The following is a 45,642-nucleotide window of genomic DNA, read 5'->3' as shown; positions in this document are numbered from 1 at the left end:
AGTGAATTCGTTCTGGCAACCCCTCTCCTGCAATAAAATTGCAAAAAACTGCTCTTTTTTAGTTATTCATATCCAGCCACAGCTTTTATACAAACTTATCCACAGAAACAGCCTTCAGGTTGTTAGAATGGCCGAAAACAAGGAGGCCAAGATGGACTTGCGACTGAGACCCTACAAAGGAAAACGCCCACAACTGGGCAAGCGAGTATATGTAGACCCCTGCGCCACCCTGGTGGGCGATATCGAGCTGGGTGACGATGCCAGCATCTGGCCCATGGTGGCGGCACGGGGGGATGTGAACCATATCCGTATCGGCGCCCGCAGCAATATTCAGGACGGCACGGTACTGCACCTGACCCGCAAGAGCGCCAGCAATCCGATCGGCTATCCGCTGCTGATCGGTGAGGATGTCACGGTCGGTCACAAGGCTATGCTGCACGGCTGCACCATCGGCAACCGGGTGCTGGTCGGTATGGGTGCCATTCTGCTTGATGGCGTCGTGGTTGAAGATGATGTGATGATCGGCGCAGGTTCGCTGGTACCACCGGGCAAGCGACTCGAATCGGGCTTTCTATATATAGGTAATCCCGTCAAACAGGCTCGTCCGCTCAAACCCGCCGAGGTCGCCTTCCTCAAAACCTCGGCGGACAACTATGTCCTGCTCAAGGATGAGTATCTGCAAGAGACCTGATAGAGCTGCCAGAAACAGGAAGCCCGGCATGATACCGGGCTTCTGCTTCTTATATAGCTATATAGCAGTGCAAAACGGCTGACCGGAGATCAGTGGGCCTGATCCCAGTTGTCGCCGGTGCCCGCCTCCACCACCAGCGGCACATCCAGTTCAGCTGCGGCAGACATCTTCTCCTTGATGATGGCGATGTACTCCTCCAGCTTCTCTTCGCGGATCTCGAACACCAGTTCATCGTGTACCTGCATCAGCATGCGGATCGACTCATCTTCAATCCCGCGGATCCAGCTGTCCACGTTGATCATGGCGCGCTTGATGATGTCGGCAGCCGTACCCTGCATGGGCGCGTTGATGGCGGCCCGTTCGGCTGCCTTGCGCAGACCGGCGTTGCGCGACTTGATATCCGGCAGATAGAGGCGACGGCCAAACAGGGTCTCGACATAACCCTGGGCTTCCGCCTGCTGACGGGTACGCTCCATATACTCCAGTACGCCCGGATAGCGCTCGAAGTAGAGATCCATGTACTTCTGCGCCTCGGCACGGCCGATACCCAACTGCTTGGCCAGACCAAAGGCACTCATGCCGTAGATAAGGCCGAAGTTGATCGCCTTGGCGCTGCGGCGCATGTCGGTGGTGACCGCATCGAGCTCCACGCCAAATACCTCGGCGGCGGTCGCCTTGTGGATGTCCTTGCCCTCGGCAAAGGCGGTCAGTAGCCCCTTGTCACCGGAAAGGTGCGCCATGATGCGCAACTCGATCTGGGAGTAGTCTGCCGCCACCAGCTTGTAACCGGCGCACGGGATAAAGGCCTGACGGATCCGGCGCCCCTGTTCGTTGCGTACCGGGATGTTCTGCAGGTTGGGATCGGTGGAGGAGAGTCGACCGGTTGCCGCCACTGCCTGATGATAGGAGGTGTGTACCCGTCCGGTCTGCGGCTTGATCATCAGCGGCAGCTTGTCGGTGTAGGTGGACTTCAGTTTGGCCAACCCACGGTGCTCCATCAGGAGGCGCGGCAGCTCATAGGTCTCAGCCAGCTCGGCCAGCACCTCTTCCGCTGTGGATGGCGCACCCTTGGGGGTCTTTTTGATGATCGGCAGCCCCAGCTTGGTGAAGAGGATCTCCCCCAGCTGCTTGGGCGAGGAGAGGTTGAACTCCTGCCCGGCCAGCTCGTGAGCCTGTTTCTCCAGCTCTGCCAGACGCACTTCGATCTCCTGACTCTGCTGATGCAGCAGCTTGGGTTCGATAGTGGTACCGAGTCGCTCCATTCGCGCCAGAACCGGCAACAGGGGCAATTCGATCTCACTGAATACTTTGGCGAGGCCCGGCTCGGTAGAGAGCTTGCCCCACAGCGCCTGATGCAGACGCAGGGTGATGTCGGCATCTTCCGCTGCGTAAGGAGCCGCCTGCTCCAGCTCGATCTGGTTGAAGGTGAGCTGCTTGACCCCCTTGCCGGCGATGTCCTCGAACGAGATGGTCTCGGCGTTCAGATACTTGCGAGCCAGTGAATCCATGTCGTGACGGCTGGCAATGGAGTTGAGCACATAGGACTCGAGCATGGTGTCGTAGGCGATACCCTGCAGCTCGATGCCGTGATTGAGCAGCACGTTGCGGTCGTACTTGAGGTTCTGCCCAACCTTGAGGCGGGCCGGATCTTCCAGCAGCGGCTTGAGCTTGCCGAGTACCACGGCCTCGGTCAGCTGGACCGGCGCCCCCAGATAGTCGTGGCCGAAGGGCACGTAGGCTGCCTTGCCCGGCTCGATGGCAAAGGAGACGCCAACGACCCGCGCTTCCATATAGTCGAGACTGGTGGTCTCGGTGTCGAAGGCAAACAGCGGAGCCGCCTGCAGACGGGCCAGCCAGTCGTCGAATTCGGCCTCGTCCAGAATGCAGCGATAGTCGGTCTCGATGGCAGATACCGGGGCGACACCTTCATCATCACCTTCGGCTTCGCTCTCATCAGCGTCGCCGGATTCCAGCTCTTTGATCAGGTTGCGCAGCTCGTACTCGCGATAGACCGCCAGCAGAGCCTCCTTGTCGATGGGGCCGAGCTGCAGCTCTTCCAGACTCTGCTCCAGCGCCACGTCGGTCTTGATGGTGGCCAGCACATAGGAGAGGCGCACCTGCTCCTCCTGCTCGCGGAACTTGTCGGCGAACGCCTTGGAGCCACGGAAACCGAGCGCAGCCACCTTGTCGAGGTTGGCGGCGATCTCGTCGATGCTGCCGATCCCCTGCAGCAGGGCCAGTGCGGTCTTCTCGCCGACACCGGTCATGCCGGGGATGTTGTCCACCTTGTCCCCCATCAGGGCCAGATAGTCGATGATGAGCTCGGGCGGTACGCCGAACTTCTCGATCACCCCCTCCCGATCGGTCTTCACATCTTTCATGGTGTCGATCAGGGTGACATGGTCGGAGACCAGCTGCGCCATGTCCTTGTCACCGGTACTGATCAGCACCGGCAGCTGCTTCTCGGTCGCCTGACGGGCCAGAGTGCCGATCACATCGTCCGCTTCTACCCCTTCCACCATCAGGAAGGGGAAACCCATCGCCTTGATCATCTGGTGGATTGGGGCAACCTGGCTACGCAGATCGTCCGGCATACTGGCCCGGTTGGCCTTGTATTCGGGATAGATGTCGTCGCGGAAGGTCTTGCCCTTGGCATCAAACACCACGGCCACGTGGCAGTCGGGATACTGCTTGCGCAGGCTGCGCATCATGTTGGCCATGACGCGGACGGCGCCGCTCGGCAAACCGGTCGAGGTGCGCAGATCGGCCTGCTGGGAGGCAAAGAAGGCGCGGTAAAGATAAGAGGAGCCGTCGACCAGAATAAGGGGATTGCTAGGGGCCATGAAATCGTCCTGCCAGAGATAAACAGCCGCTAGGATGCCACAGGCCCCCCCTCACACCAAGAGGGGCAAAGACCCGGCAGAAAGAGCCACACAAGCCTAAAATCTGTGGATAACTCTGTGCTCAAAAATGGAGTCGCGGAAAAATCACCGTGACAACCCTGTGGATAAAAAACAAAAAATACATATATAACAATATATTGAGATCACAAAAACTGATCGCCAGACCATGAGGATGATCTCGATCAATGTGGAAAAAAATTTAAGGGAGTAGGTACGGCAGGATCCGAAACGAAACAATCCTAGCACAGCAAGATGACTTGACCAGCGGATGGCGAGCGATAACCATACAAAAGTACAACAATCCATCTTGGCTCACATTTTCAACAACAAGGAGTTTGCCATGAAAAAAGTGGCCGTGATTTTGAGTGGCTGCGGCGTCTTTGACGGAGCAGAAATCCACGAGGCCGTCATCAGCTTGCTGGCGCTGGCACGTCAAGGTGCTGCCGTGCAGTGCTTCGCTCCGAACGTCACGCAGCTCCATGTCATCAACCACCTGACCGGTGAAGTGAGCGAGGGGGAGAGTCGCAACGTGCTGGTCGAAGCGGCGCGTATCTGCCGCGGCCAGATAAAGGATGTGGCCGAGCTGGATGCGGCCGATTATGACGCCCTGCTGGTACCCGGTGGCTTTGGCGCAGCCAAGAACCTGTGCGACTTCGCCATCAAGGGGGCGGAGTGCCAAATCCAGCCTGACGTGCTGAAGGCGTGCCAGAGCTTTGCCAATGCCAACAAACCGGCCGCCTACATCTGCATCGCTCCGGCCATGATCCCGCTCATCTACGGCGCCGGCACCCTGGCCACCATAGGCCATGACGAAGGCACCGCCAACGCCATCGAAGCGATGGGCGGCAGCCACCTCAACTGTCCGGTCAACGAGTTCGTGGTGGATCAGGAGCGCAAGGTGATCTCCACCCCCGCCTACATGCTGGCCAGCAATATCGTAGAAGCGGCAGACGGCATCGAAAAAACCGTCAAGCAGCTGCTGACACTCTGATTGCCCGGCTGACCAAAACAAACGGGCCGCTCATGGAGCGGCCCGTTTTCAATTCTCGCGGATAGCGACCGATCAGATGCTTTCGCCCATCTGATCCATCTTGCCCAGCAGGGCACGCAGACGCTCCTGCCATGCAGCGTGCTCGTTGCGCAGCTGATGGTTCTCGTCTTGCAGCTTGGTGTTCTGCTCTTTCAGATCGTCCAGTTCCATCTTCAGCAGGGAGATGTTGTCGACGGCGGATTGTACTTTGGATTCGAGTTGCTCAAGGACTTCTAGTGACATATGCATACCTGTTTGTTCAATTGCGATGCCCCACAGAGGGCGATTCAAGCGCGTGGAGCCAGCATACCCCGAGCCTATCGGCACAAACAAGCCAGTGCGCTGCAAAATGCCTCTTCCACAGAGGTATTGTCTAAATATGCGTCTATTTTTCTCGCATCCTGCGCAGCTCACCGGTGAAGAGCGATATAGCCCCCCATCAGCAGGCAACCAACCCCGTACATCAGCAGGCCATAGAGCAGGTTGCCACGCAAGATGGCGGCAGCACTCAGGTTGTAACGGGAGGCCAGCGCCAGATTGGATCCGGAGAGCGGGCTGGTGCCCGTGGCAATCCCCCACCCCAGCAGAAAACACATGCCGAGCAGGCTGGGATCCGGTGACAGAGGCCAGAGCAACGGTGCCAGCCCGGAGATACTGATGAACGGGTGTACCCCGACGATGGCGACCAGCAGGATCAGCAAGAGTGCGAGAGATGCCTCCAACCAGCCGAAGTGGTTGAACAGCGGCAAACCGTGCCCGCCGCCGAGATCGATGACCGACACGGCGCTGTTGATGCCGGCAGCCAGCAGGCCTGCCCCCAGAAACAGTACCAGTTGACCACCGATGGCTGGAAAACGCTCCACCACCTGCCTTTTGAGCGCAGCCTTGCGGCCGGAATGCGGCATAAACAGCAGCGCCAGCAAGGGTGCCACCAGCGCAATAACTGCCATGATGCCGAGATCTGGCCAGATCTGCTTGATGAGCAGCACCAGCCCGGCCAGGGTGATCGGCAGTCCCAGGGTCTGCAGCCGCAGCGGATAGCCGGCAAAATCCGCCCCCCCGATCCGCTCCACCTGCCAGGCCGTTATCGTCATTGCCAGCAGGGTCGCCACCACGCCAAACGGCAAGATGTTCGACAGCTTGAGGCCCGGTGCGTAAGTGAGTGCCACCGCCATGGCGACAAAGAAGGGGGACCAGAAGGCGGCAACGCAGAAGATGCGGCTCAGCACCAGCACCTGACGTCGCTCAAGGGTACCGTTACGTTCCAGCCGATCGCCAATGATAAAAAGCACCGAGAGGTTGATGACAGCCCCCAGCAGATTGAGGCTGGCCATGGTGCTCCACAGCCCCTTGCGCCCTTGCCATGAGGTAGTGCCGGTCAAGAGACCCGAGGTAGCGAGATTGAGGGTGCTCACCGCAGCAAACATGGTGAGCATATTGATGTTGGGCAGCAGCCAGGCATCGGCACTGAAGCTGGCCCCCCGCCACCAGGAGAAGAGCAACAGTACAAACGCAGCACCGTAAAGTGCCAGCGCCTGCCGTCTGGCTGCGCCGGCCAGCCAAGGCCAGGTGAGCATGGAAGCGGCCCAGGCAGCAATGGCCGCCGGCCAGGGAGAGAACCCCAGATAGAGATGCAGCAGGTTGAGCAGCCACATCCCCAGGATCAGATAACCCGACCAGCGTTTGGCCATCGACTACTCCGGCCGGGAGATCAGAGGCACTGATCCATATCCAGTGAAGGCTTGTCGCACTCCGGGCGACCGACGATCTTGGCGGGTACGCCAGCGACTGTGGTATGGGGTGGCACCGGGTTGATCACCACGCTACCTGCGCCGATTTTGGCGCCCATGCCCACTTCGATATTGCCAAGCACCTTGGCGCCCGCCCCTATCATCACCCCTTCGCGGATCTTGGGATGGCGATCGCCACTCTCCTTGCCGGTACCACCGAGGGTCACGCTCTGCAGGATGGAGACGTCATCCTCAATGACCGCCGTCTCGCCCACCACTATGCCGGTGGCGTGGTCGAACATGATCCCCTTGCCGATGCGGGCTGCCGGATGCACATCGACCCCGAATACCACCGAGATCTGGTTCTGCAGGTAGAGCGCCAGCGAGCGGCGCCCCTGACGCCACAGCCAGTTGGCGACCCGATAGCCCTGCAGGGCATGGAATCCCTTGAGGTAGAGCAGCGGAGTGGAGAAGAGGTCAACCGCCGGATCGCGATCCTGTACGGCACAGATGTCGGCGGCAACCACGGTCAGCAGCTCCGGCTCGCTGCGCAGGGCCAGCTCGATCACCTCGCGCAGGGCGATGGCGGGCATGGTGGCGCTGTCGAGCTTGTTGGCCAGCTGGAAGCTGAGGGCCGAGCGCAAATTCTTGTGATTGAGAATGGTGGAGTGGAAGAAGCTGGCCAGCATCGGCTCCTGGGCCGCCATACACTGTGCTTCTTGCTGAATTTTCTGCCAGGTTTTGGCAACCAGATCATCCATGTTGCAGCCTACTGTTGTTCAGGGTGAGGGCTCTGTTGTTCTTTTGTCAGCACCGAGATGGGGTCCATGTGGATAATGACATCCATTCGCTCGAAAGCCTGGCGCACGGCCAGCTCGGCTTCATCGGCGATTTGATGGGCCTTGACCAGAGGGATCTGGTCATCCAGCTCAAGGTGCAGCTGCACAAAGCGGGTTGGCCCCGACTGGCGGGTGCGCAGATCGTGGACGCCGTGAACCCCTTCGACGGCGCAGCAAAGGGCCATTATTCTCGCTTGTTCTTCGGCTGGCAACTGACGATCGAGCAGCGCCTGCACCGATTCGTAACCAATATGCAACGCTCCCCACAGCAGGAACAGACCGATCAGGATGGCAAACAGGCCGTCGGCCCAGTACCACCCCTGCCCCGCCAGTACCAGCGCCAGCAGCACCCCGGCGTTGAGCAGCAGATCAGAGCGGTAGTGCAGCATGTCGGCCTTGATGGCGACGCTGTTGGTCTTGCGAATGACAAAGCTCTGGAAGCTGACCAGCAGCAGGGTCAGCACGATGGAGCCACCACTGACCCAGAGGCCCGCCTCCAGCCGCTCGATGGGTGCCTGCTTGAGCAGTGACGAGATGCCGTGCATCACCAGCAACAAAGCGGAACCGGAGATAAAGGCCGACTGGATGAGTCCGGCCAGCGACTCCGCCTTGCCGTGACCGAAGCGGTGCTCGTCATCGGCAGGGGCCAGCGCATAACGGATGGCCAGCAGGTTGATGATGGAAGCGCTCACATCCATAAAGGAGTCAGTCAGGGATGCCAGCAAGGTTGATGAATCTGTCATCAGCCAGGCGATCAGTTTGCCGATGATGAGCAGGGTGGCGGTCGTGACGGCCGCCATGCTGGCAAAGGTAACCCAACGGGAATATTGTTGATGGCTCAAAACCGGCTTTCCTCTGGCGATGAAAAACTTATTATACCCTGACCCCGGCGTCAGTTTGGCGCGAAAATCTGCGGAATAACACCCGATGAACAGAATACTCCTGGTCGACGACGATCTTGAATTGACCCAGTTGCTCACCGAAATTCTGACCCTGGAGGGATTTCAGGTCACGGTCGCCGAGGATGGTGAAGAGGGGCTGCAACGACTGGCAGAGCAGAGCTTCAATCTGGTGCTGCTCGATGTGATGATGCCCAAGCTCAACGGCTTCGCCATGCTGGCCAAGCTGCGCAAGACCCATGAAACACCGGTACTGATGCTGACCGCCCGTGGCGACAGCCAGGATCGGGTCAACGGTCTTGAGGCGGGGGCCGACGACTATCTGGCCAAACCGTTCGATGATCGGGAGCTGCTGGCCCGGGTGCGCGCCATCCTGCGCCGTACCCAGAGCGCCCCGCCCCAGCGCGGCAACTCCTCCGACGAAGTCAGCTTTATGGACATAGTGCTGCAACCCGGCCTGCAGCAGGCACGCTGCGGCGAGCAGCTGCTGGAGCTGACCGCCACCGAGTTCGGCCTGCTGGAGTGCCTGCTGCGCAATCCCGGCCAGATCGTCAGCAAGAGTCACCTCTCCGAGCAGGTGCTCGGCAAGAAGCTGGAACCCTTCGATCGCGCCATCGACATGCACCTGAGCAACCTGCGCAAGAAGCTACCGGAGCGCGCCGATGGTCAGCCCCGCTTCAAAACCGTACGGGGGCGCGGCTATCTGTGGCTAGAGCAAGAATAAAGGGGGGCACCTCCCTCAACGGGATCTCGACCCACATCTTCCTCTGGTTCTGGTTTATGTTGCTGGTGATCCTCGCGGCAGTGATCAGCCTGCCGACGCTCGATCCCCGCAACCAGATCCCGCTGCCCACCCACGAGGTGGCGCGGATGCAGAACAATGTGCAGGCGCTACTCAATGCCGCCGACCCGGATCAGGATTTCGATCTGGCCAAGGCGATGGACAACATCGCCATGCTGCCGGTGGACAACGTCTATATCCGCGACGAGAAGGGGCAGATCCAGTCCACCACTCATCCACGCAAGTTCGTGGTGCGCTTCATGGTGGATGCCGATGACCCGGGCAAGCCCATGCTGCGCAACGAGCACCGCAAGGCGATCGCCGGCCCCTTTCTGATGCAACATCACGGCCACAGCTACCACGTCTATTTCGGGCTCAATGCCGAAAACCCCTACCTGTTCCTGTTCATTCAGGTGCTGGATCACCCGATCCGCATTCTCGGGGTAGCCATGCTGATCAGCACACCGCTCTGTCTGCTGCTCGCCTGGCGGTTGACCCGCCCGATCCTGCAGTTGCAGAAATCGGTCTCCCAGCTGGCGGCCGGTAACCTTGAGGTGCAGATCCCCAACCTTGGCCGCCGCGACGAGATCGGCCAGCTGGCCGACCACGTCAGTCGCATGGTGGAGACGCTCAAGAGCATGATCCAGAAGCAGAAACAGCTGCTCTCAGACATATCTCACGAGTTGCGCAGCCCCTTAACCCGGATGCAGCTGGCGCAGGCGCTTATCCGCCGCAAGCAGGGCGATAGCGCCGAGCTGGCCCGGATCGAATCGGAGATAGGCCGACTGGACAAGCTGATCGGGGATCTGCTCGATCTGTCGCGGGTGCAGCAGCATGTGGAGGCCCCCGTCGTGCAGCCGCTGGCCGACCTGCTGGAACCCATGCTCGAAGATGCCATGTTCGAGGCGAACCAGAGCGGCAAACAGCTCAGGCTGCCGCAACTGCCGACCGAGTCGATCCAGATGTGGCCGGAGCTGCTCTCGCGAGCCATCGAGAACCCGCTGCGCAACGCCCTCAAATATGCCCGCGAGTTCATCAAGGTGGAGTGGTATCGGGATGGCAAGGAGTGGGTGATGACCATTCGGGATGACGGGCCCGGCGTACCCGACGAGCAGCAGCCGCTGCTGTTCCAGCCCTTCTTCCGGGTCGATGATGCCCGCAATGCCAAGACCGGCGGAACCGGGCTGGGGCTGGCCATAGCGGCGGAGGCGATCCAGCGCCATGGCGGCACCATTGCCGCCAGCAACAACCACCCGACCGGCCTCACCGTCACCATCAAACTACCGGTCGCCTGACCCTTTTCATCGGCACGGGCGCTGGGTATGCTGGCGCCCCTTCTTGCCTTTACATCTCTTTGCAGGAGCTCGTCATGCTCGATATCGTCCTCTACCAGCCGGAAATTCCGCCCAATACCGGCAATATCATCCGGCTTTGCGCCAACACCGGATACCGGCTCCATCTGATCGAGCCGCTGGGATTTGAGTGGGATGACAAGCGGGTGAAGCGGGCAGGACTCGACTATCACGAGTTTGCCGAGGTGAAGCGCTGGCCGAGCTATGAAGCCTTTCTGGCAGAAGTGGCGCCCAAGCGGGTATTTGCCTGCACCACCAAGGGACGCACTGCGCACTCGGCCGTGCAGTTTGCCCTTGGCGACGCCCTGCTGTTCGGGCCAGAGAGCCGCGGTCTGCCCATCGAGATCATCGAGAGCCTGCCATTCGAGCAGCGGGTACGCATCCCCATGCTGCCCCAGAGCCGCAGCATGAATCTCTCCAATGCAGTCTCGGTCTTTGTCTACGAGAGCTGGCGCCAGCTCGGTTATCCCGGCGCCATGTAAGCGCCACAGATGATCAGTGGTGGGCGTCCAGCAGGCGCCCGCTTCGCTCCAGTCGCCAGCAGCTGATCCCGAGCGACAAGCCACGCCCCACCATCAGCGCGGCCATCGCAGCCCACAGTGCCGCAACACCCCACGACTGACAGAGCCACCAGATCGGGAAGAAACCGCCAAACGCCGCCAGCAGCATGCTGTTGCGCATCTCCTTCGCCCGGGTCGCCCCGATAAAGACACCATCCAGCAGGAAACACCAGACCGCCAGCAAGGGCATCACCACCAGCCAGGGCAGGTGGCGGGTGGCCTCCGCCACGACCGCCGGAATATCGGTGATATAGCCGATAAGGTGGCTACCGAAGAGGGCAAATACCAGAGTAAAACCGCTGGCAATGAGGGCCGCCCAGCCCAGATTGAGCAGGATGGCCTCCCGCAGCCGGTACCGCTCCCGCAAGCCGATGGCTCGCCCGACCATGGCCTCGACGGCATAGGCGAAGCCATCGAGCCCGTAGGAGATGAGCATCAGGAAGTTGAGCAGCACCGCATTGGCCGCCACCGCCACGTCGCCCAGCCGGGCACCTTGCAGAGTCATAAAGGCAAAGCAGAGCTGCAGGGATAAGGAGCGCAGGAAGATATCGCGGTTGAGGCCGAGCAGCCGCACCATGGGAGCAAGCTGGCGCCAGCGCTGCCAGCCATCCTGCCACACCGTTGGCGCCAATTGCCGCAGCTGACGAGATACCAGCCAGATGCCGACCCCCAGCGCGCAGTAATCGGCCAGCACCGAGGCCGCCGCTACACCGCGCACCTGCCAGCCGAGCCCCAGCACAAACAACGCATCGAGCGCCATGTTGACCAGATTGGTGAGGATCAGCATCACCATGGGGCTGCGGGCATCCTGCATCCCCAGCAGCCAACCCATGATCACCAGATTGCAGAGCGCCGCCGGAGCGCTCCAGATCCGCACCGCCACGTATTGGCCAGCATAGAGCTGCACCTCGGGCGAGCCGCCGCTCAGGGCAATCAGCCATGGCAACAGGGGAAACAGCAGCAGAAGCAGGGCCAGCCCGAGGGCAACGGCCAGCCCCAACCCGCGCAGCAGGGTATCGAACTGGGCCCGCCCGTCAGCAGCACCGTGTGCCTGTGCCGTCAGTCCGGTGGTGGACATTCGCAGAAAGCCGAGCAGCCAGAAGATGAGATTGATGAGGGTCGCCCCGACCGAGACGCCCCCGAGAAACCAGGCCTGCCCGAGATGACCGATCACCCAGGTATCCACCAGCCCCAGCAGGGGGGTGGTGATATTGGAGAAGACCATCGGCAGGGCGAGGGCAAAGACGGCGCGGTGGCGAGAGGGATCTCGCCACCAGTGGGCAACAGAGTGCGTCACTCTCAGTGACCTGTCAGCTTCAGGATGCGGGAAAAGTCGGAGAGCATGCTATCCATCTGCACCAGCGGTACCTGGCCGCGCTCCACCTTGGGCCGGAATACCCCCTGCAACTTGCCCTTGGGGTTGATGAGGACGATGGAGGCGGAGTGATCGATCAGGTAATCCTTCTCCCCCTCCTTGGCGATGGAGTAAACCAGCCCCAGATTGCGCACGAACGGGAACAGTTTGTCGTGGGGCGCCGTCGCCGCCTTGAACTCGGGGTTGAAGAAGGCGGTATAGGTTTTGAGACGGGCCGGATCATCGCGCTGGGGATCCGCCGATACAAAAACCACCTGAGTGGTCGGTGCCAGCTTCTTCAGCTGATCGTAGACGGAGCGGATATCGGCCAGCGTGGTGGGGCAGATATCGGGACAGAAGGTGTAACCGACGAAGAGAAAGGTCCAGTGGCCCAGCAAGTTGGCCGGGGTGAATGGCTTGTTGTCGGCATCGATCAGCTGGAAGTTGTTGATGTCCCGCCCGACCGGATAGTAGTCAGCATGCTCCGGCCGTTTTGGCTGGGTGAGGTAGAAGGCAAGGATCAGGCAGCCTGTCAGCAGCAGAAACAGCAGGGGATAGCGAAGCTTCATCATAACAAGAGACCCTTTCGGTTCAGTACACACAGCATCGATAGCCAGACAGGTGGGAGATTGTACCCCAGCAGAGCATGAACTGGAGACTCCTTGTACACGGCTCGGTCAGGAACAGACCGTTTGGTTCAATTAAGCAGCAACCGCAAAAACAAAAACCGGCTCGTGTACGAGCCGGTTTTGTGGGTCTCTGGCGCCATCCATGCCCTTCACGGGCGGTTAATGCGCCTCTGCTGCAGCATTTTGCCGAGCGCTCTGGCACTGATGGGGATCACGGGTGCCAACCAGTTTTCCTGCGACTTGGCAACACCATGGCTCCGCTTGAACAGCAGCACCAGCTGTACCACCTTCTCTTTCGGGCAACCCAGCCAGAGCGTCCAGTGCGAGCCCTTGTGATGCAGCCAGAGTCCGTAAAACCAGGTCAACCGGCTGCCTCTGAAAAAACGGGTGATGGAGGATACCGGTGCCAGTTCCCTCACCTCTGTATCCCATGGAGATCTCGATGCCATAACCAGTCCTCCCTGACCGACAAGTTATGCTGTTTCGCCTGCCCGACTCTGCCGGCAGCACGGCGACTTGCCATACCACGAGTGACGCCCCATGGCAGGGGTGCCCCCTCTCCCTTCATATCCCGTGAAGGTGCATTGTCCACGCTTGTTCTGACTTTGCCCCAATTACCCGCCACAGGCCGGCAACACATGGCAACGAAGTCCCTTTATTGGCGAGACCCTGATTTGAGCATATATCCGAAATGAATGATTGGCAGCCACTCCCTTCGTCGAACGCCTGTCGAGTCTTGTAGCAATGGGCGAGTGGCAAGGCCAACAGGAAAGGCGTAAAAACAAAACGGCCTCCCGCAGGAGGCCGTCTCATGGCAAAGGGATAATTACATCCAGTCAGCGTTGCGGATCACGCCGACGGCCAGACCTTCGATAGTAAGGTGCTGGCTGGAGAGATCCACCTCGATGGGGGAGAGCTCTTCGTTTTCCGGCAGTAGCCACACCTGGCTGCCCTTGCGCTGGAAGCGCTTGACGGTGACATCCTCATCGAGGCGAGCCACCACCACCTGACCGTTGCGCACCTCCTGAGTCTTGTGCACCGCCAGCAGGTCGCCATCCAGGATGCCGATGTTCTTCATGCTCATCCCCTGCACCCGTAGCAGAAAATCTGCCCGCGGATGGAACAGGGCGGGATCCACCTGGTAGTGGCTCTCGATATGCTCCTGCGCCAGGATAGGTTCACCGGCAGCCACCTTGCCAATCAGAGGCAGGCCGCTCTCTTCCAGCACCTCTTCCTCCTCTTCAAGCAGCAGGCGGATGCCGCGGGACGTGCCCGGCATGATCTCGATGACCCCTTTTTTGGCCAGGGCCTTCAGATGTTCTTCGGCCGCATTGGCCGACTTGAAACCAAGCTTCTGGGCAATCTCGGCGCGAGTCGGCGGCATGCCGGTTTCGCTCATATTCGCCTTGATCAACTCCAGCACTTCGGCCTGGCGGGGAGTAAGGGGTTTCATAGAATGGGCACCTGTCTTTTTATACAGCACACTGGCAGTATATACAGTGCAGTGACCAAGGCAAGGCAGAGCTGACATTTGTCGCGACAAACCGCTCATTTATCGCTGTTTTGATCCTGCGCAGCTGACTCATCGTACCTCTCGGCGACAAGGGGCCGCCGATTTGCTATGCTCACGCCGCATTTTTTTGGAGAGCAGACGCACATGTCCCTAGGACAGAAGATTTCCAGAGCCATCTTGCAATGGCCGGTCAGCGGCTTGGTCAATCACAAGAGCCTGCCGGAAAATCCCATCACAGAACTCAATCTGGATCCGGCCAGACCCATCGTCTACGCCCTGAAGACCAGTTCGATCACTGACCTGATGACACTGCAGCAGTGCTGCGAGGATCTCGGTCTGCCCGGCCCCTTCACCCCGCTGGAGCTTAACGGCCAGCTGCTGCCGCGCTATGTCTGTCTGGATCGTCCGCCTCCCCTGTTTGGCAAACGCAGCAAACCGCTCCCCTTCCTGCAGGAGTTCCACCAGCTGCTGGATCTGCACAAGCAGGATCCCGAGCTGGATATCCAGGTGGTGCCCGTCACCCTGTTCTGGGGTCGTGCGCCGGGTCGGGAAGGCGAAGAGGCATCCGGCTGGAACATCATCAGCAGTCTGGCGCCCAATCGACTGAAGAAAGCGCTCATCGTGATCCTCAAGGGTCGCGAGAATCTGGTGCGCTTCTCGCCGCCGCTCTCCCTGCGCTATATGGCGGACAAACATGGCACCGACGAAGGGATCGCCCACAAACTGGCGCGGGTAGCTCGCACCCACTTCAGCCGCCAGCAACTCGCAGCCACCGGCCCGAAACTGCCGAACCGCCACCTGCTGTTCAAACAGCTGCTCGACTCCGAAGTGATCCAGCAGGCGATTGAAGAGGAGGCCCAGCGCGAAGGGATCAGCCTCGAGAAAGCCAAGAAGCGGGCTCACGGCTATATGGACGAGATCGCCTCCGACTTCTCCTACCGGCTGATCCGCCTTGGCGAGAGTTTCCTCGGCTGGCTGTGGAACAAGCTCTACCGCGGACTCTCCGTCAACGGCGCCGAGAAGGTACGCCAGCTGGCACAGGAGGGGCACGAGATCGTCTATGTCCCCTGCCACCGCAGCCACATGGATTACCTGCTGCTCTCCTACGTCATCTATCACCAGGGGATGGTGCCGCCCCATATCGCGGCGGGCATCAACCTCAACTTCTGGCCGGCGGGCCCGATTTTCCGCCACGGCGGCGCCTTCTTCATTCGTCGCACCTTCAAGGGCAATCCGCTCTACAGCACGGTATTTCGTGAATACCTCAACCTGCTGTTTGCCAAGGGTTACTCGGTGGAGTTCTTCACCGAGGGTGGCCGCTCTCGTACCGGTCGCCTGCTGCCGCCCAAGACCGGCATGCTGGCGATGACCCTGCAGGCGATGATGCGCGGGCTGGACAGACCGGTCACTCTGGTGCCCGTCTATCTCGGTTACGAGCACGTGATGGAGGTGAACACCTACCACAACGAGCTCAAGGGCAGCCGCAAGGAGAAAGAGAGCTTCCTGCAGGTGCTCGGCATCCTGCGCAAGCTGCGCAACTACGGCCGTGGCTTCGTCAACTTCGGCGAACCGCTGACCCTCAACAGCTACCTGAGCGAGCATATTCCCGACTGGAAACAGCACATCGGGGAAGAGGAGCGTCCGGAGTGGATGGCGGGTACCGTCAACGAGCTGGCCGAGCTGCTGATGACTCGCATCAACGGGGCTGCCGCTGTCAATGGCCTGACCCTGAGCGCGCTGGCACTGCTGGCCGCCGAGCGTCACGCCCTGACCCGCGACGAACTGCAGGCCCAGCTCAACACCTATCTGGATCTGCTCAAGCAGGTGCCCTACAGCCCGCACAGCACCATGCCGGCCGAAGATGCCGCCACCCTGCTGGATCAGGCTATGGAGCTCAACAAGTTCGAGGTGAGCGAGGACAAGCTGGGCCAGATCATCAGTCTCGACCGCTATCAGGCGATCCTGCTGACCTACTACCGCAACAACATCCTCCACCTGTTCGCCATGCCCTCGCTGGTAGCAGCCCTGATCGAGCGCTGCGAAGGGATCTCCCACAGCGAGCTGCTGGCCCGCTGCATCGACATCTATCCGCTGCTCAAGACCGAGCTGTTCCTGCGCTACGAAGAGGATGAGCTGCCGGAGCTGGTCGATGCCCTGCTGGCCGAACTGCAACGTCAGCAGCTGATCGAGGCACGCGATGGCGGCTACTGGGTCAACCCGGCCAACCAGATGCGCCTGCTGCTGCTGGCGGAGAGCATTCAGGAGACCCTGCAGCGCTACGCCATCGTGCTGACCCGGGTGCTGGCCCAGCCCCATATCGAGGCGGAGCAGCTGGAAGCGGACGGCCTGATGATGGCAGAGCGCCTCGGCACTTTGCACGGCATCAACGCCCCCGAGTTCTTCGACCAGAAGCTGTTCAGCACCCTGATCCACACCCTGCGCAAGGAGGGTTACTTCTCCTCCGACTGCAAGCCGGATCTCGGCCGCTTCCAGGCTCTGGCCGACAACATAGTGCCGCTGCTGAGCAACAAGATCCGCCGTACCATTCAGGCGGGCAACCAGCTCTGATCTGCAACGCAAACAAAGAAGGCCGCATGATGCGGCCTTCTTTTTTATCGGAGTTTGCGCGGGAACAGGTCACGCCAGCAGGTAATCGAGCACTACGCCGATGAAGATCAGCGCCCCTACATAGTTGTTGTTGAGAAACGCCTTGAAGCAGGCTTCACGCTCACGCTCGCGGATCAGCCGCTGCTGGTAGACGAAGAGCACGCCAGCCCCCAGCAATCCCCAGTAATACCAGCCTCCCAGCGCCATCAGCTGGCCAACCACCAGCATGATAAGCAAGGTGCCAAGTTGCAGCGCCCCGATGATCCGCTTGTCGTTGCGGCCAAACAGGATGGCGCTCGATTTGAGGCCGAGCTTGAGGTCATCGTCCCTATCCACCATGGCGTACTGGGTGTCATAGGCGATGGTCCAGAGCAGGTTGGCCAGGAAGAGCAGCCAGGCAACGAGGGGTAGAGCGTTGGCCTGCGCCGCATAAGCCATGGGGATCGACCAGGAGAAGGCCAGCCCGAGCACAAACTGCGGGTTGGAGATGAGCCGCTTCATGAAGGGGTAGCAGACCGCCAGCAACAGAGCGATAAACGACAGGCTGATGGTGAGCGGGTTCATGGTCAGTACCAGGGCAAACGAGATGAGCGCCAGCACGAAGAAGAGCGCCAGCGCCTCGCGCGGATCGACCCTGCCGGTCGGCAGCGGGCGCCCGGAGGTACGTTTGACATGGCCATCGAAGTCGCGATCCGCATAGTCGTTGATGACGCAACCAGCCGAGCGCATCAGAAAAACGCCCACGGCAAAGACGATGAGATTCCAGAGGTTGGGGACACCACCTGCCGCCAGCCAGAGCGCCCAGAGGGTGGGCCAGAGCAGCAGCAGGGTACCGATGGGTTTGTCGATGCGAGCCAACTGCATATAGGCCAGCCCTCGCTCCTTGGTCAACAGATTCACTCCAGCTCCTTGTTACAAACGAGAGAAGGCAGAAACAGCTCGTGAACCAGCAGTGGCCACGGCCCCAGAAACAGGCGGGAGCGACGCCCCCAGACCACGGCAGCCGGACAGCGGGGATTGGCGGCGATCTCGAAGCGCGCCACTTGCAGATGATCGCGCCGCGCCGGCTCGTGGCCGAATATCCGCTCACCGAGCGGCTGCTCGCCAAGATCGGCCAGCCCGCTTCCCTCCAGCGCCACATCGGCAAACAGGGTCCAGCCCAGAACCGCCGGCCCCCGATCGCCGTGCAGGATCACCTCGCGGCAGATCCCGGCCGGGGTGGGCGCATCCACCAGCCACTGCTCATCGGCTGTGAGAGAGACCTGATGATTGCCAAGCCACTCGACCGAGAAGTGGCTGTTGTGCTGACGCAGCCGCCGGGTCATGGAGCCCGGCTCCAGCAACCAGGGGCGCAGCGAGGCCGGTAATTCACAACTTTCCGGAGCCAGCCAGCTACCCGAGAGCGTGAGGGGAACAGTCAACTCGGACTTCACAGCATCACCATCCAGAGATTTCCGTGTTCAGGTTAAAATCCGGTTTATTATCCGTAAATCAATCGCGAAATGTAAGAACATCCGTGCTTGACGGCCCCGATGGCAGCATCAAAAATGGGGTATCTCTTGCTGATGAGCCATCCATATGAAGCTATTCAAATTTCTGCTGGTGTTGTTGCTGAGCTGCGGTGCACTTCAGGTCTATGCCTCCGGAGGAGAGGAGCCACCCGCAGAGGGAGAGGCGGCCGCCGCTCCCAAACCCGGCTTCTACTACCACCTGCTCGATCCGGACATCATCACCAACTACCTGAGCGATGGCAAAACCCTCGGCTACGTCCGGGTGACGGTAGAGTTGATGGCAGCCAACGAGGGCGACCTCAAGCTGCTGGAGCAGCATGATCCGCTGATCCGCGACGCCATCATCCGCCTGATGGGCAGCAAGAGTGCTGACCAGATCAAGTCTCTGGTCAGCCGCGAAGAGCTGCGCAAGGAGTGCGAAGCCAAGGCAAACGAGCTGCTGGTGAAAGAGACTGGCAAGAAAGCGGTGCGCGAGCTCATCTTCACCAAATTCCTCTACCAGTAACGTTTCATTCGCAAACCCGCCAGCAGGGATTCTCCCCGGCTGGCGGGTTTGTCGTTTATTCGAAATGAAAATTGATTACAATACGTCCGTCGAGTCGTAGAGGTAATCGTTATGGGCAGCAAGACCCTGTGTGAGTGGCGCCGCCACGAAATCCCCACTGATCTCAAAGCGCTGCGCAAGATAATCCGCAAGCCCAAATTCGTCTGCGGCAAATGTGCCCGCAGTGCCAACGAGAAAGGCTACCTCTGCCAACCGCTGCGGCTGAAAGAGGAGTAACGCCTCCCCGTCAGGACGTTATTGATCCGTCCACCCCTGCCGTCCCTGTTCGAACAGCCGGCGGGCCTGCATGTCGTTCGGGCAGACACCGCGATACTCGCCACCGGAGCGACCGGCCAGATAGAGGTGCTCCGGACGGCAATACCAGGCCAGCCCTTTCTGGCGTCCCTGCTCCCACAGTTCGCTATCCACCTTCTTGCCGCACTGAGCCTGGTGGAACTCGACCCGCTCGGCGGTGAACCCCAGCTTGCCATCGGCCTCCCCGACATCGCTCCACACCTTCTCGCAGGGATCGTTGTTGGAAGCGCAGCCACCCAGCAGGGCTGCCAGCAGTATGATGGTGAGTCGCATAGTCATCCTTGAGTGTCGTTTGAGCAGTTCATTCTTATCCAGCCACCCGGTGACCACAAGAGGCACACGCCAGCCCTGTGAGCGCCGCAAAAAAATCAGGCGGGCACAATGCCCGCCTGTTCATTCAATGCTGTGGTTCACTGGTCATCGAAAGGGTCATCATCCTGCCAGCTTTCGTCTTCCCACTGATCCAGCTCCTCTTCCCAGGATTCCGGCTCCCAATCATCGTCTGACGAGTCGTAATCCGGCTTGTGTCCACCCATCTTCACTCTCCTTGGATAGTTCACCCGCAATCCAATTCTATCCGGAAATGTCGGGCTCGCCAGTCGTCAGAGTTCAAAGTTTGACCAGAGCGCGCCCCGCGATTTGACCCAGCGTGATGGCCTCGGCAGCCTCGACCACCTGCTCCAGCCCTATCTCGGTGACCGCCTGAGCAAAGAAGCTGGCAGGCAGATCCCGTGCCAGTCGCTGCCAAGCCAGTTGACGACGTGCCAGCGGGCACATCACCGAATCGACCCCCTGCAGCCGCACATTGCGCAGGATAAAGGGCATCACGCTGGTCGGCAGATCGAAGCCCCCCGCCAGCCCGCAGGCTGCCACGGCGCCGCCGTAGTTCATCTGGGCCAGCAGTTTGGCCAGTACCTGACTGCCGACGGTATCGATGGCACCGGCCCACAGCTGTTTCTCCAGCGGTTTGGCTGGCACCAGCAGTTCACTGCGCGGCACGATGCGGCTGGCACCGAGTGCAGTCAACATGGCACCCTGCTCTTCGGGGCGACCGGTCAGCGCCGCCACCTGATAGCCAAGGGCCGCCAGCAGGGCGACCGAGGTGGAGCCCACGCCACCCGCAGCGCCGGTGACCAGCACCTCACCGCTTGCCGGGGTAATGCCCGCCTCTTCCAGCGCCAGCACGCAGAGCATGGCGGTAAGGCCGGCGGTGCCGATGCACATGGCCTGCCGCTCATCGAGCCCGGCGGGCAGCGGCACCAGCCAGTCGCCCTTGACCCGCGCCTGTTCGGCCATGCCGCCCCAGTGCCCTTCGCCCACACCCCAACCGGTCAGCACCACCTTGTCGCCGGGCTGATAGCGGCTGTCGGCAGACTCGAGCACGGTACCGGCGAAATCGATGCCGGGCACCAGCGGCCACTGACGTACTATCTTGCCCTTGCCCGTGATCGCCAACCCGTCCTTGTAGTTGATGGAGCTGTAGCTTACCGCTACCCGCACCTCTCCCTCCGGCAACTGGCTCTCGGTCAGTCGGGTCAGGGTCGGAATGGTCTTGCCGTCTTGGTTTTCCAGTAACAGAGCCTTGAACATGGTTGCCTCTTTGATGGGGATTGAAAAGGAACGGTTAGCTGCTTTGGCGCTTTTGCAGCTGAAAATCGAGAGCCAGTGCCGTACCGGTTACCAACTCTCCGGCCAGTTGGCGCAGGATCAGCCCGGCGGCCTCCTGCCCCATTTTGCGATAGGGGATCCGAACCGAGGTCAGGGTCGGATAACAGGCGCGCGCCACATCGAGATCGTCAAATCCGGCGATGGCGAGTTTGCCCGGCACATTCAAATGGCGACGCTGGCACTCGAACAGCACGCCGGCCGCCAGCTCGTCGTTGACGCAGATAAGTGCATCGAGCTCTGGCCAGCGCAGCAGGAATTCACCCAGCATGGTCGCCCCCGTGCTGAAGTTGGGGCGCTCCGAGGTGTTGATGATGGCATCGGGAGAGAGGTAGTTGTCGAGCAGCGCCTTGTGCCAGCCCTGCATCCGCTGTTGCAGCATCCACTGCTCCTGACGGGCACAGAGAAAACCGATATTGCGATAGCCACGTTCGATCAGGTGGCGGGTCAACTCATAACCAGCATCGAAGTTGGAGACTCCCACATTCATGTCGATGGGGCTGCGGGCCATGGCACCCACCTCCACCACCGGCAAACGGGCAGCTTTCAGGCGGGCACGGATCGTCTCGCCGGGATCGCCACCAAACAGCACCACCGCCGCCGGATTGTGCTGCAAGAAGCTGGTCAGCAAGCTCTCTTCCTGCTGTTTCAGATGCTGGGCATCCCCCAGCATGATCTGATAACCCTCGTCGAGCAGGGCCTGTTGCAGGCCCGCAATCATCTCGCCACAACCGGCATCCGCCAGACTGGGCACTATGACCACTATGGTCTGGGAGATACCCGACGCCAGCGCACCGGCGGCACGATTGGGGATATAGCCGAGCTCTTCCACCGCGGCTTCGATACGCTCGCGCATCTTGTCGGAGACCAGTTCGGGGGTGCGCAGGGCACGGGAGACCGTCATGGCCCCCACTCCGGCCAGCTGGGCCACATCGTTGAGGGTCACCCGACCCGTGCTACGGCGCTTTTTCGCTTCTGACATCCATCCCTTCCTCGGCTTGCGGCTGCTCACTTTAAGGCAAAAGAGCGCCACTGACTATTTGCTCAGGGCCGATTCTACTCTCTTTCCCCTACCGCAGGGGCAGGATGGCTCCCGTTAATGGGTGAAGTGATAGCGCTATCACAGTTTCATGTTAGCGCTATCTGATAGCGCTAACTTTCGCGATCACCCTCACAGTTTCACCACCGCAAGATCGATAGATTGGCGCCATCTTAACTAGCCGGATCACCACCATGCTGACTCAACTGCTGACCGAGGATGTCATCCGCATCGAACCCGCAGCCCGCGACTGGCGCCACGCCATCGAGCTGGCCACGGCGCCCCTGCTGGCCAATGGCACCATCGAACCCTCCTACGTGGCGGCGCTGTTTCGCTCTCATGAGGAGCTCGGCCCCTACTACGTACTGGGCCCCGGTCTGGCGATGCCCCATGCTCGCCCCGAGGACGGAGTCAACCGGCTGGGTCTGGGGCTGACCGTCATCAAGCAGGGGGTCAACTTTGATTCCGAGGGCAACGACCCGATCCGGCTGCTGATCACCCTGGCCGCCAGCGACAGCAACTCCCACGTGGAGACCATCGCCCAGCTGGCCGAGCTGTTTATGAATGAAGAGGACGTGGCGGCCATCATTGCGGCCGACACCAAAGACGACATCCTGCGCATTCTGGCGCGCTACTGATCTGCGCCACGGCGCACCTGACAGAGGAAGAGACAATGAAAATTCTGGTTGTATGCGGTCACGGTCTGGGCACCAGCCTGATGATGGAGATGAGCATCAAGAGCATCCTGAAAGAGCTGGCTGTCACCGCCGAGGTGGATCACCGCGATCTGGCCTCCGCCGGCAGCGAAACCGCCGAGATCTTTGTCGCCACCCGCGACATCGCCGAGCAGCTGCAATCCATGGGCGTCAACGGCCGTCTGGTGGCCCTCGACAACATGGTCGACAAGGCCGCGATGAAAGAGAAGCTCGCCACCGCCCTGCGCGAACTGGGCGCCCTCTAAGGATCCTCCATGCGGCCTGCGGGCCGCATCTTCCATTGCCAGGAGCTGACCATGGAATTTTTCAACTTTCTGATGTTTGACGTGCTGTCCGAGCCCGCCGTGCTGGTCGGCCTGATCGCGCTTATCGGCCTGATTGCCCAGAAGAAACCGGTGACCGAGTGCATCAAGGGCACGGTCAAGACCATCATGGGTTTCGTCATTCTGGGGGCCGGTGCCACCCTGGTGATCAACTCGCTGGGTGACTTTGCCGTCATCTTCCAGCACGCCTTCGGCATCAAGGGGGTCGTCCCCAACAACGAGGCCATCGTCTCCATCGCCCAGACCTCGTTTGGCAAGGAGATGGCGATGATCATGTTCTTCGCCATGCTGGTGAATATCCTGATCGCCCGTCTGACCCCGTGGAAATTCATCTTCCTGACCGGTCATCACACCCTGTTCATGTCGATGATGGTGGCGGTGATCCTCTCTGCCGGTGGCATGAGCGGTGTGCCGCTGATCGCGGTGGGCAGTCTGGTGGTAGGCGTCGCCATGGTCTTCTTCCCGGCCATCGCCCACCCCTTCATGAAGCAGATCACCGGCTCCGATGACGTGGCGCTGGGCCACTTCTCCACCTGCTCCTACGTGCTCTCCGCCCTGATCGGCGCCAAGTTCGGCAACAAGGCCCACAGCTGCGAAGATGTGCAGGTACCCAAGAGCCTGCTGTTCCTGCGTGATACCCCGGTGGCCATCTCCTTCACCATGGGCATTATCTTCCTGGTGACCTCCGCCTTTGCCGGCCCCGAGTTTGTCTCCACCGTCGCCAAGGGCAAGCACTGGTTCATGTTCTCCCTGATGCAGTCCATCACCTTCGCCGCCGGTGTCTACGTCATCCTGCAAGGCGTGCGGATGGTCATCGCCGAGATCGTACCGGCATTCAAGGGGATCTCCGACAAGCTGGTACCGAACGCCAAGCCGGCACTCGACTGCCCCATCGTCTTCCCCTACGCCCCCAACGCCGTGCTGATCGGCTTCCTGTCGAGCTTTGCCGCCGGTCTGGTGGGGATGGCGCTGCTCTACGCCATGGGCCTGACCGTCATCATCCCGGGCGTGGTACCGCACTTCTTCGTCGGCGCCGCTGCCGGGGTCTTCGGCAATGCCACCGGTGGTCGTCGCGGCGCCATTCTGGGTGCCTTCGCCAACGGCCTGCTGCTGCTCACCATTCTGCCGGTGTTCCTACTGCCGGTGCTGGGCGACCTCGGTTTCGCCAACACCACCTTCAGCGACTCCGACTTCGGTGTGGTCGGCATCCTGCTGGGGCTGATCGTTCGCTAATTCCGGCCACCGCCAAAAACAAAACGGAGCGCATCGCGCTCCGTTTTTTTATGGCTGAGATGTATGAAAGGCTGAAACTCAGTCTTTCTCCAGCGCAGTGAGGCAGTGCGAGAGGGTACGCGCCAGCGCTCCCTGATTGCGCAGCACCACGGCGCGGGCCTGCTCCCCCATCTCGCGGCGGGCGTTGCCGTCGGCAAACAGCTGGCTCACCTGCTCGCCCAGCTCTGCGGCATCGGCCACAACGGCGGCGCCCCCCTGAGCCACCAGCTGGCGGGTGATATCGCTGAAGTTGAAGTAGGCGGGCCCAGTCAGGCAGGGCTTGCCGAGCGCTGCCGGCTCCAGCAGGTTGTGACCGCCTATCTTCACCAGACTGCCGCCGACGAAGGCCACATCGGCCGCCGCCAGCATCAGCGGCAGCTCGCCCATGGTATCGCCGAGATAGACCTTATCCCCGGCACTCACCGCAGCACCATCAGTGCGCCGCACGCAGCCATAAGGGGCACACAGCTCGGCCATCCGGTCGAACCGCTCGGGGTGGCGCGGCACCAGAATGAGCAGCGCGTCGGGATGGCGTTTGAGCAGCTGATCGAAGGCGGCCAGCACCTGCTCATCCTCACCCAGATGGGTGCTGGCGGCGATCCAGACCGGCCGCTCGGTGCCCAGCTGCTGGCGCAGGGCGCGCCCCTTGGTCTGCACTTCGTCACCAAACTGGATATCGAACTTGATGGAGCCGGTCACCGCCAGCCGCGAACGATCGATGCCGAGGCGGGCGAAGCGGTCGGCGTCATCCTGATGCTGACAGAGCAGATGGGTCAGCGGCCGGCTCAGGGCGTCGAAGGCGCCGTGGAAGCGGGCATAACGCTGGCAGGAACGCTCGGAGAGGCGGGCGTTGATGATGGTCACCGGCAGGTGGCGCGCCTCGCAGGCGGCCAGCCAGTTCGGCCACAGCTCGGTCTCCATCACCCAGAGCGCGCGCGGCTTGAAGGTGTCGAGAAAGGCGGCAATGGCCCAGGGGTAGTCGAGCGGCGCGTAGCGATGGATCACCAGCTCCCCCAGCTTGGCAGCCTGATCGGCGCCGGTGCGGGTGGTGGTGGTGAGCAGGATCGGCAGATCCGGCCGCTCCGCCTTGAGAGCGCGAATGAGCGGCGTGATGGCCAGCGTCTCCCCCACGCTCACCGCATGGATCCAGAGCGGCGCCTCCTGTCCGGTGGCGGGCAGCCGCCCGAGATGCTCGGCCCAGCGCTTGCCAAAGCCGGGCTTGCCTTTCTTCGGCTTGTAGAGGGCCAGCAACGCCAGCGGCAATCCCAGATGGATCAGCAGGTTGTAGAGCAGACGGTAGGGCATCTTACTGACTCTGCTCCAGCTTCTTGCAGGCATCGACCACCTGCTCCGGCACCAGGTCGATCAGGCACTTGAGATGACCGAATTTGCAGGTGCGCTTGAAGCAGGGGCGACACTCGATATCGGTGTGAACGATCTCGACCCGATCCGCCAGCGGCGGAGTATAGAGTGGCGAGGTGGAGCCATAGACGCCCACCAGCGGCCGGTTGAGGGCGGCGGCGATGTGCATCAGGCCGGAGTCGTTGGAGATGACCCGGCTGGCCAGCGCCATCAGATCGATCGCCTCGTGCAGACTGGTCTTGCCCGCCAGCACGTGGCAGTTGGGGCGGGTCAGCAGGTTGACTCGATCCCGGATGGTATTGGCTACCGGCACATCCTTGTTGGAGCCGAAGATCCACACCTGCCACCCCTCGTCCAGATGCTGCTGGGCCACTACGGCGTAGTGCCCCTCCGGCCAGCGCTTGGCCGGGCCAAACTCGGCACCGGGGCAGAGCACCAGCACCGGGCGGGCGCGATCCAGCCCCAGTCGCTCCAGCGCCTTGCTCTGGTTGATCAGATCGACGTGGAGCGCCGGATGCGGAATGGTCAGAATATCGGCCCGGCTCTTCATCTGCTCCTTGGGATAAGCGAGCGCCAGATAGCCCTCCACCATCAGCGGGAAGGCGGACTTGTTGCTGCGCATATCATTGAGCAGGCCGAAGCGGTGCTCCCCTTTCCAGCCGGTACGCACCGGAATGCGGGCAAACCAGGGGATCAGCGCCGATTTCATGGAGTTGGGCTGGACGATGGCCTGATCGTACTTCTCGGCCGCCAGCTGCTTGCCGAGGCGGCGGCGCGCCACCAGCTTGAAGTCACCGTGGCCGAGGGGCATGGTGATCGCCTTGTCCACCTCCGGCATCCGCTCCAGCAGGGCGCAGCACCAGGCGGGGGCCATCACGTGCAGCTCGCACTCGGGATGGTTGGCCTTGATCGCCTTGTAGAGACTCTGGGACATCACCATGTCGCCGACCCAGGAGGGGCCGATCACCAATATTTTCATTACGCGTCTTCTCTCGGGTCTGGCCCGGCGGTTAATCATCACTGGGCGAGATTATGCCCCAAGAATGGTCGGATAAATAACAGAAGATCCTTGGTAGTCGCCTCTGCTTTGCCTCGGCCAGCCACCACCCGGGTCATGCCCCGGCCACGCTTTTAGGCTAGAATGGGCGCCAATTCGAGCATGTCCCGCCAGACGGGCAACAACCGAGAGCCCCATTTCGTGAAAAAACCGACTCTGGCTGCCGTTCTGATCGTCAAGAATGAAGCCGACAACCTGCGCAAGTGCCTCGCCTCCCTCGACGGACTGGTGGACGAGATCGTCATTCTGGACTCAGGCAGTCAGGACGAGACCCCGGCCATCGCCGCCGAATTTGGGGCCCGTTTCTTCGTCAACGCCAAGTGGCCCGGCTTTGGCAAACAGCGCCGACTGGCCCAGTCTCATGTGCAGTCCGACTGGGTGCTGTGGCTGGATGCCGACGAGCGGCTCACCCCCGAGCTGAAAACCGCCATCGCCAACGTGATGGCCAATCCGGCCAGCGACACCATCTACTCGCTGCCGCGCCTCTCCTGGGTCTTTGGCCGCTTTATCCGCCACAGCGGCTGGTATCCGGATCGGGTGCTGCGCCTCTATCCCAAGGCGCTCACCAGCTACAATGAGGCGCTGGTGCACGAGAAGGTGGAAGTGCGCGCCAACATGAAGATCGTCAACCTCTACGGCGACCTGCACCACTTCACCTATCGGGATCTGGAGCACTATCTGGTCAAATCGGCCGGTTATGCCCGCGCCTGGGCCGATCAGCGCACCGCTCGCGGCAAGAAGGGCTCCCTCAGTCAGGGGCTGATGCACGCCGTCGGCTGCTTCATCAAGATGTACCTGCTCAAGGCAGGCTTCCTCGACGGCAAGCAGGGGTTGCTGCTGGCGATCCTTTCCTCCCACTCCACCTTCGTCAAATACGCCGACCTCTGGGTGCGCCAGCAACCACAGCAGCCGGAATAGCGCCGTACCCCACCCCACCGCAAGTTCGTCAATTCGCCCCTTGTTCCAGCGGAACAAGGGGCGAATGGCATGGCGGCAGATCGGGCAGAGCCCTTGCAGAGCGCGCAATGGCCATGACGGAGGGCGGCAGGGCTTAGCTCGATCGCTATAAGCTGAATTTATGAGTTTTGCTTAAATGACCCCACTCCAGCTTATACCGGCAGGAACCGTGTCAGCAGGGTGCTGACAGGGCCGCAAAAGGGCTGCCGGGGCCATGTCCGATCTGCTGGTCTGTCAGCTGCGATCATCACCATACAAAACAGGGCCCCGCGGGGCCCTGTCTGCATTGCTGCATGGGTTACTTGCGCCAGAAGGGCGCCGCCCAGCGGGCCATCTCCGGCACCATGGCTTTGGGATCGAGCTGGCTCATATCCTCCGGGTGATCGCTGTCCTCCGGCGGGCTGAAGGCGAGGTGGCGTCCTTCGCTGTTGAGGGGCTTCCAGCGCAGCGGGGTGGCGGAGCGGCGCATCGGGAAGAAGCCAATGGTCGGCACGTCGAGCGCCCCGGCGATATGGAGCGGGCCGGTACTGCCGGCGATAAACAAAGCGGCGTTGGCCAGCACCTGACAGAACATCGGCAGACCGTCGCTGGAGCGGTAGATCCAGCCGTTGCCACCGTGGGCCAGCAGCTCGGCCGCCAGCTGTTCGGCCATCTTCTCCTCGCCCGGGCCGGCGGTCAGCACGCACTGCAGCTCGGGGCAGGCCTGGTTCAGCTTGATGATGATGCGGGCATACTGCTCGATGGAGAGGTTGTTGGCCGAGCCACCGCTGCCGGCGTGCACCATCAGCCAGGGGCGGCTGGCATCGAGCTTGAGCTTGGCCGCCAGCTGCTCGCGCACCTGCTGCAGGCTCGCCTCATCGAAACTGAGGAAGGGAGTCTTGGGCTCCACCACGGCGACCTGATGATCGGTCAGGAAGCGACGGATCAGCTCCAGATTGTATTCGGACTCCGGCTTCTGGGAGCGGGATCGGCGTTGCACCAGACGCTGGTTGTAGAGCACCTGCGCCAGCTTGGTCGCCGGCGCCAGCCGGTAAGGGATGTGTGCCTTCCACACCAGCATGGCGTTGCGGGAGTTGGAGAAGAGGCAGATGGACGCGTCGAACGCCGCCGCCTTGATCCGGGCCAGCAGTGCCCGCTGTTGCTCCTTGTCGGCTCGCACGCCCGGATCGATGATCACCTCGTCAATCCAGGGGCAGAGCCGGGCCAGCGGGGCCGTGTAGGCCGGAACCAGGGCAGTCACATGACACTCCATGGAGCCTTTGAGCATGGCGAAGCTCGGCCACGCCAGCATGAAGTCACCAATCTTGTCATTGCGAACGACCAGAATACGTTTCATAAAAAATCCCTTTGCTCCCTGTCACCAATGCAGGGAGGCTTGATGCGCGATGGCGTATTCTTGCCTGATGCACTGCTATTCTCAAGCGACGACCTTATAATGCGACCAAATTTCCAGGTTGCAGGACCGCAAAGATGACTACCAGGGTGATCTATCCCGGGACATTTGATCCCGTTACCAATGGCCATGCCGACCTGATCGGCCGCGCCGCCAAGCTGTTTGACGAGGTGATCGTCGGTGTCGCCAACAGCCCGAGCAAGCGCCCGCTGTTCGATCTGGCGGAACGTGTCCAGCTTGTCCAGCAAGTGACCAGCCAGCTTCCCAACGTCAAGGTGGTCGGCTTCTCCGGGCTGCTGGTCGATTTTGCCAAAGAGCATCAGGCCAACGTGCTGATCCGCGGCCTGCGCGCCGTCTCCGACTTCGAGTACGAGTTCCAGCTGGCCAACATGAACCGCCGCCTGATGCCGGAGCTGGAGAGTGTCTTCCTCACCCCTGCCGAGGAGAACTCCTTTATCTCCTCCACTCTGGTGAAAGAGGTGGCGCTGCACGGTGGCGACATCCGCCAGTTTGTCGACCCCGTGGTGGCCCAGGCCATCGCCGCCAAACAGCAGCAGCGCTAATCCCCTCCTGATTGGCAGAAACAAACAAGGGCTACCCGTGGGTAGCCCTTGTTGCATCAACGCACTGCACGCCTAGCGGCGGGCAAACTGCTCGCGGATCGCCAGCTCCAGCTGATCGAGCCACTCGTAACGGCGCCGGTACATGGCCCGCTTCTTGGAAGCGATCTCCTCCAGCGGCTTGCGCGGCTGCAGCTGCAGGGCGACAAAGTTGGCATCCACATCCTGCGCGCCAAACTCCTGCCACAACTCGTCATAATCAGCTTGCAGATTGGCTTTCTGCTTGCTGCTGTAACGTCTGGCCTGAAACACGTGGGCCCGTTTGCGCACTGCCAGCACCTCGCCGCTACCCATCGCCAGCGCCAGCTGCTGCACCAGTTGCACCAGCAGGGATTTGGGCCGCAGCCCCTGCCCTTCCTTGGTCAGCTCGCGCACCTTATCCTGCGCATTGGCCACTCCGGGTTCCGGCCCCTGCATGGAGCCGATCACCAGATGCAGCTGCTCGGCGCTGCCAGCCAGCGAGAAGGCGCAGCTGTAGAGACGCAACCCCTCGCTATCGATAATGGAGAGGGCCAGCTCGGCCTCGCGGCGGAAGGTGCCGTCATGGCGCAACACGATGCGGCAATCGCTCTGGGGATAACGCCCCAGCTCGATACCGCCCGCCAGATAGAGCGGCTCGACCAGCTCCGGATAGCAACTCAGCTGCAGCTGATAGTGGTTTTCCAGCATCTCGGCCCGCTGGCGGGCACTGGCACTGGCGAAGCGATAGGGACGCATCGGCTTGTCGAGCAGCTCGGGATAACGGGCCGGCAACGCCTTGAGCGGCTCGGCCTGAAACAGGGTAAAGACACGGGTCAGCTGCTCGCGGTAAAGCAGGCTGCGCAGCACGAACTTGCCGCGATTGAAGGTCTGGCGCTCGCTTCCCTCCGGATAGAGGTAGCTGGCCATGGATTTTGCGCAATAGCGCTCCAGCCGGGATAAATGTTCCCAGTCTATTGATTTAACAGTCATTTTTATTTCTCAAACCGCCTGAACGGACGAGATACTAGAGACAACTGTGCAAATCTTCAACAGCCGGGAAATACACTGTTACAACTTTCCGCAAATTCGGCGAAAAAGTGCCCTTAACGCTGGCAATGGGAGCAAAATACCGTGGTTCTCTGGCCTATTTTTACTTCGCTCAGCAAGGTCTGACAGTGGAAACAGGGCTGGCCGCCACGGCCGTAAACCTGCAGCTGCTGCACGAAATAGCCCGGCTTGCCGTCGGCACTGGTGAAATCCTTGAGGGTGGTACCGCCCTGTCTGATGGCTTCGGCCAGTACCCGCTTGATCTCGGCCACCAGCTTCTCCAGCCGCTCGCCACTGATATTGCCCGCCGCCCGCTTGGGGTGAATACCCGCCGCAAAGAGCGCCTCGTTGGCGTAGATGTTGCCCACCCCGACCACTACCTGATTGTCCATCAGGAACTGCTTGATGGCTGTACTGCGCCCCTTGGCGCGCTCACGCAGGTAATCGCCATTGAAGGCATCGGTGAGCGGCTCAGGCCCCAGCTTGGCCAGCAAGGCATGCGCCTCGGCCGGATCGCGGGTCCAGAGCAGGGCGCCGAAACGGCGTGGATCGTTGAGCCGCAGCAGCTTGCCATTCTCCAGCTCGATATCCACGTGGTCGTGCTTCTCGGCCGGGGTGCCGATATCCAGCACCCGCAGGCTGCCGGACATCCCCAGATGGAGGATGGCGGTGCCAAAATCGGTCTCCAGCAGCAGATACTTGGCGCGGCGACGCACCCGATGGATCACCAGATCCACCAGCTCCTGAATTTCGCCGGGCACCGGCCAGCGCAGGCGGCCATCGCGCACCACCACTCGGGTGACCTTGATGCCGGTAAGCCAGGGAGAGATCCCCTGCCGGCTGACTTCTACTTCTGGCAATTCAGGCATTGGTTCCTCGCAAACAGAGTCGACTGGTGAACAATCAGGGGGCAGGACGCATCAGATCGCGATACTGCTCGGCAGTGAGGGAGAGCCAGAGACCGGAGGGGAGCTGGGCACCATACTGGCCACTGTTCTGATAGAGGGCGATCGTCTGCGGGTCATTTTGCCCGGCAATCCACACCCTGAGGGTAACGGGGGCACCACGTACCGCTTCGCCGGGTGGCAGCAGCCAGCCCTGCCAGCGCTCGATATGGGCCGCCAGCTGATTGCCGTCTAGCCCCAGATCCGGCCCGCTGCGCCAGCCATGGCCGATCCGCTCAATCTGCCAGCTCGGCCCCTGCCAGGTAAGCACCACCGCATCCTCCGGCAGCAGCGGACGCGCGCGTTTGGCGCTGTTCTCCTGCTGGGCCAGTTCCAGCCGGTGCAGCAGGGTGATCACGATCAGTACCACCACGATGATCACGTTGTTCCAGCCTTTGCGGCTCAGTTTGAACATGGCAAGCCTCCCTTTGAACCGGAAGTGTACTGAATTCGGCGCATAAAAAAACCCGGCACAAGGCCGGGTTTTTGGGAATGCAGCATCAAGTAATTACTTGATTTTGCCTTCCTTGTAGATCACATGCTGACGAACAACGGGATCAAACTTTTTGATCTCCATTTTTTCGGGCATGGTGCGCTTGTTTTTGGTAGTGGTATAGAAGTGACCAGTACCGGCGCTGGAGTTCAGGCGAATTTTCTCGCGAATACCTTTAGCCATGATCTAATTCCTTATACCTTAACACCGCTGGCGCGCAGTTCAGCCAGAACCACTTCAACGCCACGCTTGTCGATGATACGCATGCCTTTTGCGGATACGCGCAGGCTTACGAAGCGTTTTTCACTCTCAACCCAGAAACGGTGAGTGTGCAGGTTCGGCAGGAAACGACGCTTGGTAGCGTTGTTAGCGTGCGAACGGTTGTTACCAACTGCCGGGCGCTTGCCGGTTACTTGGCATACTCTAGACATGTCAGTCTCTCCAAATCTTACTTCATTGCTCGAGCAAATATCTGCCCCGCTGGCCTTCGATTGCGGGGCAAACAGAAGGCGGCATTTTATACAGCATCCGTGATCAAAGATCAACTAATACGGTGCCAGAGCACAGTTATAGCCAACCGCGCTCGGCAAAAGAAACCGTGATGCCATCACCGATCACCAAGTGATCCAGCACTCTGATATCGATCAGGGCCAAAGCGGCCGTGATCCGATCCGTGATCTGGCGGTCGGCCCTACTGGGCTCGGCGACGCCGGACGGGTGATTATGCGCCAGAATCACCGCGGCTGCATTATGTTTGAGCGCGATCTGCACGATTTCTCTTGGCCAGACGCTCGCCGAATCGATTGTGCCGTAAAAAAGCTCAACAAATTGAATGACTCTATGCTGATTGTCGAGCAACAGCAGGGCAAACACCTCGCGCGGCCGATCCCGCAACTGGGCTTGCAGATAGTCGCGGGTCAGCTGGGGCGAGGTGAGGGCATCACCCCGTTGCAACTGCTGCGCCAGATGGCGTTTGGCCATCTCCAGCACCGCCTGCAACTGGGCATATTTGGCCGGGCCAAGGCCGTGGGCCTCGCAGAAAGCACGCTGATCCGCGCCCAGCAGATTGCGCAGCGATCCGAACTGATTCAACAGGTTACGGGAGAGATCGACCGCACTCAGGCCATTGACGCCGGTGCGCAGGAAGATGGCAAGCAGCTCGGCATCGCTGAGCACCGTCGGCCCCTGTCGCAGCAGCTTCTCTCTGGGGCGTTCATCTTCCGGCCACTCCTTGATGCTCATTTGTCTCTCCTCTCTCCCTGTTGAGGAAAAACATAGCAAATATTTGCGTGTTCCCCGCCACAACCCCTTGATGCCAACCCCTGTCGTCATCCCCTGCCTGTGGTATCTTAGCCGACCAGTCAAAGTGAGCCGGATAGAGAAACAGCAGATGAGATTGGCCGATAAACGCATCCTGTTGGGTGTCAGCGGCGGGATCGCCGCCTACAAGAGTGCCGAGCTGGTACGCCGTCTGAAAGATCAGGGTGCCGAGGTGCGGGTGGTGATGACCCGCTCCGCCAAGGAGTTCATCACGCCGCTGACCCTGCAGGCGGTCTCCGGCCATCCGGTGGCGGACAGCCTGCTGGATCCGGCTGCCGAAGCGGGCATGGGTCATATCGAGCTGGCCAAGTGGGCCGATCTGGTATTGATCGCCCCCGCCAGCGCCAACCTGATGGCGCGGATGGCGGCCGGCATGGCCGACGAACTGCTCACCACCCTCTGCCTGGCCACCCCGGCACCGGTCGCCCTGGCGCCCGCCATGAACCAGCAGATGTACCTCAACGCAGCCACCCAGGCCAACCTCAAGACCCTGGCCAGCCGTGGCGTCCTGCTGTGGGGGCCGGACTCCGGCAGCCAGGCCTGTGGCGATGTGGGCCCGGGCCGGATGCTGGATCCCCTCGAACTGGTGGAGCGCTGCTGCCAGCAGCTGGCCGCCGAGCCCTTGCTGGCGGGCGTCAAGCTGCTGCTGACCGCCGGCCCGACCCGCGAGGCGCTCGATCCGGTGCGCTACATCAGCAACCACAGCTCCGGCAAGATGGGCTACGCCATCGCCCGCGCCGCTCGTGAAGCGGGCGCCGAGGTGACGCTGGTGAGCGGCCCGGTAACGCTGGCTACACCTGCGGGCGTCACCCGCATCGATGTCGAGAGCGCTGAGCAGATGCATCAGGCGGTGATGAGCCGAGTGGGCGAATGCGACCTCTTCATCGGTTGCGCCGCGGTGGCCGACTACCGCCCCGAGCAGGTCGCCAGCCAGAAGATCAAGAAGACCGGCGATAACGACCAGATGGTGGTGAAGCTGGTGAAAAATCCCGACATCATTGCTGCCGTCGGCGCCCTTCCAGACAAACCCTTCACTGTCGGATTTGCCGCCGAAACCGTGGATGTGGAACAATACGCCCTCGATAAATTGCAGCGAAAGCGGTTGGACATGATCGCCGCCAACGATGTATCCCGCGAGGGGCAAGGCTTCAACGCCGATGACAACGCCCTGACCGTGTTCTGGCAAGGGGGCCAGGCGCCTCTGCCGCTGGCCGACAAGCTGACGCTGGCCCGTCATCTGGTTGCCCTGATTGCGTGTCACTATCGGCACTAAGCGTCCCGAAAGAACAAGACTCACGGCGCCCCGCCTTGCCAAGAGGGGCGCCAACACAAGATCCAACTGAAAAAGCGATTCATGACAACACAAATTGAACTGAAGATTCTGGATGCCCGTATCGGTACCGAGTACCCGCTGCCCGCCTACGCTACTCCCGGCTCTGCCGGCATGGACCTGCGCGCTCTGCTGGATGCGCCGCTGACTCTGGCTCCGGGCGATACCACTCTGGTACCGACCGGTCTGGCCATCCACATCCAGGATCCGGGTCTGTGTGCCACCATTCTGCCCCGCTCCGGTCTCGGCCATAAGCACGGCATCGTGCTGGGCAACCTGGTCGGTCTCATCGATTCCGACTATCAGGGTCAGCTGATGGTCTCGGTCTGGAACCGCGGCAAGGATGAGTTCACCATGCAACCTGGCGAGCGCATCGCCCAGCTGGTGATCATGCCGGTAGTTCAGGCCAGCTTCCAATTGGTCGATGAGTTCAACCAGAGCGAACGGGGTGAAGGCGGTTTTGGTTCTTCTGGTCGCCAATAACAGACCACACCAGCCTGATGGGCGGTGCCTAATAACAGAATCAAGCCATTGTTTTTTTAGGGGAATCCATGGCAAGCAGTAATCAGAAACAGAGTCGGCGCGATCAGATCCTGCAGGCGCTCGCCCATATGCTGGAAACCAGTCCCGGCCAGCGCATCACCACGGCCCGTCTGGCGGCCGAGGTCGGCGTCTCTGAAGCAGCCCTCTATCGACACTTTCCAAGCAAGGCGCGGATGTTCGAAGGGCTGATCGACTTTATCGAGGATTCCCTGCTGTCACGGGTCAATCTGATCATGGCGGAAGAGAAAGACACCATGGCACGCTGCCACCACATCCTGCAGCTACTGCTGGTGTTCGCCGAGCGCAATCCCGGCATCACCCGCATCCTCAACGGCGATGCCCTGTTGGGCGAGCACGACCGGCTGCGGGATCGCATCAGCATCCTGTTTGACAAGCTGGAGACCCAGATCAAGCAGGTACTGCGCGAGAAACGACTGCGCGAGGGGCAGGGCTTCCAGCTCGATGAGACCATGCTGGCCAATCTGCTGCTGGCCTATACCGAGGGCCGCATCAGCCAGTTTGTCCGTTCCGAGTTCAAGCTCAAGCCGACCGCCGGCTTCGAGGATCAGTGGCAGTTTATCCGCAGCCAGCTGCTGCAAAGCTGAGCGGCAGCGCTTTTCACCGAGCATGAAGAAGGGAGGCCTTGGCCTCCCTTCTTTTTTGTGGCAGCTTTTTATGGCAGTAAAATAAGCACCAGATGCGACCCGGACTGTCGCGCTGCGATGTTAGATTCATGCGCCATAAACCTTTAGCACCCGAAAGGACATCCTATGGAACCCGAAATCATTACCGAAGCGCAGACCTGGCTGGTCAATAACCAGGGCCTGCTGATCGAGTATGCCGTCAACATCGCGGCCGCCCTGCTCACCCTGCTGGTCGGCTATATCGCCGCCAATCTGCTCAGCGGTGGCGTGGTAAAAGTGATGCAGGCGCGCAAGCTCGACACCACAGTTACCCACTTCGTCGGCAGTATCCTCAAATACGCCATTCTGGTGTTCGTGGTGATCGCCGCGCTGGGCCGGGTCGGGGTGCAAACCGCCTCCTTCGTCGCCATCATCGGTGCCGCCGGTCTGGCCATCGGTCTGGCGCTGCAAGGCTCGCTCTCCAACTTTGCCGCCGGCTTTCTGCTGATCATCTTCCGCCCCATCAAGGCGGGCGAGTTTATCGAAGTGGCAGGCACGTCTGGCGTGGTGCAATCCGTTCAGCTGTTCACCACCACCCTCACCTCCGGTGACAACAAGATGGTGGTAGTACCGAACTCCGCCATCCTCAACGGCACCATCGTCAACTACTCGCGCATGGATACCCGCCGCGTCGATATGACCTTTGGTATCGGCTACGGCTCCGACCTGCGCAAGGCCAAGCAGATCCTTGAGCGTCTGGTGAACGAAGAGCCGCGCATCCTGAAAGATCCGGCTGCCACCATCGCCGTCGCCGCGCTGGCCGACTCCTCGGTCAATATCGTGGTACGCCCGTGGGTCAAGACCGGTGACTACTGGGGTGTCTGGTTCGACTTCCACGAGAAGGTGAAACTGACCTTTGATGCCGAAGGGATCGAAATTCCCTTCCCGCAGATGGTAATGCACATGCAAAAACCGCAGGCGTGATCGCGGTAAAGCAGCAACCCACAATGCCAGCCTTCGGGCTGGCATTGTCATTTCTGGCACGCCATACGCTGCATAATCAGGCCGGCGGAATGAAAACAATTTCAGAGCTGCGGGCCAGCCCCAATCATGAGCGAGCGCAAGATCCCCCTTGCTTTCGTGACTCATAATCCCGATGTTCTGGTTGTATACTCCCGACGGTTGCCCCATTGCGGTAAAAGACAATCGGTAAAACTCTGTTACACGGGCCGCCCGGCCGGCTCGCTATAATGCTCGGATAATAAGGTTTGGCGGGACCTTGCCTGCAAGGTTCAAACACAACTTGGCATTTCAGGAATCCTATGAAAAACATCAATCCAACCCAAACCCAGGCCTGGCAGGCACTGGAAGCCCACTTTGCAGCAAACAAAGAGACCCGACTCAAGGATCTGTTCGCGCAGGACCCGAAGCGCTTTGACAAGTTTTCCCTTACCTTCGGCGGCGACATCCTGGTTGATTACTCGAAGAACCTGATCACCGAAGAAACCCTCAAGTTGCTGGTTAATCTGGCCAAAGAGACCGATCTTCGCAGCGCGATCGATGCCATGTTCAATGGCGACAAGATCAACATGACCGAAGGGCGCTCCGTACTGCACGTGGCCCTGCGCAACCGCTCCGACCGCCCCATCGAGTGCGACGGCAAGGATGTGATGCCGGAAGTGAATGCCGTCCTGGCCAAGATGAAAGGCTTCTGCGAGAAGATCATCTCCGGCGAGTGGAAAGGCTACACCGGCAAAGCGATCCAGCACGTGGTCAACATCGGTATCGGTGGCTCCGATCTGGGCCCGGTGATGATCACCGAGGCACTGCGTCCCTACAAAAACCACCTGCAGATGCACTTCGTCTCTAACGTCGATGGCACCCATATCGCCGAGACCCTGAAGAAGATCGATCCGGAAACCACCCTGTTCCTGGTGGCCTCCAAGACCTTCACCACTCAGGAGACCATGACCAACGCCCTGACCGCCCGCGACTGGTTCATCAACATCGCCGGTGACAAGGCCCACGTTGCCAAGCACTTCGCTGCGCTCTCCACCAACGGCAAGGCCGTTGCCGAGTTCGGTATCGACACCAACAACATGTTCGAGTTCTGGGACTGGGTTGGCGGCCGCTACTCCTCCTGGTCTGCCATCGGCATGCCCATCGCCCTGTCTGTCGGTTTCGAGAACTTCGAAGCCCTGCTGCAAGGCGCCTTCGAGATGGACATGCATTTCGCCACAGCCTCCTATGAGCAGAACGTGCCGGTGCTGCTGGCGCTGATTGGCCTGTGGTACAACAACTTCTACGGTGCCGAATCCGAAGCCATCCTGCCGTACGACCAGTACATGCACCGCTTCCCTGCCTACTTCCAGCAGGGCAACATGGAGTCCAACGGCAAGTACGTGGATCGCAACGGCAAACCGGTTGACTACCAGACCGGCCCCATCATCTGGGGTGAGCCGGGCACCAACGGCCAGCACGCCTTCTACCAGCTGATCCATCAGGGCACCAAGCTGATCCCCTGTGACTTCCTGGCGCCGGCCATCAGCCACAACCCGATCGGTGACCATCACCCGAAACTGCTGGCCAACTTCTTCGCCCAGACCGAGGCGCTGGCCTTCGGCAAGAGTAAGGAAGAGGTTGAAGCCGAGTTTCTGGCGGCTGGCAAAACCCTGGAGCAGGTCAAGGATCTGGTGCCGTTCAAGGTGTTTGAAGGCAACCGCCCGACCAACTCCATCCTGTTCAAGAGCCTGACCCCGAAAACCCTGGGTGCCCTGATCGCCATGTACGAACACAAGATCTTCGTACAGGGCGCAATCTGGAACATCTTCTCCTTCGACCAGTGGGGCGTGGAGCTGGGCAAACAGCTGGCCAACAAGATCCTGCCGGAGCTGGGCAACAACGAGGCTGTCACCAGCCACGACTGCTCCACCAACGGTCTGATCAACACCTGGAAAGCGTGGAAAGCCTGATTTATCCAGCCTTTCTGAATGCAAAAGCCCCGCTCGATGAGCGGGGCTTTTTTATGACCATCTTTTATGACTGTCAGGCTGATTTTTCTGGCTGGCCGGTCGGGTGTCCAGTCCGACCGGCGACGGGGATCGTCATCCCCGCCCCTTCATCATCCAGCCCGATGCCGGCTTAACCGCCAACGGCGATACGTTTCATGTCCTTCATGTAACCGCGCAGTACCTGACCGATTTTCTCGATCGGGTGGTTGCGAGTCGCTTCGTTGGCCGCCAGCAGCGCCAGGTTATCCACGCTCTGCCCTTCCGCCTTGCTGGCACCCAGATCACCCGCCTTCAGGGTCGGCATGAAGTGCTCGCGCAGCAAGGGCACGGCGGCGTTGGCGAACAGGTAGTTACCGTACTCGGCGGTGTCGGAGATGACCACGTTCATCTCGTACAAGCGCTTGCGGGCAACCGTGTTGGCGATCAGCGGCAGCTCGTGCAGGGATTCGTAGTAGGCGGACTCCTCGTAGATACCGGAAGCCACCATGGTCTCGAACGCCAGCTCGACACCCGCCTTGACCATGGCCACCATCACCACGCCATTGTCGAAGTACTCCTGCTCGGCAATCTTGCCTGCAAACGCCGGGGCGTTTTCGAAGGCGGATTTACCGGTCTCTTCACGCCAGGTGAACAGCTTGACGTCATCTTCGGCCCAATCGGCCATCATGCCGCGGGAGAACTCACCGGCGATGATGTCGTCCATATGCTTCTCGAACAGCGGGCGCATCAGGGTCTTGAGCTGCTCGGAGAGCTCGAAAGCGCGCAGCTTGGCCGGGTTGGAGAGGCGGTCCATCATCAGGCTGATGCCACCCTGTTTCAGGGCTTCGGTGATGGTCTCCCAGCCGAACTGGATCAACTTGCCGGCGTAGGCCGGGTCGGTGCCTTCGGCCACCAGCTTGTCGTAGCAGAGCAGGGAACCTGCTTGCAGCATGCCGCAGAGGATGGTCTGCTCGCCCATCAGATCGGATTTCACTTCCGCTACGAAGGAGGACTCCAGCACCCCGGCACGGTCGCCGCCGGTAGCAGAGGCCCACGCCTTGGCGATGGCCATGCCTTCGCCTTGCGGGTCATTTTCCGGGTGAACGGCGATCAGGGTCGGTACGCCGAAGCCGCGCTTGTACTCTTCACGTACCTCAGTGCCCGGGCACTTGGGCGCAACCATCACGACGGTGATGTCGGAACGGATCTGCTGACCCTCTTCCACCACGTTGAAACCGTGGGAGTAGCCCAATGCGGCGCCCTGCTTCATCAGCGGCATCACGGTTTTCACTACGTCGGAGTGCTGTTTGTCCGGAGTCAGGTTCAGCACCAGATCAGCGGTCGGGATCAGCTCTTCATAGGTGCCGACCGCGAAGCCGTTGTCGGTAGCCTTCTGCCAGGAGGCGCGCTTCTCGGTGATAGCAGCCTTGCGCAGGGCGTAGGAGATATCCAGCCCGGAGTCGCGCATGTTCAGACCCTGGTTCAGACCCTGGGCACCACAGCCCACAATCACCACCTTCTTGCCCTTCAGCACGTTGCAGCCGTCCGCGAACTCTTCGCGCTGCATGAAACGACACTTGCCCAGTTGGGCCAACTGCTGACGCAGGTTCAAGGTGTTGAAATAGTTAGCCATGGTGATTGCTCCGTTCGATTGATTCCATGCCGGATGGCGGCGTTGTCTGAACCACTATAGCGCGGGACACTTATTGCCTGAACTGATATATTCGAAACAGTACGTTGCAATAATTGAAACGTTAACCCTTCATAATCGCCTGCTGAATGTACCGCGAGATGGCAGAAACAAGCCGCCAACCGCTGGATATCGGGCACACATGCCGCGCCAGGAGCTGAAAGATGGACCTTCGCAATCTCGAGCTGTTTCTCCACCTCGCCGACTCCCTCCACTTCGGCAAGAGCGCCGATGCCATGGCGGTCAGCCCCTCCACCCTGAGTCGCGCCATCCAGCGGCTGGAGCAGGAGACCGGCTGCGTGCTGTTCGAGCGGGACAACCGCTCGGTGCGGCTCACCCCAGCGGGCGAGAAGCTGCGGGAGTTTGGCGGCGGCCTGTTGCAGGAGTGGCGTCAGCTCAAGCAGGAGCTCAAACGCAGCGATGAACCGCTGCAGGGGCGGCTGCGGGTGTTCTGCTCGGTCACCGCCAGTTACTTTCTGCTGCCCGAGGTACTGGAGCGCTTTCGCCGCCGCTACCCCCAGCTGGAGATCAAGCTGGAGACCGGCGACCCGGCGCTGGCGGTGGACAAGATCCTGGCCGATGAGGCCGATCTCGCCATCGCCGCCCGCCCCGATGCCCTGCCCGCCAAGCTGGAGTTCGCCAGCCTGCAGCAGGTGCCGCTGGTTTTTATCGCGCCGCGCAACGCCCCGCAACTGAACCAGTGGTTCCGTCAGGGAGAACCTGATTGGGAGCAGCTGCCGGTCATCCTCTCCGAGCAGGGGCTAGCCCGCAAACGCAGCGATCAGTGGTTTCGCAACAAGGGGATAGCGCCCAACATCTACGCCGAAGTGGCGGGTAACGAGGGGATCGTCGCCATGGTGGCGCTCGGTTGTGGTGTGGGGCTGGTGCCGGCGGCGGTGATCGACCATAGCCCGCTCGGCGACAAGGTGCGGATCATCGACCTCAAGCCCGCCTTCAAGCCATTTGATGTGGGGATCGGGGTGCTCAAGAAGCGACTGGAAGAGCCGTTGATCCGCGCCTTCTGGGATACGGCGCAGAACCAGAACTCACTGCGCTGAGACGGGCTGGTAGATGAGCGTCGGGTCGGCCATCATCTTGCGACTCGACAACGGCAGATCAGGGTTGTTCAGCTCGAGGCGCTGCCGCTGGTCGAGCTGTAAACGGCGGATGGTGCTGCCAAACCCCTCCTCGAAGATCCGGTCAAAATCCCCGGTTTGCCGCGCCCGCTGCAGGCCAAGCTCGATGCGCTGCGCCAGCTCCGGATATTTGGGCGAAACAAAGAAGAGCAGCGCCAGCGGATAGCGAAACACCAGATGGGGCTCGATGGCCAGATCCGGGTGCTGTTTCAGCTCATCCTCGACCTCGATGACGGAGCGCAAAAAGCAGTCGAAACGCTGCTTGCGCAACATGTTAAACAGCGCTTCGTAGAGGTTGCCCGCCATCACATTGAGGCCGTTGGCCCTCAGCAACTGGGTGTCAGGCCAGGATCTGTGCTGGCCGATGATGAGGCCGGAGCGGCGCCAGTCGGCCAACGAGTGAATAGCGGCAAAGCGCCCCCCATCCCCCTGCCGGATCAGACAAACCCGCCAGCCGAGCAGCCCCTTGGCCAATGGGATGTGTACCGCCAGCAGATCCCTTTCCCGCTCCTCATCGGGAGCAAACACTCCGACCTGAACCAGCTCGCCGCTGTGCAGCTCTTTCACCGTCCGCCCCTGTTCCATCGGCGGGCTGGAGACCAGCTGGTAGGGGCCATATTCAGGCACCGTCAGATCGAGGGAGAGCCGCAACAACTGCACCACTGCCGGGTTGGGATGCTCCAGCAGCAGATTCCAGGCGCGGATCGACTGCACCGCAGCCGACGCATCCGCCGCCCACAGCCACAACACCATGCACCACAATCCGACTCGCTTCATTCCCTGCACCATCCAAGCGCCATGCTTCTGGTCATACTATAACGCCAGCCAAGGGCCTGATGCGGCGTTCGCTGCCAGATGTGTGAACCTTCTCCTGTCCCGTCTCATGTCAGAAGTGACAATAGGCAAACCGGGCAAGGGATCGCAGACTGAATATTCGCCATCATCGAACTACATCAGGGAGGAGCGCCATGAAACAGCATCTGGTCGAGATCAAGGGATCAACCCTGTTTGAGGAGTATTTGCAGAGCATGGGTCTGCCCAGCACCTTGCTGGACAGGGAGCAGGAGATCTATCTGCAGGAGCGTCACCTCGGTGCCATCCGCCGGGTACAGGGGGAGCTGCGCTTTTACCTGCGCGCCAACGCCCTGAACAAACGGTGATCGGGAGCCGGTCACAGAACCTGCAACAAAGAGGTATTAGACTGGTATCTTCCCCCTTTCGACGGGAGTGCCCATGAACGCAAGCGGTCTGGATCGGCTGTTCAAACCCCAATCAATCGCCATCATCGGCGCCTCGACCGATCCGCACAAAGCGGGCCATGTCATCGTCCGCCACCTGCTGGCGGGCCACTTCAAAGGGCCCATCCTGCCGGTCACCCCGCGCAGCAAAGCAGTGGCCGGCGTGCTGGCCTATCCCGACATTGCCAGCCTGCCACTGGCTCCTGATCTCGCCATCATCTGCACTCGCCGGGAGCGGGTCATCCCCCTGCTGGAGGCGCTTGGCCAGAAGGGAGCGGGCGCAGCCATCATCCTCGCCGCCGATTTTTCACAAGATGAGCGGCAGGAGCTGAAACTGCTCTGCAAGCAATATGGCATCCGCCTGCTCGGACCCAACAGCATGGGGATGCTGCTGCCCGGTCAGGGGCTCAATGCCAGCTTTTCACCGATTGCCGCCAAGCCCGGGCAAGTCGCCTTCCTCTCCCAGTCTGCCGCGGTCAGCACCACAATTCTCGACTGGGCCAAGCAGCATGAGCTGGGATTCTCTGCCTTCATCTCCCTTGGCGATCACTGCGACATCGACTTCGGCCAGCTGCTGGATCAGCTCTCCCGCGACAGCGTGACCCGCGCCATCCTGCTCTACATGGACAAGCTGCACGATGCCCGCCATTTTCTCTCGGCAGCGCGAGCAGCCTCGCGCAACAAGCCGATCCTGGTGCTGAAAAGCGGACGCCACGATCCGGCCCACGGCCTCGACAACGTCTATGACGCCGCCATCCGCCGCGCCGGCATGTTGCGGGTGCGGGATACCCACGAGCTGTTTGCCGCAGTGGAAACCCTCAGCCACTCCATGACCCTCAAGGGGGAGCGGCTCGCCATCATCTCCAATGGCCGCGGGCTGGCCAATATGGCGGTGGATGTGCTGCTGGAGCGGGGCGGCAAACTGGCTCGCCCACCGCTCGATATCGGCAGCGATGCCTCCATCACCACCTATCAGGAGGCGCTGGACAACCTGCTCGGGGAAGAGGGGATCGATGCCATCCTGATCATTCATGCCCCCTCCCTTACAGCCCCCAGCGCACCACTGGCCAGCCACCTTATCGCCCACCTGAAACAGCACCCCAGAGCTCGCCGTTTCAATATCCTCACCAACTGGGCAGGCGAGTACTCGGCGCAGGAGGGGCGCAAACTCTTTACCGAAGCGGGCATCCCGACCTACCGTACTCCGGAAAGCGCCATGGCAGCCTTCATGCATATGGTGGAGTACCGCCGCAACCAGAAGCAGCTGATGGAGACCCCCGCCTCCCTGCACGGCAACCAGCTCAATATCGAGCTCTGCCAGCTGCTGATCCGCCAGGCGCAGGAGCGCAAACAGCTGAGGCTGGATACCCATCTCGCCCACCCCATCTTGCAAGCAGCCGGGCTCACGACCCTGCCCACCTGGATCGTCACCGACGCCATCGAGGCAACCCTGACTGCCGAGCAGATCGGCTACCCAGTGGCAGTCAAACTCCGTTCGCCCGATATCCTGCACAAATCTGCCGTGCACGGTGTGGTGCTCAATCTGCGTACCTCAGCCGAGGTGGCGCAAGCTGCCGATGCCATTCTGGACAGGGTGAAACAGCACGATCCCGGCGCCCGTATTGAAGGGCTGCTGGTACAGCGCATGGCGCGGCGCAGTGGTGGTCTGGAGCTGCGGGTTCGTATCCAGCAAGATGCCATCTTTGGCCCCGTCATCCTGCTCGGTGAGTCGGGCGCGGAGCCACAGGAGATGGTTGCAGCACTGCCGCCGCTCAATCAGGCGCTGGCCCGTTACCAGATCATCGGTGCGCTCAAGAGTCGCAAGATCCGTGAACACGCCACTCCGGATCGGCTGGATATCGATGCCCTCGGTCAGGTGCTCTGCCAGCTATCCGAACTGCTGCTCGCCTTCCCGCAAATACAGGAGCTGGATCTCCATCCGCTGCAAGCCTGCGGCGCCGAGATGGTGGTGCTGGATGCCAGCGTCACACTGGCCGACCCAGCACTTCCACCCGCCAGTCAGCTGGCGATCCGCCCCTACCCGACCGAGCTGGAGGAAGGGGCCTGGCTCAAGGATCAAAGCCATGTTCTATTGCGCCCCATTCGCCCGGAAGATGAACCGGCTCACAAACAGTTCGTGCTGCAGGTTTCCGATGAGGACAGGTACAAACGCTTCTTCGCCGACGTGGGTGAGCTGGGTCACGAAGAGTTGGCCCGCATGACCCAGATCGATTACGACCGCGAAATGGCCTTTGTCGCCGTAGGGCAGGATGGGGAGCGCAAAGATCAGATTCTCGGGGTGGTGCGCGCCATCTCGACGCCGGATCTCAGCGATGCCGAATTTGCCATTCTGGTTCGTTCCGACCTGAAAGGACTGGGGCTCGGCAAACTGATGATGGAGAAGATCATCCGCTACGCCTGCGAGCAGGGGATTGGCCAGCTCTCAGGCATGACCATGCCGAGCAATCGCGGCATGGTAGCCCTCGCCAGGCGACTCGGCTTTACCATTGATGTCCAGATGGAAGAGGGGGTGGTCTATATGGCCCTTCCCTGTGGGGCTGGAGTCCGGTGATGGGGATGGGTGGCCGCGAGTAATCCAGTACCAATGGTTGCGAATCATCCAAAAATGACTGTAATTACATACCAAAAGGAGGGAATAGTGGGT

The 45,642-nt window shown here is 60.9% G+C and carries 47 protein-coding genes; 21 read left to right on the top strand and 26 right to left on the bottom strand.

Annotated elements, in window-relative coordinates; translation table 11 throughout:
• The first annotated feature begins 151 nt into the window (after nt 1–151).
• A complete protein-coding gene (locus AACR93_RS20880; protein WP_043851874.1) occupies nt 152–691 on the top strand; it encodes a gamma carbonic anhydrase family protein in 540 nt (179 codons plus the stop codon).
• Between the two features lie 89 nt (nt 692–780).
• Here the strand turns inward: AACR93_RS20880 and polA are convergent, their stop codons facing one another.
• Nucleotides 781–3,534: a DNA polymerase I gene (gene polA / locus AACR93_RS20875; protein WP_043851869.1), complete on the bottom strand. Its 2,754-nt coding sequence runs from the start codon at nt 3,532–3,534 to the stop codon at nt 781–783.
• 400 nt (nt 3,535–3,934) lie between these two features.
• Here polA and elbB point away from each other — a divergent pair, with 400 nt between their 5' ends.
• Nucleotides 3,935–4,585 (top strand): isoprenoid biosynthesis glyoxalase ElbB, encoded by a 651-nt coding sequence (gene elbB / locus AACR93_RS20870; RefSeq protein ID WP_043851873.1) that lies wholly within the window; start codon nt 3,935–3,937, stop codon nt 4,583–4,585.
• Between the two features lie 72 nt (nt 4,586–4,657).
• On the opposite strand, the gene AACR93_RS20865 is transcribed toward elbB, so the two are convergent.
• The 4 genes from AACR93_RS20865 to fieF form a co-directional block, all read right to left on the bottom strand.
• The gene (locus AACR93_RS20865; protein WP_033113622.1) at nt 4,658–4,867 is read right to left on the bottom strand and encodes a cell division protein ZapB; all 210 of its coding nucleotides are present in this window, start codon (nt 4,865–4,867) and stop codon (nt 4,658–4,660) included.
• 167 nt (nt 4,868–5,034) lie between these two features.
• Entirely contained in the window at nt 5,035–6,315 is a 1,281-nt protein-coding gene (locus AACR93_RS20860) for a hypothetical protein (RefSeq protein ID WP_043851868.1), read from the bottom strand.
• 20 nt (nt 6,316–6,335) lie between these two features.
• Nucleotides 6,336–7,115 (bottom strand): serine O-acetyltransferase, encoded by a 780-nt coding sequence (cysE, locus tag AACR93_RS20855; RefSeq protein WP_033113620.1) that lies wholly within the window; start codon nt 7,113–7,115, stop codon nt 6,336–6,338.
• Between the two features lie 8 nt (nt 7,116–7,123).
• On the bottom strand, nt 7,124–8,035 hold the full coding sequence (gene fieF, locus AACR93_RS20850) for a cation efflux pump FieF (protein WP_041210793.1): 912 nt from the start codon (nt 8,033–8,035) through the stop codon (nt 7,124–7,126).
• A gap of 85 nt (nt 8,036–8,120) precedes the next feature.
• Here fieF and AACR93_RS20845 point away from each other — a divergent pair, with 85 nt between their 5' ends.
• The 3 genes from AACR93_RS20845 to trmL all read left to right on the top strand — a co-directional run bounded on the left by AACR93_RS20845 (nt 8,121) and on the right by trmL (nt 10,707).
• The gene (locus AACR93_RS20845; protein ID WP_041210792.1) at nt 8,121–8,816 is read left to right on the top strand and encodes a response regulator; all 696 of its coding nucleotides are present in this window, start codon (nt 8,121–8,123) and stop codon (nt 8,814–8,816) included.
• On the top strand, nt 8,798–10,168 hold the full coding sequence (locus AACR93_RS20840) for an ATP-binding protein (protein WP_197077977.1): 1,371 nt from the start codon (nt 8,798–8,800) through the stop codon (nt 10,166–10,168). The genes AACR93_RS20845 and AACR93_RS20840 overlap by 19 nt, the downstream gene beginning before the upstream one ends.
• Nucleotides 10,169–10,242: 74 nt before the next feature.
• On the top strand, nt 10,243–10,707 hold the full coding sequence (gene trmL, locus AACR93_RS20835) for a tRNA (uridine(34)/cytosine(34)/5-carboxymethylaminomethyluridine(34)-2'-O)-methyltransferase TrmL (protein ID WP_042030399.1): 465 nt from the start codon (nt 10,243–10,245) through the stop codon (nt 10,705–10,707).
• A 13-nt stretch (nt 10,708–10,720) separates the two neighbouring features.
• On the opposite strand, the gene dinF is transcribed toward trmL, so the two are convergent.
• From dinF to lexA, 4 genes are all read right to left on the bottom strand, one after another.
• Nucleotides 10,721–12,082, bottom strand: coding sequence for an MATE family efflux transporter DinF (gene dinF, locus AACR93_RS20830; protein ID WP_043851867.1), 1,362 nt, complete (start codon nt 12,080–12,082; stop codon nt 10,721–10,723).
• Between the two features lie 2 nt (nt 12,083–12,084).
• On the bottom strand, nt 12,085–12,711 hold the full coding sequence (locus AACR93_RS20825) for an SCO family protein (protein ID WP_043851866.1): 627 nt from the start codon (nt 12,709–12,711) through the stop codon (nt 12,085–12,087).
• Nucleotides 12,712–12,917: 206 nt separating this feature from the next.
• Complete coding sequence (locus AACR93_RS20820; protein ID WP_081849401.1) at nt 12,918–13,133, bottom strand: hypothetical protein; 216 nt, start codon at nt 13,131–13,133, stop codon at nt 12,918–12,920.
• 461 nt (nt 13,134–13,594) lie between these two features.
• Nucleotides 13,595–14,221, bottom strand: coding sequence for a transcriptional repressor LexA (gene lexA / locus AACR93_RS20815; RefSeq protein ID WP_033113613.1), 627 nt, complete (start codon nt 14,219–14,221; stop codon nt 13,595–13,597).
• A 204-nt stretch (nt 14,222–14,425) separates the two neighbouring features.
• Here lexA and plsB point away from each other — a divergent pair, with 204 nt between their 5' ends.
• On the top strand, nt 14,426–16,849 hold the full coding sequence (gene plsB, locus AACR93_RS20810; protein WP_041210787.1) for a glycerol-3-phosphate 1-O-acyltransferase PlsB: 2,424 nt from the start codon (nt 14,426–14,428) through the stop codon (nt 16,847–16,849).
• A 69-nt stretch (nt 16,850–16,918) separates the two neighbouring features.
• Here the strand turns inward: plsB and ubiA are convergent, their stop codons facing one another.
• Nucleotides 16,919–17,788: a 4-hydroxybenzoate octaprenyltransferase gene (gene ubiA / locus AACR93_RS20805; protein WP_071914913.1), complete on the bottom strand. Its 870-nt coding sequence runs from the start codon at nt 17,786–17,788 to the stop codon at nt 16,919–16,921.
• The gene (locus AACR93_RS20800) at nt 17,785–18,321 is read right to left on the bottom strand and encodes a chorismate--pyruvate lyase family protein (RefSeq protein WP_043851864.1); all 537 of its coding nucleotides are present in this window, start codon (nt 18,319–18,321) and stop codon (nt 17,785–17,787) included. The genes ubiA and AACR93_RS20800 overlap by 4 nt, the downstream gene beginning before the upstream one ends.
• Before the next feature lie 145 nt (nt 18,322–18,466).
• Between AACR93_RS20800 and AACR93_RS20795 the strand changes: the two genes are divergently transcribed.
• Entirely contained in the window at nt 18,467–18,904 is a 438-nt protein-coding gene (locus tag AACR93_RS20795) for a flagellar basal body-associated FliL family protein (protein WP_033113609.1), read from the top strand.
• A 111-nt stretch (nt 18,905–19,015) separates the two neighbouring features.
• The gene (locus tag AACR93_RS20790) at nt 19,016–19,180 is read left to right on the top strand and encodes a hypothetical protein (RefSeq protein WP_104016832.1); all 165 of its coding nucleotides are present in this window, start codon (nt 19,016–19,018) and stop codon (nt 19,178–19,180) included.
• A gap of 18 nt (nt 19,181–19,198) precedes the next feature.
• Here AACR93_RS20790 and AACR93_RS20785 read toward each other — a convergent pair whose 3' ends face one another.
• The 4 genes from AACR93_RS20785 to AACR93_RS20770 form a co-directional block, all read right to left on the bottom strand.
• The gene (locus tag AACR93_RS20785; RefSeq protein WP_042030392.1) at nt 19,199–19,531 is read right to left on the bottom strand and encodes a DUF2799 domain-containing protein; all 333 of its coding nucleotides are present in this window, start codon (nt 19,529–19,531) and stop codon (nt 19,199–19,201) included.
• A 137-nt stretch (nt 19,532–19,668) separates the two neighbouring features.
• Complete coding sequence (locus AACR93_RS20780; RefSeq protein ID WP_255940094.1) at nt 19,669–19,794, bottom strand: hypothetical protein; 126 nt, start codon at nt 19,792–19,794, stop codon at nt 19,669–19,671.
• 73 nt (nt 19,795–19,867) lie between these two features.
• On the bottom strand, nt 19,868–20,848 hold the full coding sequence (gene acuI / locus AACR93_RS20775; protein ID WP_043851863.1) for an acrylyl-CoA reductase (NADPH): 981 nt from the start codon (nt 20,846–20,848) through the stop codon (nt 19,868–19,870).
• 34 nt (nt 20,849–20,882) lie between these two features.
• Entirely contained in the window at nt 20,883–21,905 is a 1,023-nt protein-coding gene (locus tag AACR93_RS20770) for a LacI family DNA-binding transcriptional regulator (RefSeq protein WP_041210783.1), read from the bottom strand.
• A gap of 251 nt (nt 21,906–22,156) precedes the next feature.
• On the opposite strand from AACR93_RS20770, the gene AACR93_RS20765 reads away from it, so the two are divergent.
• The 3 genes from AACR93_RS20765 to AACR93_RS20755 are packed head-to-tail and all read left to right on the top strand — an operon-like array spanning nt 22,157 to nt 24,234.
• Nucleotides 22,157–22,600: a PTS sugar transporter subunit IIA gene (locus AACR93_RS20765; protein WP_005356016.1), complete on the top strand. Its 444-nt coding sequence runs from the start codon at nt 22,157–22,159 to the stop codon at nt 22,598–22,600.
• A 35-nt stretch (nt 22,601–22,635) separates the two neighbouring features.
• Nucleotides 22,636–22,923: a PTS sugar transporter subunit IIB gene (locus AACR93_RS20760; protein ID WP_005356014.1), complete on the top strand. Its 288-nt coding sequence runs from the start codon at nt 22,636–22,638 to the stop codon at nt 22,921–22,923.
• Between the two features lie 51 nt (nt 22,924–22,974).
• A complete protein-coding gene (locus AACR93_RS20755) occupies nt 22,975–24,234 on the top strand; it encodes a PTS ascorbate transporter subunit IIC (RefSeq protein WP_043851871.1) in 1,260 nt (419 codons plus the stop codon).
• Nucleotides 24,235–24,312: 78 nt separating this feature from the next.
• Here the strand turns inward: AACR93_RS20755 and waaA are convergent, their stop codons facing one another.
• Both waaA and waaF read right to left on the bottom strand, forming a co-directional pair.
• Entirely contained in the window at nt 24,313–25,578 is a 1,266-nt protein-coding gene (waaA, locus tag AACR93_RS20750) for a lipid IV(A) 3-deoxy-D-manno-octulosonic acid transferase (RefSeq protein ID WP_043851862.1), read from the bottom strand.
• A 1-nt stretch (nt 25,579) separates the two neighbouring features.
• Complete coding sequence (gene waaF / locus AACR93_RS20745) at nt 25,580–26,614, bottom strand: lipopolysaccharide heptosyltransferase II (protein ID WP_043851861.1); 1,035 nt, start codon at nt 26,612–26,614, stop codon at nt 25,580–25,582.
• A gap of 219 nt (nt 26,615–26,833) precedes the next feature.
• Here waaF and AACR93_RS20740 point away from each other — a divergent pair, with 219 nt between their 5' ends.
• Entirely contained in the window at nt 26,834–27,610 is a 777-nt protein-coding gene (locus tag AACR93_RS20740) for a glycosyltransferase family 2 protein (protein WP_043851870.1), read from the top strand.
• Nucleotides 27,611–27,947: 337 nt separating this feature from the next.
• On the opposite strand, the gene AACR93_RS20735 is transcribed toward AACR93_RS20740, so the two are convergent.
• On the bottom strand, nt 27,948–28,985 hold the full coding sequence (locus tag AACR93_RS20735) for a glycosyltransferase family 9 protein (RefSeq protein ID WP_041210780.1): 1,038 nt from the start codon (nt 28,983–28,985) through the stop codon (nt 27,948–27,950).
• Nucleotides 28,986–29,119: 134 nt separating this feature from the next.
• On the opposite strand from AACR93_RS20735, the gene coaD reads away from it, so the two are divergent.
• The gene (coaD, locus tag AACR93_RS20730; RefSeq protein WP_041210779.1) at nt 29,120–29,605 is read left to right on the top strand and encodes a pantetheine-phosphate adenylyltransferase; all 486 of its coding nucleotides are present in this window, start codon (nt 29,120–29,122) and stop codon (nt 29,603–29,605) included.
• Between the two features lie 72 nt (nt 29,606–29,677).
• On the opposite strand, the gene AACR93_RS20725 is transcribed toward coaD, so the two are convergent.
• From AACR93_RS20725 to radC, 6 genes are all read right to left on the bottom strand, one after another.
• Complete coding sequence (locus AACR93_RS20725; RefSeq protein WP_043851860.1) at nt 29,678–30,550, bottom strand: VirK/YbjX family protein; 873 nt, start codon at nt 30,548–30,550, stop codon at nt 29,678–29,680.
• A gap of 176 nt (nt 30,551–30,726) precedes the next feature.
• Nucleotides 30,727–31,539: a bifunctional DNA-formamidopyrimidine glycosylase/DNA-(apurinic or apyrimidinic site) lyase gene (gene mutM, locus AACR93_RS20720; RefSeq protein ID WP_043851859.1), complete on the bottom strand. Its 813-nt coding sequence runs from the start codon at nt 31,537–31,539 to the stop codon at nt 30,727–30,729.
• Nucleotides 31,540–31,573: 34 nt separating this feature from the next.
• The gene (locus tag AACR93_RS20715) at nt 31,574–32,029 is read right to left on the bottom strand and encodes a hypothetical protein (protein WP_043851858.1); all 456 of its coding nucleotides are present in this window, start codon (nt 32,027–32,029) and stop codon (nt 31,574–31,576) included.
• A gap of 93 nt (nt 32,030–32,122) precedes the next feature.
• A complete protein-coding gene (rpmG, locus tag AACR93_RS20710) occupies nt 32,123–32,290 on the bottom strand; it encodes a 50S ribosomal protein L33 (protein WP_005307500.1) in 168 nt (55 codons plus the stop codon).
• 11 nt (nt 32,291–32,301) lie between these two features.
• Complete coding sequence (gene rpmB, locus AACR93_RS20705) at nt 32,302–32,538, bottom strand: 50S ribosomal protein L28 (RefSeq protein WP_005307492.1); 237 nt, start codon at nt 32,536–32,538, stop codon at nt 32,302–32,304.
• A gap of 136 nt (nt 32,539–32,674) precedes the next feature.
• Nucleotides 32,675–33,349, bottom strand: a complete 675-nt coding sequence (gene radC, locus AACR93_RS20700) for a RadC family protein (RefSeq protein ID WP_033113596.1) — start codon at nt 33,347–33,349, stop codon at nt 32,675–32,677.
• Between the two features lie 148 nt (nt 33,350–33,497).
• On the opposite strand from radC, the gene coaBC reads away from it, so the two are divergent.
• The 5 genes from coaBC (at nt 33,498) to pgi (ending at nt 38,895) form a co-directional block, all read left to right on the top strand.
• On the top strand, nt 33,498–34,700 hold the full coding sequence (coaBC, locus tag AACR93_RS20695) for a bifunctional phosphopantothenoylcysteine decarboxylase/phosphopantothenate--cysteine ligase CoaBC (RefSeq protein WP_043851857.1): 1,203 nt from the start codon (nt 33,498–33,500) through the stop codon (nt 34,698–34,700).
• A gap of 81 nt (nt 34,701–34,781) precedes the next feature.
• On the top strand, nt 34,782–35,240 hold the full coding sequence (gene dut, locus AACR93_RS20690) for a dUTP diphosphatase (RefSeq protein ID WP_005339498.1): 459 nt from the start codon (nt 34,782–34,784) through the stop codon (nt 35,238–35,240).
• Nucleotides 35,241–35,308: 68 nt separating this feature from the next.
• Nucleotides 35,309–35,905: a nucleoid occlusion factor SlmA gene (gene slmA / locus AACR93_RS20685; protein WP_005339495.1), complete on the top strand. Its 597-nt coding sequence runs from the start codon at nt 35,309–35,311 to the stop codon at nt 35,903–35,905.
• Nucleotides 35,906–36,070: 165 nt separating this feature from the next.
• Complete coding sequence (locus AACR93_RS20680; protein WP_041210774.1) at nt 36,071–36,907, top strand: mechanosensitive ion channel domain-containing protein; 837 nt, start codon at nt 36,071–36,073, stop codon at nt 36,905–36,907.
• A 338-nt stretch (nt 36,908–37,245) separates the two neighbouring features.
• Nucleotides 37,246–38,895 carry a glucose-6-phosphate isomerase gene (gene pgi / locus AACR93_RS20675; protein ID WP_043851856.1) on the top strand — a complete coding sequence of 550 codons (1,650 nt, stop codon included), beginning with the start codon at nt 37,246–37,248 and terminating at the stop codon, nt 38,893–38,895.
• 169 nt (nt 38,896–39,064) lie between these two features.
• Here the strand turns inward: pgi and ilvC are convergent, their stop codons facing one another.
• The gene (gene ilvC / locus AACR93_RS20670) at nt 39,065–40,546 is read right to left on the bottom strand and encodes a ketol-acid reductoisomerase (protein ID WP_043851855.1); all 1,482 of its coding nucleotides are present in this window, start codon (nt 40,544–40,546) and stop codon (nt 39,065–39,067) included.
• Nucleotides 40,547–40,767: 221 nt separating this feature from the next.
• Between ilvC and ilvY the strand changes: the two genes are divergently transcribed.
• Nucleotides 40,768–41,661, top strand: coding sequence for an HTH-type transcriptional activator IlvY (gene ilvY / locus AACR93_RS20665; RefSeq protein WP_043851854.1), 894 nt, complete (start codon nt 40,768–40,770; stop codon nt 41,659–41,661).
• Here the strand turns inward: ilvY and AACR93_RS20660 are convergent.
• Nucleotides 41,650–42,516, bottom strand: coding sequence for a hypothetical protein (locus AACR93_RS20660; RefSeq protein WP_043851853.1), 867 nt, complete (start codon nt 42,514–42,516; stop codon nt 41,650–41,652). The genes ilvY and AACR93_RS20660 overlap by 12 nt on opposite strands.
• A 191-nt stretch (nt 42,517–42,707) precedes the next feature.
• Here AACR93_RS20660 and AACR93_RS20655 point away from each other — a divergent pair, with 191 nt between their 5' ends.
• Complete coding sequence (locus AACR93_RS20655) at nt 42,708–42,899, top strand: hypothetical protein (RefSeq protein ID WP_019446537.1); 192 nt, start codon at nt 42,708–42,710, stop codon at nt 42,897–42,899.
• Nucleotides 42,900–42,972: 73 nt separating this feature from the next.
• The gene (locus AACR93_RS20650) at nt 42,973–45,549 is read left to right on the top strand and encodes a bifunctional acetate--CoA ligase family protein/GNAT family N-acetyltransferase (RefSeq protein WP_043851852.1); all 2,577 of its coding nucleotides are present in this window, start codon (nt 42,973–42,975) and stop codon (nt 45,547–45,549) included.
• Nucleotides 45,550–45,642: the final 93 nt, after the last annotated feature.

This window comes from Aeromonas sp. L_1B5_3 (assembly GCF_963866575.1).
GTDB classification, from domain to species: domain Bacteria; phylum Pseudomonadota; class Gammaproteobacteria; order Enterobacterales; family Aeromonadaceae; genus Aeromonas; species Aeromonas jandaei.
This window is presented reverse-complemented; position numbering and strand designations above follow the sequence as displayed.

Coding starts and splice junctions, on each gene's coding strand:
- AACR93_RS20735 (WP_041210780.1), bottom strand. CDS start 28,985: ATGAAACGTATTCTGGTCGTTCGCAATGACAAGATTGGTGACTTCATG.
- ilvY (WP_043851854.1), top strand. CDS start 40,768: ATGGACCTTCGCAATCTCGAGCTGTTTCTCCACCTCGCCGACTCCCTC.
- AACR93_RS20785 (WP_042030392.1), bottom strand. CDS start 19,531: ATGCGACTCACCATCATACTGCTGGCAGCCCTGCTGGGTGGCTGCGCT.
- AACR93_RS20755 (WP_043851871.1), top strand. CDS start 22,975: ATGGAATTTTTCAACTTTCTGATGTTTGACGTGCTGTCCGAGCCCGCC.
- polA (WP_043851869.1), bottom strand. CDS start 3,534: ATGGCCCCTAGCAATCCCCTTATTCTGGTCGACGGCTCCTCTTATCTT.
- AACR93_RS20790 (WP_104016832.1), top strand. CDS start 19,016: ATGGGCAGCAAGACCCTGTGTGAGTGGCGCCGCCACGAAATCCCCACT.
- waaF (WP_043851861.1), bottom strand. CDS start 26,614: ATGAAAATATTGGTGATCGGCCCCTCCTGGGTCGGCGACATGGTGATG.
- coaD (WP_041210779.1), top strand. CDS start 29,120: ATGACTACCAGGGTGATCTATCCCGGGACATTTGATCCCGTTACCAAT.
- AACR93_RS20725 (WP_043851860.1), bottom strand. CDS start 30,550: ATGGCCAGCTACCTCTATCCGGAGGGAAGCGAGCGCCAGACCTTCAAT.
- acuI (WP_043851863.1), bottom strand. CDS start 20,848: ATGTTCAAGGCTCTGTTACTGGAAAACCAAGACGGCAAGACCATTCCG.
- AACR93_RS20765 (WP_005356016.1), top strand. CDS start 22,157: ATGCTGACTCAACTGCTGACCGAGGATGTCATCCGCATCGAACCCGCA.
- trmL (WP_042030399.1), top strand. CDS start 10,243: ATGCTCGATATCGTCCTCTACCAGCCGGAAATTCCGCCCAATACCGGC.
- AACR93_RS20780 (WP_255940094.1), bottom strand. CDS start 19,794: ATGGGTGGACACAAGCCGGATTACGACTCGTCAGACGATGATTGGGAG.
- AACR93_RS20770 (WP_041210783.1), bottom strand. CDS start 21,905: ATGTCAGAAGCGAAAAAGCGCCGTAGCACGGGTCGGGTGACCCTCAAC.
- AACR93_RS20880 (WP_043851874.1), top strand. CDS start 152: ATGGACTTGCGACTGAGACCCTACAAAGGAAAACGCCCACAACTGGGC.
- pgi (WP_043851856.1), top strand. CDS start 37,246: ATGAAAAACATCAATCCAACCCAAACCCAGGCCTGGCAGGCACTGGAA.
- ilvC (WP_043851855.1), bottom strand. CDS start 40,546: ATGGCTAACTATTTCAACACCTTGAACCTGCGTCAGCAGTTGGCCCAA.
- rpmG (WP_005307500.1), bottom strand. CDS start 32,290: ATGGCTAAAGGTATTCGCGAGAAAATTCGCCTGAACTCCAGCGCCGGT.
- radC (WP_033113596.1), bottom strand. CDS start 33,349: ATGAGCATCAAGGAGTGGCCGGAAGATGAACGCCCCAGAGAGAAGCTG.
- AACR93_RS20680 (WP_041210774.1), top strand. CDS start 36,071: ATGGAACCCGAAATCATTACCGAAGCGCAGACCTGGCTGGTCAATAAC.
- cysE (WP_033113620.1), bottom strand. CDS start 7,115: ATGGATGATCTGGTTGCCAAAACCTGGCAGAAAATTCAGCAAGAAGCA.
- AACR93_RS20660 (WP_043851853.1), bottom strand. CDS start 42,516: ATGAAGCGAGTCGGATTGTGGTGCATGGTGTTGTGGCTGTGGGCGGCG.
- AACR93_RS20655 (WP_019446537.1), top strand. CDS start 42,708: ATGAAACAGCATCTGGTCGAGATCAAGGGATCAACCCTGTTTGAGGAG.
- AACR93_RS20845 (WP_041210792.1), top strand. CDS start 8,121: ATGAACAGAATACTCCTGGTCGACGACGATCTTGAATTGACCCAGTTG.
- mutM (WP_043851859.1), bottom strand. CDS start 31,539: ATGCCTGAATTGCCAGAAGTAGAAGTCAGCCGGCAGGGGATCTCTCCC.
- rpmB (WP_005307492.1), bottom strand. CDS start 32,538: ATGTCTAGAGTATGCCAAGTAACCGGCAAGCGCCCGGCAGTTGGTAAC.
- dut (WP_005339498.1), top strand. CDS start 34,782: ATGACAACACAAATTGAACTGAAGATTCTGGATGCCCGTATCGGTACC.
- AACR93_RS20795 (WP_033113609.1), top strand. CDS start 18,467: ATGAAGCTATTCAAATTTCTGCTGGTGTTGTTGCTGAGCTGCGGTGCA.
- waaA (WP_043851862.1), bottom strand. CDS start 25,578: ATGCCCTACCGTCTGCTCTACAACCTGCTGATCCATCTGGGATTGCCG.
- AACR93_RS20860 (WP_043851868.1), bottom strand. CDS start 6,315: ATGGCCAAACGCTGGTCGGGTTATCTGATCCTGGGGATGTGGCTGCTC.
- AACR93_RS20865 (WP_033113622.1), bottom strand. CDS start 4,867: ATGTCACTAGAAGTCCTTGAGCAACTCGAATCCAAAGTACAATCCGCC.
- AACR93_RS20650 (WP_043851852.1), top strand. CDS start 42,973: ATGAACGCAAGCGGTCTGGATCGGCTGTTCAAACCCCAATCAATCGCC.
- elbB (WP_043851873.1), top strand. CDS start 3,935: ATGAAAAAAGTGGCCGTGATTTTGAGTGGCTGCGGCGTCTTTGACGGA.
- lexA (WP_033113613.1), bottom strand. CDS start 14,221: ATGAAACCCCTTACTCCCCGCCAGGCCGAAGTGCTGGAGTTGATCAAG.
- AACR93_RS20825 (WP_043851866.1), bottom strand. CDS start 12,711: ATGATGAAGCTTCGCTATCCCCTGCTGTTTCTGCTGCTGACAGGCTGC.
- plsB (WP_041210787.1), top strand. CDS start 14,426: ATGTCCCTAGGACAGAAGATTTCCAGAGCCATCTTGCAATGGCCGGTC.
- slmA (WP_005339495.1), top strand. CDS start 35,309: ATGGCAAGCAGTAATCAGAAACAGAGTCGGCGCGATCAGATCCTGCAG.
- AACR93_RS20760 (WP_005356014.1), top strand. CDS start 22,636: ATGAAAATTCTGGTTGTATGCGGTCACGGTCTGGGCACCAGCCTGATG.
- coaBC (WP_043851857.1), top strand. CDS start 33,498: ATGAGATTGGCCGATAAACGCATCCTGTTGGGTGTCAGCGGCGGGATC.
- AACR93_RS20715 (WP_043851858.1), bottom strand. CDS start 32,029: ATGTTCAAACTGAGCCGCAAAGGCTGGAACAACGTGATCATCGTGGTG.